Origin of the sequence: Olleya sp. HaHaR_3_96, from assembly GCF_019278545.1 — a bacterium.
GTDB lineage: Bacteria > Bacteroidota > Bacteroidia > Flavobacteriales > Flavobacteriaceae > Olleya.
Genome location: NZ_CP058987.1, coordinates 12,501 through 70,171 on the forward strand (window position 1 = coordinate 12,501; position 57,671 = coordinate 70,171).

Sequence of the window (57,671 nt, forward strand, 5' to 3'; positions counted from 1 at the left end):
TACTATGACCATTGCCTATTTTGGATACTATACTATATAATAGGTATAACATTTGTAAAAAAAAGCGAGTAGTGATAGCTCAACCCTTTGGGTAACGCGCTAATTATATTACAAAAAGAAATTCCACACCAATCCAAAACGTATTGTAAAATCACGGAATGGTTGATTTGGCGCTGAATAATATGTAGGATCTGAAAATAGCGCATTAAAATGCTCTACTTTTAGATATATTCTAGTTTGTCTAATTTTTGCATTAACAAAGAAGTCCAATCTTGGGAATGCCCCTAATTCTTGATCGTTTTGAGTATAGAACTCCGCTATTAACGGGTCATAGCCATCCATGTTATATGCTGAGAAATAATTGAATATTACTCCTGTTTGCAAAAACATTGCTTTTTTAAATATATGGTTTGAGTAGTATAACGTGTTTCGGGTTACTATTTGCGGAACATTTAAGACATTTGAATCGTCTTTTACATTTTGATATAGTATCGTATTATCTAATGCGAAGTTTTTATACCTGATTTCCTTTTGAAGCTTAACTTTTAAATACGTTATAGGACTTGCGTTTTGAAAAGCTTTAACACCATCATCTTCGTTTTTTGCAAAATAAACGTAATCGTTTATTGTATTAAAGTCTAATGTTAGGTTTGCATACTTATCAGATTGCACATTAAACACTAATTTTTGAGTCTTTATGTTATCAAATTGATTCCTCCAATTATAATTTTTGTAACTACTTTGAAATAATAGTGTATTGAAATCTGGTGCGACCGACTTATGCCTAATATTTGCAGACAACTTCACATCTTCGTTTAACTGGTATGACGCTGTCCCTGAAATATAATTCCCATCAAAATCGCCGGACACATTTAAACCTGCTTCTCCTTTTAAGTTAAACCCTTTATATTGTTTATTATATTTTGCACCAACAGATACTATATCGCCTTTTAACCTATTAGGGATTGTAATGTTATTTAAAACTACAACTTTATCGTAACCATAGTTATAATTATTATGTGTGGCATTAAATTGAACGTTACCTATTATTGAATTACTATAGTTTAATTGTAATTGGTTGGTAAATTGCTCTAGCTCTGTTCTATCCTTAATATTACTAGTTTGAAAAGAATCTCCAAAATAATCCGTGTTAGCTGTGGTTTGATCGTAGGTGTAAATTTTATCTTCCAGCGTCATAATATGTGCTAGTTGAATTTTATTCGAACTTACAGAATCTTTTGGTTGCAAAATATCGTAGCTATGGTTTAAATAAAACCGCTTACCTAATAATAGACTTTCGGCATCCTCAAAATTAACCTCTAATACTCCTCTATCTTTAAAATCATCATCTCCAGATTCAAAAAACGCAATATTATCTTCTTTTAAACCACCATTTTCTTCATTTAAAATGTCTTGAGAAGTAAAATGTGTATTTAAAACGTAACGTTTATTTTTGGTCTTATAACTAGACGTAATCCGCAAATTTCCTGTACTACTCAAAGTGTTTTGATAAAACCCTAATGATCGCAACCCTTTATAACCTATTGATAAATTAAATTGCCTTGATGTATTTGTTGTAAAAAAAGCATCTAATTGTTGCCCTTGTGTAAATGCTGTTTTAAAAAACAGTTCTGTTAGTGGTGTTGGTGCATGATAATAATTAACATCATCCGCATTTAAATAATTAAAATGTTTAGCCTTTGACCCAAATCCAGGAAGCTGGTTTGTGTTTTCAAAACTATAGGTTAGACTATTATACGTTTGTCCAACATTAGCAAATGGCATAAGTCCAAAATTATCTCGTCTTAAGTAATTGTATTTATATTCCTTATTAATTGTCAGTGTGGTGTCTACATAAGTTGTGTCTCTAGTAGATGAAATTATCAAATACTCTGAGATTAATGTTTTTTGTTTTTCGTTTTTATTTGCTTTTGACCGTTTAGACTTGGTACTATCTTGTGATGAAGACAAATTGCTTTCTACCTCTGAATCTGTATTAAAAGATTTTTTAAGTGAAGGCTTTTGAGCATACGTTATACCTACAAAAGCGAATAAAAGGAAAGTGAAAATTATTTTTTTCATTAAATGGTGACTATTTTATACCTTTAATTTAAAGCTGAATCATTTATGTTTGCCAAAAATAGCAAATATCTTTATGGTTTTATGCTTTCTGTTAAGAAAGGCACAAAATTGAATTATAGTATAACGTTAAACCTTCATTTTTATTTAATGCTTAAATTAAAATATACCAAACACAAATTAGAATGTGGAACAGATGAAGCAGGTCGCGGTTGCCTTGCTGGTCCTGTTACTGCTGCTGCAGTGATTTTGAAACCCAACTTTAAAAATGCCATATTAAATGACTCGAAACAAATAAGCGAGAAAAAACGTGATTTATTACGTCCTATTATAGAAACACAAGCACTTTGCTTTGGTTTTAGTCATATTTATGAAGACACTATTGACGAGATTAATATATTAAATGCTTCAATATTGGCCATGCACAAAGCAATTGATGCTATGCCTAAAACACCTGAATTTATCATTGTTGATGGTAACAAGTTTAAACCATACAAAGACATTCCGTCTGAAACTATTATTAAAGGAGATGCTAAATATATGAGCATTGCCGCAGCATCTGTTTTAGCAAAAACATATCGAGACGAATACATGAATATCATCCATGAAGAATTCCCGATGTACAACTGGAAACAAAACAAAGGATACCCGACGAAACAACACAGAGAGGCTATTAGAAAATATGGTGTCACAAAATATCACAGAAAATCCTTTAGACTATTACCAGAACAATTGAAAATTGAATTGTAACTTATTATCTTTGCTTAAATATTCTACTTTTTATGAAACATGCTTGGTATAGTCTTCTTTTAATAACACTCCTTTTTTCTTGTGAATCTTCGACAAAAAAAAACACGATTGAAGACTTTATCTATAGTGACTCGGATTTTATATTAACTATAAATAACCTAGAAAACTTTAAAAGCAATACGAGCAACAATCACTTTATTGAAGCACTATCAAACACAACAGGTTATAATAATATTACTAAGAAGCTTGATTTTTTAAATCAAATTAATAGTCAGCAACGTATATACATTAATCTATTTAAAGATAAAAAAGACAGTTTGCAGTACAGCTTTGCAACCCAATTAAATGATTCTATTTTTACTCTAGACAGTCTTAAAACGAAAAGAGAAATTGTACAATTAAAAGGACTTTCGGCAGAAAAATTAACTATAGATAATCAAACTATATATGTTTCTACACAAGCCAATATTCTAGTCGGCGCTAATAACACTTCTCATCTAGAAGACTTGTTTAGCAGTAGCACTGAAAATGTTTCAATAAAAAAAATTATAGCAACACAGGATGAAACGGCTTCGTTTTCGTTATTTACGAACAATAATAACTTAAAATCTATTTTTAAAAACGAAGCTCTTACTTTTAAAAATTTTACTGAATATCTAACCTTTGACACTGAGGTTAGTCAAAACAATTTGATATTAAGCGGAATTACTAAAGCAAAAGATAGCACTAGCTTAATTAACGTATTTAAAAATACCCTCCCTCAAGACAATCAGTTAGCACAAATCGCACCTTCTAATAGTGATGGTTTTTTAAGTATTACTTTTAATGATTATAACGTTTTTAAAAAGAATCTAAACACCTTTAACAAAGTCGATAGTACAGCAGTAAACAATACTTTATTTGAAAATATTATTGAATTTGGTGAAATTTATAGTGACACCACAAGTGCTGTTGTATTAAACTCGATTGACCTAATTGGTACTCAGGAAGCACTACTAAGCGAACAGGAGAGAATAGAAAATTTTAGAGGCGTAAGCATTTACAATTTCTCTAAACCGACCTTGTTTTTAGATGAATTAAAACCCTTTGTTACACTAAAAAGCGCCACTAACTATTGTATTATCAATCAATTTTTAATTTTTGCTTCTAATACTGAAACCTTAGAAAACATTATTGTTAATTTTCAAAATCAAACGACTTTAAGTGACCGCTCATACTATAAAGAGGTCAAAAAAGGATTAAGCAGTCAATCTTCTATATTACAAGTCCTAAATCCAACAAGTTTGAGACAATTGGTTAATACCAATTTAAATACTACTTCCGATTTAAATTTTGATAATTACAAATCATCTGCGTTACAATTTATTTACGATACCAACTTTGCTCATTTTAATGCTATAATTAAACAAAGCAAGACTAAGGTTTATGACAATTCCATTACTGAATTGTTTAATATCAAACTAGACAACGATGTACTTAACAATCCGCAATTTGTAAAAAGTCATCTTGTTAAACAACAAAATATCATTGTACAAGATATTACCAACAAGTTATATTTAATTACTAATGACGGTAAAATACTTTGGAAAAAACAATTAAACGGTCCAGTACTAGGTGAAATTAAGCAAATTGACATGTATAAAAATGGTCGTTTACAATTGGCTTTTGTAACGCCTACACGCCTTTATGTTTTAGACAGAAATGGGAATGAGGTCAAACCTTTTCCTATGTCGTTTTCTGATAAAATTACACAACCGCTATCCGTTTTTGATTATGATAAAAGAAAAAATTACCGTCTGTTTGTCACTCAAGGTAAAAATGTATTATTATATGATGGTAGAGGAAAAAAAGTAAAAGGTTTTAATTTCAAAGCAGCAAAAGAAGCACTAAACACCCAACCACAACACCTTAGAATTAAAAACAAAGATTACCTTATTTTTAAAACCGACACACAATTATACATTTTAGACCGACGTGGAAAAACAAGAGTGAGTCCTAAAACAGATTTAACTTTCTCAGATCAACCCGTTTCAAATTATAATTTAGATTTTATAACAACAACAGCCGATGGTAAAATAGCGACAATTACTCAAAAAGGGATCGTTTCTACTACTGCTTCTAATCTATCTGAGAATAACACCATCACATCTACGACTAAAACGTTGCTTTCTCAAAGTAATAACCTTTTAAATATTAAAGACAATACTCTAGAACTAGATTTTGGAAGTTATACTCCTGCAAAATTGTTTTTGATAAATGACAAAATATACATTTCTACCACAGATAGACAAACACAAAAGGTTTTACTATATGATAGCAATGCCAAATTGCAAGACAACTTTCCTGTTTATGGCACCTCTGCCATTGATCTAGATAATATTGACAACGACTCTAAACTAGAATTTGTGACCAAAGGAGAACGTAATTCCATTCTTGTTTACAAAATAAACTAAATATTTAAAAACTATAATTATTAAAAACCGAAGCAAAGTCTTCGGTTTTTTTGTGTTTTATTTCTGCTTTATTTAGTAACATTGTAACTCAAAATAAACTCCAATTTTCAAGATGATTACACGTAAACTCGCTACCATTTCAAAATTTATAATTCACAAGGTTGGTAACAAACATAACGACACCAAAAATGCTTTTTCTGAGAAAGAAGTCCATTTTGACGAAGAGAGTTATGAGCTTATGTTACCTTTTTTACTAAGGCCATTTGGAAGCGTTGTACAGAGTTACCGATTTAATCACCACGCCAATGTGGAGCTTAACGAGATTAACTCTTACAGTAAACAGATTTTTAATGACGATGATGCTTTTGTCGAGATGTCTAAAAACATAGTTAAGCATTTATTTGAACAAAGTAATTCTGCCCAAATAAAAACTGGAGATGTTTTGGTTGCCGTTTTTGAAGGTATTGAATACAAAGAAATGGTTACCAATGCTATTGGAATATTTAAAATTGAAAACAAAACAAACTTCTTTCAAACCTTTTTAGAAGATAGTAGTTATGACGTTTTAGTTCAAAAAGGAATCTCGTCCAAAAAAGTTGATAAAGGGTGTTTGATTTTAAATCAAACGGACATGGAAGGTAATATTATTTTGACTGTGGATAATAACAGTTATGATGCACAATATTGGTTAGATAGATTTCTAAACATTAAATATGCTGATGACATGAATAATCACACACATAACTACTTAGATATGTGCAGTGAGTTTTCTTCAGAGATTTTAAAAACAAGTTTTGGAGAACAAGAACGTAATATCTTTTTAGCAAAAACAATCGATTACTTTAAGGAGAATGAGATTATAAACGTTGAACGTTTTAAAGAAGAAGTCTTTACTGAAGAGAATCACATACAGTTATTTGAAGATTTTAAAAAAGAATACGAAGGCGAACAAAATATATTATTAAGAAATCAATTTGATCTTGCTGAAGCTGTAGTTAAGAAGGATAAGAAGAAAATTAAAACTGACATTAAATTGGATACTAACATCCAAATTAAATTAGATATAGATTCTCCAGATGCTGCGCAAGAATATTTAGAACGCGGTTATGACGAAGAGAAAAAAATGCACTATTATAAAGTGTTTTTTAATGCCGAAGCATAACACTTAACAATGATAACTACATACCTTAAGTTTAGTTTTAAGACAAAACCATAATTAGGGTATATAGTAATTGTTATTGCTTAAACTCAGCCTCAAACATTTTACTAAAATGTTTTAATATTTTTGCTTTTACTTCTGCTTCATCGACTTCTTTAACACCCAGTTCTACGTTTAAAGAACTTACTGCTTTACCTCTAATTCCACAAGGAATAATATTATCAAAATACCCTAGGTTAGCATTCACGTTAAGTGCAAATCCGTGCATAGTCACCCATCGACTTGCTCTAACACCCATAGCACAAATTTTACGAGCAAAAGGTGTTCCAACGTCAAGCCAAACACCAGTTTCGCCTTCGCTTCGTGTCGCTTTCAAACCGTATTCATCCAAGGTTAAAATAATAACTTCTTCTAAAAAACGTAAATACTTATGTATATCAGTAAAAAAATTATCCAAATCTAAAATAGGATATCCTACAATTTGACCAGGACCATGATATGTAATATCTCCACCTCTGTTTATTTTATAAAATGTAGCACCTTTAGCTTTTAGCTGGTCTTCATTTAACAACAAGTTAGACACATCACCGCTTTTCCCTAAAGTATATACATGAGGATGCTCCACAAACAGAAAGAAATTCTCTGTTTCTAAACCCGCCGCTTCTCTTCTATTCTTTATTTTAGTGTCTAAAATCCCTTTAAATAGTTGCTCTTGGTAATCCCAAGTTTCTTTAAAGTCTTTTGTCCCTAAATCCTGTAGTTGTATCGTTTTATTCATAACAAAATTAATAGCACAAAGATACAATTTATCTTTCAAGATTATTCACTATTACCCGTCTTGAAATTACAAATAACAGCTAGGTAGTTATTGATTGTGAAATACAATCCTTGATTGGCGCAGTACCCAGACAAACACCGCTTTTATGTCATGAAATACCAAAGCACAAAAATCACCTTATATATCTATTCAAAAATTTAATAGTTTGATGGTGTACTTATTTGATGTTATCACTTATTTTTTGTTACAAACGCTTATCTTTGTGCCTTAATTTTTTTTTACAATAAAACTATGTCACAATTATCTGAGCAAGAGCTCGTACGTAGAGAAAAACTTGCCAAATTACGCGAGTTAGGTATCAACCCTTATCCAGCAGATTTATATCCTGTTTCTGACAATTCTAAACAGATTAAACAGGAGTTCAAAGAAGGCAAACAGGTAGTTGTTGCTGGTAGATTGATGGCAATTAACATTCAAGGAAAAGCGTCTTTTGCACAATTACAAGATTCTGAAGGACGTATACAGTTATATTTTAACAGAGACGAAATTTGCCCTGGAGAAGATAAAGATCAATATAATGTTGTCTTTAAAAAATTATTAGACCTAGGAGATTTTGTTGGTATTGAAGGTGAATTGTTTACAACACAAGTTGGAGAAAAAACAATATTGGTTAAAGGGTTTTCTTTACTAAGTAAATCTTTAAAGCCATTACCAATTCCTAAGCAAAAAGACGGAAAAACATACGATGCGTTTACAGATCCAGAAATGCGTTACAGACAACGTTATGCTGATTTAGCTGTAAACCCACACGTTAAAGATGTTTTTATAAAACGCACTAAGTTATTTAATGCTATGCGTAGCTTTTTTAATGACTCCGGTTATTTTGAAGTAGAAACACCAATATTACAACCAATTCCTGGTGGAGCAGCTGCACGTCCTTTTATTACGCACCATAACAGTTTAGACATACCATTATATATGCGTATTGCTAATGAGTTATATCTAAAACGATTAATTGTTGGTGGTTTTGATGGTGTTTATGAGTTTTCTAAAAACTTCCGTAATGAAGGAATGGACAGAACACACAATCCTGAATTTACAGCAATGGAAATTTATGTAGCCTATAAAGACTACAATTGGATGATGGATTTTTGCGAACAACTTCTAGAACATTGTGCTATAGCCGTAAATGGAACATCTGAAGCTACTTTTGGAGAACACAAAATAGACTTTAAAGCGCCTTATGCAAGAGTTACTATGGCGGACTCTATTAAGCACTTTACTGGATTTGATATCACAGGTAAAACAGAAGACGAGATCAGAACAGCAGCAAAAGACATGGGCATTAGCGTAGACGCAACCATGGGAAAAGGAAAGCTGATTGATGAAATTTTTGGTGAAAAATGTGAAGGTAATTACATCCAACCTACATTTATTACGGACTATCCAAAAGAAATGAGTCCATTATGTAAAGAACACAGAGAAAACCCTGAATTAACAGAACGTTTTGAACTAATGGTTTGTGGTAAAGAAATAGCAAATGCTTATTCTGAACTTAATGATCCAATAGACCAACGTCAACGTTTTGAGCACCAATTAAAATTGGCTGCTAAAGGTGATGATGAAGCGACAGAATTTATAGATGAAGACTTTTTACGTGCTTTAGAGTACGGTATGCCTCCAACATCTGGAATGGGAATTGGAATGGATAGGTTAATTATGTTTTTAACGAACAATCAATCTATACAAGAAGTATTATTTTTCCCTCAAATGCGACCTGAAAAGAAAGCAGCACCAATGAATGAGGAAGAAAAAGCAGTACTTGCTTTATTAAAAACGACTAGCCCAATAGAATTGAACGCACTTAAAGAGCAATCTGGATTAAGTAATAAAAAATGGGATAAAACTATAAAAGGTTTAACCAAAATAGGCGTTGCCAAAGTAAACAAAACTGACGATGGGCTATTTGTAGAAGTTGTTTAACTGATACAGGTAACCAAATTGGTATAATCAAAAAAAGGAACGACATAACTGTAGTTCCTTTTTTTTGTTCTAACGTCTATTTATGAGGGTAAATTCTTTAGAAAATTTTTAGACAAAAATTTATAGTACCAATTTCTATTAGACAGCTTTACGCCCATTTGTCTTGACGCTTTAATTTTAGACAGCACGCCAAGACTTCTTATAATCACTACAATTACTAGTGCTAAAATTAAAAATATCATCAAACTTAAAAATGTCATAGATCTGTGCTCTAAATTATCTTGTAATAAAATTAGTACACTAAGAACTATTTACCAATTGAAAACTCTTAATGTTATTTGAAATTCGATTACAAGCTACTTTTAAAGGATAAAAACCTTAAAAATTGAGTAAAACACTATTTAATCAGCTGCTTTTTGCATCTCCACATAAGTTCCTATTGGCACATCGTTAATAAAAACATCCTCTAATACGGACTGTCCATTTTTAACATAAACCAAACCATACGTATTATTTACCAAACCCTGTCTACTCGCTTTTCTATAAGCCATTTCAGCTGGATAAGCTTTACTTTCCTCCATATAAAACCTATCAAAAGGTAGCCTAAACTGAATAATCTTACTCTTTTGGTAATACCCATAAGTTTTAGCTATCACAAAATCGTCATCAGTATTTGTTCTAAACGGGCTTACCGATTTTATTGCAGCATAACCTAAGTTATCCGTTTTTAGATAGACATAAATAGCACTGTTATTTTCCCATAATGTATCTGCAGTTACAGCTTTATTCATATCAAAAGACAAAGTAATGTATTTCCCTCTAAAAGGATCTGTTGGATCAATGGGACGCGTTTTAAATTTATAAGCTGTTCCCGAATTTAAAACAGATTGGTTTTTAAAAACCATGGCAGTTGGCACACTTAATTGAATTAAAGCCAAAACCACGAAAAGTATAAATATATATATTGTTTTCATCTTAATTGTTTAAAGATTTATTTTGATTTGATTTCTGCTTTTTAAGCATGACGTAGTTTGTACTAAAGAAACCGACTCCTATAGTTATGAATAATAAGCCACGAATAACAAAGCTCATATTTGTATCAAAAAACCTAAAACTTATTAAACCTGTAATAATTAACAATCCATAGTTTAAGATTCCGAAGTGACATTTATCCACTCCCGTTTTTACTGTCGCAATACCTAAAGCAAGTATTAGGAAGTTAATTAACACTAGTCCTGCAATTGCATAATAACTACTAATTATAAAAACAATTAAGTATAACACAAATACATATCTAAACAAGTTAAATGGTTTTAAGCTATCTTTTATATGACTATAGACTAGGGTTGCTATTGTAAGCGTGATCAAAAGTATTGGAACGTAAAAACTTGATACACTGTAATACTCATAATTAAAGTCTCCCGACCAATATCTATGAAAAGACGCTAAAAGAAGTGTAACAACTACACCAAGAGATCCAATTGCTAAGTAACCGTTTTTTCTTAGTTTTAGAAATTTTAAATAAGGTAATTGCCCAATATTGTAAAGCAACCCAAAAAACAATATAAAAACCAGATACAAAATACTGCTTGAAACCTCTAAAAAAGCCGCAAATGTAATGGTCAAACTTAATGGAAATAACCAATTAAGGAAAGAAAACCCGTTAGAAGCTGACTCGTTTTTTATGACATTATAATAAAAAGGAAGTACACCAACTAGCATAACCAAATACAACCAAGGTATCTGCCCGTTATCAAAATACCCGACTAAACAAGCATAATAAGTTGCAAAAACCAGGTGCAGTATTGCCAACACTTTTGATTTCAGCAAATAAACTAATGGTAAGCAAAGTAAAATCCAAGTTAATAAATAGTCTTCTAAATTGCCCGGTACATTATAAATTTGGCCAACTAAAGCAATTGCAGCTCCTACCCCAAAAAACAGAAAGACACCTGATGCTTCTTTCCACGTTTGACTCTTCTTTTTAAATATCGAAAAACCAACTAGCAATTGTCCAATTACCAAAGGGATAAAAGCCAATACTGTTATGACCATCTTAGGCAAATATTCCCAATTATGGGCAAATAGTAATATTATTCCGGACCCTATTAATAGAGATCCCAAAACAGCAAACAGTAGAAATAACCTATTAGGTGCTTTGGCTTCTTTAGATTCAAAGTAGCGCTCTATCCGTAATGCAGTGTCTTCAGATATTATCTGATTTTTTAGTAATTCTGGTAATGTCTTTACAAATTTTGTGCTCATTTTTAATGGTTTTAATTAGTTTTAGTTAAAAACCTCGTAACACAGGTCACGAGGCTTTAGGTTAATCATCACATTAACCAATCATCAAAACAAAACATTAAACATTGTCTGCTTTCTCATTTGCTAAAAAGGCAATATCACGCGTGTTTTTTTGCACCGCAATAGCAGCAAAAAGACTTAAGGTAAATGACATTCCATAAAACCCTTTTTCGCTAAGTACTAAATCTGCGTTCCACAATCCAATAACTAATAACGCGATTGCTGCAACAGAAGTAAACCAACTTATGCCGTAATAAATTTCAGTTACTGGTATATTTTCAAGCTTATCTCTCACGGATTTCTGTACAGATATTACAGAGAATAATCCAAACAGTAAGATTGTAAAATAATACCCTTTTTCATTTAGAACCATATTTGCATTCCATAATCCAATGCAATAAGAAACCATACCAAGACATAAAGCTGCCCAAGATGCTCCTACAAATGCCGGCGTGGGTTTTGTATTATATGTTGCTACCTTTTTTTTAAACTTTTTAGACTTTTGGTCTTCATTAATTGAAACTGTTGTTTGATAATCCATACTATTTTTGTTTTTGATAATTATTATATAAAATAAAGTGTAAGACATAATGTCTATAAACTGATAAGACGGATAAAGCTAATTTGTTTTAGACACCTAAATAACTCACCTTACTTCCTGTATGATTACTTAAATCTGCTACATAAGATTGATAGCTGTCTATTAAATAATCTTGAATCTCCATTCTGTTAGCTAGTAATACGCTAAAAAATAAAACGATAAGTGTTGCTTTAAAAAATGTTTTCATGATATTTTGATTTGTTGATTATAGGACAAAGATGCAACAGGCAGAGAGTTCTATAAAAACAGATTTAAAATAAAACTGACGATATATTTTAGAATAAAAATAGAATTAACCCAATATAAAAGGTTATTTTTAACTAAATAATGACGATTAAATGACTGATTTAAATAGCTTAATTTCAACATTTTCTAATGAAGAACAACAACAGTTTATAACATTTCTAGAAAAAAAGAACAAAAGAAGCGATACCAAAAACGTACAACTCTACAAGTTACTTCAAGATAAAGACATGGACACATATACCATTTGTAATATGCTTTATGGTAGTCAGAAAAAAGGAGCGTATCATGCCTTAAGAAAACGTTTATATCAATCTGTTATAGATTTTATAGCCAACAAACATCTGGCAGACGAGAGTACTGTAGAAATGCAATTAATAAAACTACTAATCACTGCTAGAGCCTGCCTTACTAAAAAACAATACAAAACAGCCTATAAATTATTATCGAAAGCTGAAGCAATAGCAATAGAACATGCTTTATTTTCTATTTTGAATGAAATTTATCACACCAAAATTCAATATTCCTACTCACAACCACAAGATAAACTAGAATATTACATTACTGCTTTTAAAAGTAATCAACATAATGCTTATATAGAAGATCAGCTAAACATTGTCTATGCTAAAATCAGACAAACATTAAACAACATAAACTATAAAGGTGCTGTCTTAGATCTAGAAACATTATTAAACAATACTCTGGAAGAGCATAATATAAATCTAGAAAATGCCATTACATTTAAAGCAATATATCAAATTATAAGTATTGTTAGCTTATCCGCTTTTGTAACCAATGACTATTATAAAATAGAATCCTTTTTACTAAAACATTATACCACTCTAAAATCATACAAAAACCGAGAGAAACAAACTTATTATCACATTCAGATACTATATATGATTGCCAATACTTTATTTAGGAACAAAAAATTTGACGAAGCTTCGTTGTACTTGAATGCAATGGAAACACAATTAAAGAGTAATCAAAAAAAGCACTACAATACCTTTATATTAAAACACAACCTATTAAAAGGTTTGACATTTAATTACACGAACCAACAAACAGAAGCTATTGCCTTACTAGAAAAAAGCACTAAACTAAAACATCAAGATATAGAAAACCAGTTAGACATCCACTTATGCTTAATCATGACCCATGTACAACATGACGCCTACAAAAAAGCAAATCAAGTTATGGCTACTTTTTATCATACCGATGCTTATTACGAAACTAAAGCAGGAAAAGAATGGGTTATTAAAAAAAACTTAATAGACATTATAATACAAATAGAATTAGAGAACATCGATTTAGTAGACTCTAGACTACGTAGTTTTAAACGACAATACTACTCCTATTTAAAACAAATTAATCAAAATCGAGTTATCACGTATTTAAGCTTTGTCGAGTTATACTTTAAAGACCCAAATATTGTAACGACTACAACATTTAAGGCTAGAATAGAAAGTGCTTTTATTTGGGTTGACGCCCAACAAGAAGACATTTTTGTTATGAGTTTCTACGCTTGGTTAAAAAGCAAAATGGAAAACAAACCGCTATACACCACCACTTTAGAACTTGTAGAAATGGCGAAAACCAATGTTAATTAAAAGCTAAAAAACAAGCACTTATTAAACCTTTTAGAAAATAGCTGGTCTTAGAAGTATAACAATTTAAAATAAGATACAAATGAAAAAATTAGCAATACTAGCATTAGCTTTAATTACATTTCAAGCAAATGCACAAGATAACAGTAGCGAAAAACGTCAAGAAAACAAAAAAGAACGTATGGAAAAACGCATGAAACTTGAACCAAAAGAAATGGCAGAGTTAAAAACTAAAAAAATGACTTTGCATTTAGATTTAACAGAAGCACAACAAACAAAAGTTATGGCTTTAAATTTAGAAAATGCAAAGCAAAGAAAGGAGCACTTTAAAAAGCATGCCGACAAAAAAGACGACTCTGAAAAAGCAAAACCAAGTAAAGAAGAAAAACTTAAAAGAATGAATGCTAAATTAGATGCACAAATAGCAACTAAAAAGCAAATGAAGGATATCTTAAATGCTGACCAATATGAAAAGTGGGAAAAATCAGAAATGAAAAGAAACCATGGACGTAAGCATAATAAAAAAGGCGAAAGAAAACACGGAAAAGGTGAGAAAAATAGTACTGAAACTGATGAATAATTAAGAAATATTTACATTTTAAGGAAAAAAGACGCTGATTATCTATTCAGCGTCTTTTTTATTTGCGATTATTAAACTAAAAGTGTTACTTTGAAAGTATAATTAATTAACTCTTACACAATGAAAAAAATAATTACGCTTTGTCTTTTTGTATTTGGTTTATTTTTAGCAACTAACACTGCTAGCGCACAACAAAAATTTAGTGCAGAAGTCACTACTGCAGCACTAACAAAAACGGTTGAGCTTGGTAAAGCTTTAAAAGCGAACAAACCTACTCAAGAATTAATGTATCCTGCATTTCAAGAATTTTATGCAAAATCAGAAACACTAAACAATTCATTAGAGTCAGGTACAAGTGAATATAGCGCATTAGAAAAGAAAATCAACGATCGTTTATCTTCACAAATGAATGAAGTACTTAATGACGAACAATACACTAAGTATTTAGAATTATCAGGTAATTCTCAAACAGAATAATTTAGTCTTAGTACATATAAAAAAAAGCCGATTATAAATTTATAATCGGCTTTTTTAATGTCTAATATTTTCTATTAACTAAAGACAGCTTCACAAGCTGCAATCGTTTTATCTAAATCGTCATATGATAGCGCATCATTTAAAAACCAACTTTCAAAAGCACTTGGCGCCAAATAAACACCTTGATTAAGCATCCCATGGAAAAAAGTTTTAAATGTTTCGTTATTTCCTTTAGCAGACGTTTCAAAATCCACAACCTGACCTTCACTAAAGTGGACAGACATCATAGATCCTAATCTGTTTATAGTATGCGTTACGTTTAATCGTTCTAAAACCTCAGCAATACCTTTATGTAGGTATTCTGTTTTCTTAGCTAAACTTGAAAACACATCACCTGTATTTAACGCTTCTAACATTGCCAATCCTGCAGCCATAGCTAATGGATTACCACTTAATGTTCCTGCTTGATATACTGGTCCTAAGGGTGCTAAATGATTCATGATTTCAGCCTTAGCTGCAAAAGCACCTACAGGCAAACCACCTCCTATTACTTTACCAAAACACACAATATCTGCTTTAATACCTAATAATTCTTGCGCTCCACCTTTAGCTAATCTAAATCCGGTCATAACCTCATCAAATACCAATAAAATATTATTAGCATCACACAATTGTCTTAACCCTTCTAAAAAACCTGCTTTTGGAGGAATACACCCCATATTACCAGCCACTGGCTCAATTATAATACAAGCTATTTCGTTTTTATTCGCTTCAATTAAAGCTTCAACATTTGCTAAATCATTATACTTAGCCAATAATGTATCCTTAGCGGTACCTTGAGTTACTCCTGGACTATTTGGTGATCCAAAAGTTACTGCACCACTACCCGCTTGTATTAAAAACGAATCTGAATGCCCATGATAACAACCAGCAAATTTTATAATCTTATCCTTATTAGTAAAGCCTCGTGCTAATCTGACAGCACTCATACAAGCTTCTGTACCTGAATTAACAAAACGAATCTTATCAATATTAGGCACCATAGATACCGCTAACTCCGCAATTTTGGTTTCAATTTCAGTTGGCATACCAAAAGAGGTCCCTTTTTTAGCTTTATCAATAACTGCATCAACCACTGGTTTATGCGCATGACCTAAAATCATTGGCCCCCAAGAAGCGATATAATCTATTAATTGGTTACCATCTTCGTCATACAAATAAGCCCCTTTAGCTTCTTTTACAAAAATAGGCGTTCCACCTACTGCTTTAAATGCACGGACTGGAGAGTTTACACCTCCAGGAATTACTTTCTCTGCTTCTGCAAACAAAGCACTACTTCGTTTATAAATCATAAACCTTAATAATCTTTTGGAATTGGTTTTACAAATAAAATCTGTCCTATGAACAAATTATTGTCTTCTAAACTATTTAATTCTTTTAATTCGGTAACAGAAATATTATATCTTTTAGAGATTGAATACAACGTGTCCCCTTTTATAACTGAATGCTTATCGTTAGTCGCTATTTCTTTACCTAAAACATCTGCATCAAAACGATACAACTGGTAACGTTCTATTAAGCTAATTAATTTATTCGGGTATTTTCTATCGGTTGCATAACCAGCAGCTCTTAATCCTTTTGCCCAACCCTGATAATCGTCCTTTTCTAAGTCAAATAATTTTGAATACCGTTTACGTTCTGCTAAAAATAAAGAATGGTCTCTAAACGAGTATTTTGCATTTTTATATTTACGGAAACATTCTTGTGATGCATCATCATCATGATAAATTTTAGCACCTTCCCAATTATGGCACTTAATACCAAAGTGATTATTTGCTTCTACAGATAAACGTCCTTGTCCAGAGCCAGATTCCAAAATACCTTGCGCTAAAGTAATACTTGCGGGTACTCTATATTTAATCATTTCATCTTTAGCAATATCACTAAATACCGCTATATACTCTTCAGTCTTGTTAGCATAGACTTCAGGTGTTTCTTTTCTAACGTCATCTTCTACAATAGCAACTGGCTTTTCCTTCTCTGTTACTTTTTTCTTTCGATCTACCTTAACGGTTCTTTGCTTTCCTTTTTTTGTTGTTACCTTTTTTGAAGATCCACAACTAACAATTAACAATGTTAAACAAAGAATGGTAATTATTTTTTTCATTTACTATAAAATTAATTGTTGCTGTTTTTGTTTTAGCCTTTTATTCATACCAACTATACCTTGTAAACCACCAGTATGAATCATTAAAATTTTTGAATCTGGTTTAAAAAAACCTGATTGTATTAGCTCAAAAATTCCAAACATCATTTTCCCGGTATACACTGGGTCTAAAGCGATGTTGTGTTGTTTTTTAAATGTATTAATAAACGACACCAAGTCTGTATTTATTTTAGCGTATCCACCAAAATGATAATCGGTTATTAATTGCCAGTTTTTCTGTTTTGCAAATTTACTAATATCTTCTTTTAAAAAGTCGCCTTTTAAAGCCGAAAAACCTAAAACTTGCTGATTAATTCCGGAACTATTGATTAATCCCGCTAAGGTACCACCCGTCCCCACAGAAGAACAGATATAATCAAAATGATCGTCTGCTTTAGTTAAAATCTCTTCGCATCCTTTTATAGCCAAATCATTAGTCCCACCTTCCGGTATTTGATAAAAATCACCAAATTCCCTTTTCAATTTATCTAGAATGGATTGTGTTCCTTTTAATCTAAACAGTTCTCTACTAATAAACTTAAAAGTCATTCCGCAAGATTGCGCAAACTTTAGCGTAGGGTTGTCCGAAATCTTATCTCTTAATTCCTCTCCTCTTATAATCCCTATTGTTTTAAATCCAAAAACACGGCCAGCCTCTGCTGTGGCCGCAATATGATTAGAAAATGCACCACCAAATGTCAATAAAGTATCATGATTATGTTGTTCCGCGAAAGCGATATTATACTTTAACTTTCTATACTTATTTCCAGAAATAATGGGATGGATTAAATCTTCTCGTTTTAGGTGTAATGAAACCGAACTCTTAAAAGGGAGTTCTATGTTTTGGTTTACACTAAGTTCAGGCTTAAATTTCATGCTTGCTAAGATACTTTAAAAATCGCATAAATGGTCTTGATTTTAGATAGTCTAAATTAGCATCGTTACAATATGCTTCTCGTTCGAAACTAATATTCTTATAGGCCAAGAACCCGTTTTTATATTTCACAAGATTAATTAAGAACGCTATTCCATACCAAATATAAAATGGAAGTATTAGCATTTCCAGTTGCTGTCTAAGATGAATTCTTTCATGATTAATAAGTGTTTCACTCTGTTTTAGAGCTTTATTTTTTAAAAAGATAAACGGAAACACGGTCATACCAGTATAACCTTTGGGCACTAAATACTTGGACACTATTATCATAATTGATACCTCTCAAAATATATTCCAATTTACGCTATCTTTGTGATATGAAGAAGATAATTCCTATAGAAGACGGCGATTACTACTTAACACCTGAAGGTTATCGCTGTTTTACAGAGCAATACCATTTAAAAAGAGGCTATTGTTGCGAAAGTGGTTGCAGACATTGTCCTTATGGATTTAATGCCAAAACAAACTCAATTAAAAAAAATTAAAGTCAATAGACGTTATGACATTTAAAGATCAAATACTAGAAGGTATCCCAAACCAATTACCAGAACCAAAACCTTTTGACGCTTCCATTAACCATGCTCCAAAACGGAAAGCCATTTTAAGTGACGCGGAAACAAAATTAGCTCTAAAAAATGCGCTGCGTTATTTTGACAAAAAACATCATGGTATATTATTACCTGAATTTAAAACAGAACTAGAAACTTACGGACGTATTTACATGTACCGTTTTAGACCTGACTACAAGATTTATGCTAGACCAATTTCTGAATATCCTGCTCAATCAAAACAAGCTGCTGCTATCATGTTAATGATACAAAACAACTTAGATTATGCTGTTGCACAACACCCACACGAGTTGATTACCTATGGTGGAAATGGTGGTGTGTTTTCTAATTGGGCACAATACTTATTAACTATGAAGTATTTGGCAGAGATGAATGACGAGCAAACATTAACCATGTATTCTGGACATCCAATGGGTGTATTCCCTTCCCATAAAGACGCACCAAGAGTTGTGGTTACAAACGGAATGATGATACCTAACTATTCCAAACCTGATGATTGGGAAAAATTTAATGCATTAGGAGTAACACAATATGGTCAAATGACAGCTGGTAGTTATATGTATATCGGCCCGCAAGGAATTGTGCATGGTACTACAATTACCGTTTTAAACGCTTTTAGAAAAATAAAAAAAGACCCTAAAGGACACCTTTTTGTGACCTCTGGTTTAGGAGGTATGTCTGGCGCACAACCTAAAGCTGGAAATATTGCTGGTTGTATTACAGTTTGCGCAGAAGTCAACCCTAAAATCACACAAGTCCGACTAGATCAAGGTTGGATTGATGAGAAGATTACAGACCTAGAACAATTAGCCCTGCGTGTTACTAAGGCTAAAGCCGAAAAAGAAACTGTTTCTATTGCTTACTTAGGAAACATAGTTGATGTATGGGAAGCATTTGATCAAGCTAATATACATATAGACATAGGTAGTGATCAAACATCATTACATAATCCTTGGGCTGGAGGATATTATCCAGTCGGTATAACTTTTGATGAAGCCAATCTAATGATGGCTAATTCCCCTGAGTTATTTAAAGAAAAAGTTCAACTCACCTTACGCAGACATGCTACTGCAATAAATAAACATACGGCAAAAGGAACTTACTTCTTTGATTATGGTAATGCCTTTTTATTAGAAGCCTCTCGAGCTGGTGCCGATATAATGGCTGAAAATGGTATTGACTTTAGATATCCTAGCTATGTGCAAGATATTATGGGACCTATGTGTTTTGATTATGGTTTTGGGCCTTTTAGATGGGTTTGCGCCTCAGGAAAACCAGAGGATTTAGCAAAAACAGACCAAATCGCTTGTAATGTTTTAGAAGAAATAAAGAAACATTCGCCAGAAGAAATCCAACAGCAGATGGCTGATAATATCCAATGGATTAAAGGTGCACAAGATAACAAATTAGTTGTAGGCTCTCAGGCTAGAATATTATATGCAGATGCTGAAGGGCGCATGAAAATAGCAGAAGCATTTAACCAAGCTATTAAGAATGGTGAGATTGATACTATAATACTGGGGCGTGATCATCATGATGTATCTGGAACGGATAGCCCCTATCGTGAGACCTCTAATATTTATGATGGCTCAAGATTTACAGCAGATATGGCAATACAAAACGTTATTGGTGATAGTTTTAGAGGGGCGACTTGGGTAAGTATCCATAATGGTGGTGGCGTTGGTTGGGGAGAAGTTATTAATGGCGGATTTGGTATGGTTCTTGATGGTAGTATAGAAGCATCAAAACGATTAAAACAAATGCTATTTTGGGATGTTAATAATGGTATTTCTAGACGAAGCTGGGCTAGAAATGACGAGGCTATTTTTGCTATAAAACGCGCAATGGATGCCGAGCCTAATTTAAAAGTAACATTACCTAATCTAGTCGATGATGATTTATTGAACTCACTTTAAAACAATAACGCTATGAAAAAAATTATTAAATTTTTACCGATTGTGTTAGTGGTACTTGCACTAACATCATGCAGCTCTGTTAAAGTAGCTGCAGATTATGACAAAGCTGTAAACTTTGACAATTACAAAACTTTTGCTTTTTTTAAATCAGGAATTGACAAAGCTGAGATTAGTGATTTGGATAAACGCAGAATCTTACGCGCTATCGAATCGGAACTATTAGCTAAAGGCTTTACTAAATCTGAAAATCCCGATGTACTGGTTAGTATTTTTACAAAATCTAATCAACGTGTAGATGTGTACAACAACTCTTGGGGCGCTGGAGCTTGGGGTTGGGGCGGACCACGCTGGGGATGGGGTTGGAATTCGCAACCAAATATATCAACATCGACTCAAGGTGTCTTATTTGTTGATTTAATTGATGCCAATAAAAAAGAATTAGTTTGGCAAGGCCAAGGTACTGGCTACCTCTCTAAAAACGTCGAGAAAAAAGAAGAGCGCATTGTAGAATTCGTATCTAAGATTATGGAGAAATATCCTCCAGGAATAACCAAATAAAAAACAAAATTAGACGACGTCAAAGACATAATAGGTTTATCAATAAGCCTTTCAACTGTATTCTACAAAAATCTTATTATAAAAAAGCGGCCACTTGATAAAGTAGTCGCTTTTTTATATTTAAAACAAATAGCACTTATTTATGTCTCCGCACTCTAGCTCCACCCTTTTTTAAATAATTACCTCGCTAGATACCCCCCTTCATCTCCATTGGTATATAACGGAATAGTAATACTGCTATTTAATACTAAATTACTTATTACATTATTACCCTTTGACCTTTCTACTTTGACAACTCAGATCATTTATACTATTTTAACTCCACACCAATGCAACTACACCTCTTAACAATCCTAAAACCTCAAATCCATTGTCTTTATACTTCTCTATAGTAAACTATAAGTTTTACTACTTGTAATACAAAACAACACTATCAAAATAAGCCTAAAACAAAAAGCCCTTAAAACTTACGCTTTAAGGGCTTTTTAATATTTAAAAACGACTACTTAGTTTTTGTTTTTCTCTTTAAAGTTATCAAACTCGCTAGCTTTCATTTCTCTTGGCCATGAGTTGTTAGAAGTATCAACATCTGCAGTTTCTAATTTAGGATCTACAGTAATATTAACAATCTCTTTTTCGGTTGCTAAAGTCTTACTTATTTCTTTATCATTAAGTCTCCAAATTTGTGCTGGATACGTTTCTGTTTTTGATGTTCCATCTGAATACGTATACTCAACAATAATTGGCATCACTAACCCACCTGGCTTTTCGAAAGTCACTTTATAAAAGAATTTAGGTTCTTTTATTTTTGCACGTTCTTCTGCTGTAAAGTTATCCATAACATATTCATTTAATGTTGCAGAGTTCTCTAAAGCTGTTTTCCCTTTTAATTTATCGTCAAAATCTTCACCTCCTTCTTCTACAAAAAAGACTAAAGGCGGCAAATCGCTTAACTTCATTCCTCTTTGTTCTGCAATTTTCTTAATTTCCGCATTAGGCTCATTAGACACATAATACTTTTTTACATCTTTAACTCCGATATCAACATAATCTGTTGTGTAAAACCAACCTCTCCAATACCAATCTAAATCAACTGCTGATGCATCTTCCATTGTTCGGAAGAAATCTTCTGGTGTAGGGTGCTTAAACATCCAACGTTGTGCGTATTCTCTAAAAGCATAGTCAAACAACTCATGCCCCATTACTGTTTCACGTAAAATATTAAGCGCTGTTCCGGGCTTACTATAAGCGTTATTACCAAATTGGTACGTATTTAATCCTTTAGTCATAATAGGAGCAATATAATCTTGATCTCCTCCCATATATCTTACAATATTTGCTGCAGGTCCACGACGTGATGGATAGGCCGTTTGCCCTTCAGATAATGCCGCAGGATACCATTTACCAAAATCTTGTTCTGCTACGTATTGTACAAATGTATTTAATCCTTCATCCATCCAAGTCCATTGACGTTCGTCACTATTTACAATCATAGGAAAAAAGTTATGTCCTACTTCATGAATAATTACAGACATCATTCCAAACTTAGTTCTATCACTATAGTTTCCATCTTTATCTGGACGACCATAATTCCAACAAATCATTGGATATTCCATCCCTTGCTCTTTAGCATGAACTGATATTGCTTTATGATAAGGATAATCAAAAGTCATACGAGAGTAAGACTTTAAAGTACTTGCTACTGCTTTAGTTGACCATTGTTCCCATAATGGATTTCCTTCTTTACCATATAAAGATACAGCCATTACATCTTTACCACCAATCTTAACACTCATCATGTCCCAGATATATCGTCTTGACGTGGCAAAACCAAAGTCACGTACATTTTCTGCATATAACTTCCATGTTTTAGTCTTTGTTGCTTTTGTACTTAACTTAGCAATAGCTTCGTCTTGTGTTACAATAACAACAGGCTCGTCATAAGATGTTTTTGCTTGCTCGTAACGCTTCATCATGTCTTTTGAAAAGACCTCTTTTCTATTCGTCAATTTCCCTGTTCCATCTAAAATATGATCTTCAGGAACGGTAATATTTACTTCAAAATTCCCGAAAGGTAATGCAAACTCATCACGCCCCCAGAACTGAGAATTTTGCCAGCCTTCCACATCATTATACACTGCCATTCTTGGGTAGAATTGTGCAATAACATAAGCTCTATTATCATCTTCAGGAAAATACTCATAACCTGAACGCCCTCTACCATTTACGTGGTCATTAATGTTATACCACCATTTGATTGAAAATGAAAATGAATCTCCCGACTTTAAAGCTGTTGGCATTTCAACACGCATCATCGTACGATTAATCATATGTGGTAATGCACGACCTTTACTGTCTTTTACTTCTTGAATATTAAATCCTCCATCAAAAGCTTCTGTCAAATAACTATTTGTAAAACTACCTGGTGTAGTTGCTGGTTGCGAAGCATCATCACTGATTAATGGTGTCTTAGAATCTTTAGCACGCATGTTTTGATCTAACTGAACCCATAAATAACTTAAATTATCTGGAGAATTGTTAGTATACGTAATGGTTTCGTAACCTGATAATTTTGCATTAACATCATCAAGCTGTAAGTCCATTTTGTAATCCGCTTGCTGCTGGTAATAAGCTGCACCTGGAGCACCTGAAGCTGCTCTATACATATTAGGCGTTGAAAACTCTTCATACAACTGCTTAAACTTGTTGTTATTTGTGTGACCTGGTTGACGTTCTTTCTGGTCTTCCTTTTGGTCTTGCGCAAAGGCACTTACAGACACGAAAAGTGCCGAAAGAAATAGATACTTTAATTTTTTCATTTGTGAGTGGTTGTTACTTTAAGGTCGTCAATTTAACAAAAATTAACGTTGACTACATCGTTTATTAAAAGTTTAACAAACCTTTATCTTTCTCTGGGATTAAAACAAAAGTTTTGTTTTTACCATTTATATTATTTCTCACAATATTTTTTTGATCATCAAAAATATCGAATAAGACTTTATTTTGTATTTCAAAACTTTTGATTGAAGACACATTTTCTATTTCTAGATAACAACGCATAATGTCCTCATCATACTCTTTTCCGATAAAAGATAAAGCTTCTGGCTCTCCATTAATATTGATCATTATTTTTTGTGAAAGATACTTTTTAATATAACTATCAATTACAGCTTCATCTTGACCATCATTTAAAGTTATCTTTTCATCATACCGTTTACGAAGTAATTTCTCAAAATCGTCAACAAATATTCTAGATATAATTTGCACCGATTGCTTATCCTTAGCATATTCGATCTGCGTTATACTTACATAATATTTATGTACCGAATTAAAGGCAAACAACGAAAAAAGACTAAGAAACAACAGATATTTAAATGCTTTCATGATATGATATTATAATTACAAACTTAATAGATTAGTTACAAAAAGTATTCCAAATACTATTTTATTCTTTAGCCTTTAAATTTTGATTGTACTGTTCTAATTTCTTTTTAAAAAAAGTAAAAGCCTCTAAGTTGCTTTTAGAACATGCCTTCCTAAAATCAGGATCTTCTTGAACAAAATAAAAGAACTCTACATGATACTTTTGCTCTAAAGGATTAGCATCAAAAAAATCGATAGATAAATCGTTTTTTAACCTTGCCAACAACGCGTCATCATTTTCTAGCTGAATCATTTCCTTCAACTTTTTAGTCCTTCCAGAAATTGCATTTAGAATTGGATTTAAAGGTATAAATCCACCTCCAGTAGTTGCCTCAAATAAACGTCTCTCAGATTGTGTTTTTTGCTTGCCTATATAACCAGGAATACCGACGTTATAAAAATTGATTACAGGTTTTGCTTCTGAATTAGAAACATCATCTATTAAGTTTCCGGACAAAGGCTGTACTAAAAACACTTCGTCCAACTCGTTAACAAAAGTCTCCAATGTAACTTGTAATGCTTTTGAAGTTATATTTTCTTCACTTACAACCTTAAATAAAGTTTTATATTGAACGGCAGAAAAAATAACAGTATCGTTTAGTTTAGCTGAAATAGAGAATACACCATCACTATTTGATGTTGCACTAGTCAATGAAGTCTTGTTTAACACATGTATCCCTTCAACATCTTCATCTCCTAAGATAGTCCCTGACAACTCAATTTTCTGAGCCTGAGCATAATGAAAAACACATAGAATAATTACGTTTAAAAATAATTTATTCTTTTTCAACAGTTGCTTTTAAAAATTCTTGACTTTGCGCATTAAGATGTTCTATTAACTGCATTTCTTTACCCTTTTTTAGTAGATTAACATCAAAATCGTTAACTTGAACATAAGCTATAAAAGCCTCTACTTGATCCTCGGGCACTTTAAAGTTTATAGTATAATAATCATGATTATAAATATCTCCTAATGTTGTAAATTCCTGTTCTGTAGATACAGTATTATCGCGTTTACTCTTATCTTTTTTCTTAAATAACAACCCAACTAACCCCCCTAAAATAGCCATACCATCTGCCTGGTATCTTATTCTTTCGTTTTGACTCATGGCAGCCAAGTTTTCAACTTTACTATATTCGTCATCTGCAAACTCGTAAAAACTAATATCGTTAACTCCAAAGTAAATAGCATCCATGTCAGGATTATACGTTTCTACGTTTGTAACGTCTTCTTTTAAAAACCCAGTCAAATTGTAAGGCAAAATAACAACCTCATCTAGCTTATTAACTTGTTCTACCAAGTACACATTCATTTGCTTAGAATCAATAACTTCCTTTGCTACAACCACATTAAAATCCTTAAACTGAAGTGCTGACACACTAATTTTATCATTCAACATTGCACTTATAGTAAATTCTCCTTTTTCGTCCGTTACAGTTCCTTTATTGGAAGACGAGTTGTAAATTGTTATCCCTTCAAGATCTGGAGAGTCGATAATAATTTTCCCCTTTACCTCAACTCGAGTAGAGTCTTGAGCAGAAGTAAAACTAAAAGTTAATAATAAAAAGGCAATAAGATATGATTTCATGTTGGTTGATTTTAGGTAAATTAAAAACTTTTAGTCTTAATTTCAATGTAAAGCCTCTATAATCTTTTGTTAAAAGCTTCTAATAACTAAATTTACAAAAACTATACTTATGAAACAATTATTAATCGCAAGTACTTCCACCCTACATTCTGGAGCATACTTGGACTATTTACTAGACGCTTTAAAAATTCATTTTAAAGATATAAAAGACATTATTTTTATTCCGTATGCACGACCTAGCGGCATTTCTCACGACGATTACACACAAAAAGCATCAGAAGCTTTTGCCAAAATCAATATAAACGTAACAGGCTTACACACCTTTAAAAACCCTGCTGAAGCTATAGCAAATGCAAAAGGGATATTTACAGGAGGCGGAAACACCTTTGTTTTAGTCAGCGCATTATACAAACACCAATTATTAGCACCCTTACAAGCAGCCATTAATAACGGAACGCCATACTTAGGAACTAGCGCAGGGAGCAACATCTGTGGATTAAATATCCGCACAACCAACGATATGCCAATTGTATACCCTCCAAGTTTTAAAACATTAGGATTTATCCCTTTTAATATCAACCCTCATTATTTAGATCCAGATAATAATAGCACACACATGGGAGAAACTAGAGAAACTAGAATTAAAGAGTTTCATCAATTTAACACACAACCTGTAGTTGGATTACGCGAAGGGAGCTGGTTAGAAGTTAAAGGACAATCAATACAACTTAAAGGTGCATTGCACGCTCGAGTTTTTGAATACGACACAGAACCTTATGAAATAGAAACTGGCACATTTTTAAATGAGTTGAAATAACAAACTAAAAGTGTAAAAATGACTATAATAAATCTACAATACTGTCATTCCACAACTCCTCACGGGATTAACTACTTGAAAACATACATAAATACTACTTCATATTATTCCACAAAAAAAGCTTCATCGTTATGATGAAGCTTTTAGAGCGAGAGACCAGGTTCGAACTGGCGACATTCAGCTTGGAAGGCTGACGCTCTACCAACTGAGCTACTCTCGCATTTCCGATGGCAAAGATACTACTTATTCTCAAATAACAACTATTTTTTATTAAAAATTTTAATGTTTTTAAACAGCTTTATTTTACCGTTCGTCGATAGATACCTAATAAACAGAACTGATTTGTTAAAAAAACAAGAAATCTTCCTTATTTTAGTATTAAAATCCCAAATAATGAAAAAGTTTTTACTAGTCCTAATTCTTTTACTTTCCTCAAATTTATTTGCCCAAGTAAAAATAGGTAACAACCCTCAAACTATAGATCAAAATTCAATCTTAGAATTAGAAAGCTCGGACAAAGCATTAGTCGTAACAAGACTATCTGATTCCGAAATGAATACTATTACTCCTCTGAACGGAGCAATAGTCTATAACACAGACTTCCATTGTTTATTTCAGTTTAACAACAACTCTTGGACAAGTCTTTGTGTTGATGTTATGGCAAATGAAACGATCACAGCTCTTGTGGATAATAATGATGGCTCTATTAGTTATGTCAGTGAAGATGGTGCTATTACAATTATTAATAAATCTGCCCTGATTGATAATGGTGACGGGACCTATACTTTTGATAACGGCAACGGGACACCAATAACACTGGATGTTTCTGCGTTAGAAACTGTTACTACGCTTTTAAATAACACGGATGGCACATTTACTTATACCTCAGAAGACGGCACTATTACGATCGTTGATACAAACAGTGCCGAAACATTAACAGCCATTGTGCTTAATACCGATAACGCGAGTATCGATTACACGGACGAAGATGGCATCGTAACAAACCTTAATCTTGCAGCAATCGTTGATAATCTAGAAGCAATAACCACCATCGTTGATAATAACAACGGAACATTAACATATACTAATGAAGACGGTGTTGCCACAACTTTAGATGTTGCTGATTTAGAAACGCTAACAACCATAGCGCTTAATACCGATAATACTAGTATTGATTATACGGACGAAGATGGCATCGTAACTAATCTAAATCTTGCAGCAATCATCGCCAACTTAGAAGCAATAACTACTATCGTTGATAATAACGACGGAACATTAACATATACCGATGAAGACGGTGTTGCGACAACTTTAGATATTGCAAACCTAGAAACGCTAACAACGATTGCTCTTAATACCGATAACGCGAGTATCGATTATACAGATGAAGATGGCGTAGTCACCAATCTTAATCTTGCAACAGTCATCGCAAACCTAGAAGCACTAACTACTATCGTTGATAATAATGATGGAACATTAACATATACCGATGAAGATGGTGTTGCGACAACTTTAGATATTGCCAACCTAGAAACATTAACAACGATTGCTCTTAATACCGATAACGCGAGTATCGATTATACAGATGAAGATGGCGTGGTCACCAATCTTAATCTTGCAACAGTCATCGCAAACCTAGAAGCACTAACTACTATCGTTGATAATAACGACGGAACATTAACATATACCGATGAAGATGGTGTTGCGACAACTCTTAATGTTGCAAACTTAGAAACGCTAACAACGATTGCTCTTAATACCGATAACGCGAGTATCGATTACGCAGATGAAGATGGTATCGTAACTAATCTTAATCTTACAGCAATCATCGCCAACCTAGAAGCACTAACAACTATCGTTGATAATAACAACGGAACATTAACATATACCGATGAAGATGGTGTTGCGACAACTCTTGATGTTGCAAACTTAGAAACGCTAACAACGATTGCTCTCAATACCGATAACGCGAGTATCGATTATAAAGACGAAGATGGCATCGTAACAAACCTTAATCTTACAGCAATCATCGCCAACCTAGAAGCACTAACAACTATCGTTGATAATAACGACGGAACATTAACATATACCGATGAAGATGGTGTTGCGACAACTTTAGATATTGCCAACCTAGAAACATTAACAACTATTGCTCTTAATACCGATAACGCGAGTATCGATTACACAGATGAAGATGGCATCGTAACAAACCTTAATCTTACAGCAATCATCGCCAACCTAGAAGCACTAACAACTATCGTTGATAATAACGACGGAACATTAACATATACCGATGAAGATGGTGTTGCGACAACTTTAGATATTGCCAACCTGGAAACATTAACAACTATTGCTCTTAATACCGATAACGCGAGTATTGATTATAAAGATGAAGATGGCTTAGTAACCAATCTTAATCTTACAGCAATCATCGCCAACCTAGAAGCACTAACTACTATCGTTGATAATAACGACGGAACATTAACATATACCGATGAAGACGGCGATGCCACAACTCTTGATGTTGCAAACTTAGAAACATTAACAACGATTGCTCTTAATACCGATAACGCGAGTATCGATTATAAAGACGAAGATGGCTTAGTAACCAATCTTAATCTTGCAGCAGTCATCGCAAATCTAGAAACATTAACCACTATCGTTGATAATAACAACGGAACATTAACATATACCGATGAAGACGGCGATGCCACAACTCTTGATGTTGCAAACTTAGAAACATTAACAACGATTGCTCTTAATACCGATAACGCAAGTATCGATTATAAAGACGAAGATGGTATCGTAACTAATCTTAATCTTACAGCAATCATCGCCAACCTAGAAGCACTAACCACTATCGTTGATAATAACGACGGAACATTAACATATACCGATGAAGACGGTAATCCAACAATAATCGATGCTTCAAATTTAGAAACATTAACAACCATAACAAATAATGGCGATCTAACTTACACTTATTTAAATGAAGATGGAGCACCTGTGGTAATTTCAGTAATTGATAATGATAACGACTCAGCAAATGAACTACAAGATTTGTTTCTAAATGGAACAGAACTTCAATTATCTACTCCAGGAACGACTGGGAATTTAGTCAACTTAACTGACCAAATTACATTACCAATGTTTGCCAATGGAACAAACACAAACGATGAAATATATTGGAACGGCACAGATTGGGTCTATGGTACTCGTGTTGCAACTGTCAATTTAATCAGTCCTGATGCTGATGGAAACATTAATATACCCATTGGAAATGTTTATACCGGACCAACTACATCAACAGGGCAGATTGGACCAAATGAAATAAATGGAACACCTCAAGAAGGAGATATATACGTAGTAAATAGTGATGCTCCTGACCCTGCTCAAGTTGGAAACACCTATATATATGATGCAGACACTATGGACTGGATTGCTATCGATCCTTTTAACGCTGCACTTTACGACCCAAGATATGTTAACGTCACTGGAGATACTATGGTTGGTAATTTAGACATGAGTTCAAATACTATTACAAGTCTAGGCACTCCAACAGGAGCTTCAGATGCAACCCCAAAATCTTATATTGACGCCATTGGTTTAGTCGACAATGGAGATGGTTCTTTTAGTTTACAAAAACCGGACGGCACTATTGATTCAGTATCAAAAGCGACACTTACGGCAAACTTAGATGGAACTTATACTTTTAATAATAACGATGGAAATCCAATAACTATAGATATTTCTCAATTAGAAACTCTAACAACCATTGCACTCGATACCGATAATACCAATATTAATTACACAGATGAGGACGGAGTTACAACTCCATTAGATTTAACAAATATCGTGGAAAACTTAGAAACTGTTACCACCTTAGTTAATAACACAAACGGGACTTTTACCTACACCTCAGAAGATGGCACAATTACTATTTATGACGAAACAACTACAACTATTGCATTAAATACTGATGACACAAACATTGACTATACTGATGAAAATGGTATGCTAACCGCATTAAATCTTACAGACCTTGTGGACAACCTAGAAACCGTAACAACATTAGCATTCAACACGACCTCTAATCAACTAGAATATTTAGATGAAAATGGAACAGCGAATGCTGTTGATCTAAGTTCAATAGTACACACAGGGACACAAGGATCAGTATTTTTTGCTGGAGCAGATGGCAATCCCACAGAAAATAACACACAATTATTTTGGGATAACACAAACAACAGAATGGGTATAGGCACAAATACACCTGACAATAAGCTACAAGTTACTGGAGCTATACGTTCTGCAGGCTTCCTTAACTCGGATGGTAATACAGGAGAACCGGCATATAGATTTACTGACGACACAAACACAGGATTATATAGTCCTGCTGCTGATGAGATAGGTCTTGCTGTAGGAGGTTTAGAAGCTGTCAATATTGATGAGACAAGTGGCGCAACAACAGTAACTATAAATGAAACTTTAGATTTAGATGGCGCTGTTCTTGATAAAAATGACTCCCCTGGAACACCTGGACAAGTACTAACATCAACGAGCACCGGAACAGAATGGGCAAGTGGAAATGATGCGGATTCAGACCCTACAAATGAACACAATACCGCATTTACTTCAGACGGAACAAACCTAACAATTACAGATGGTGGTGGAGCACTTAACGTGCCTCTTACCGATTTAGATTCGGAAGTAACACAAGTTGTTACTAGTGGAAAAACTATTGCTACTCACGAAAATGCTTCTGGCGTGAGTACTAATATTGTAGAAACCATTACAACATTAGTTGATAACACAGATGGGACTGTTACTTACACTAACGAGGACAATGTCACTACTACTGTAGGTATTGTAGGACCTCAAGGCGCAACTGGACCTGTAGGCCCTTCAGGAACATACATCGGTCACTTTGTAATCTCCACAACTGGAAGCCAAATAATTACAGGACTTCCTTTTCAACCTTCGCAAGTATCGTTTCAAGCCTATCCAAATATTGAAAGTGAAAATATAGACGAAGACAATGGTCTTGGCAATAACAATAATGGCTTTAATAATTCTTTTGGAGGAATGACTGGTTACGCAAGAGGCACGACGCAACAAGTCATTTATGTTGGAGGTAGCGGTTCGTCTATTAATGATATTTCTCGATACGCTTCAAGCTCTCACTGTATAGGTGTTAGATACTCAAATAATAACGGAGACAATTTAGGCTTAACCTCTGCGAGTTTTACTTCATTTGATGCCACCGGGTTTACGATAAACGTAGATAACAAAACAGAAAACATATTAGTAATTTACACAGCTTATGAATAAGACAATCGCCATTATAATAATATTTACTGTTCTGTTTTCACAAAGTGGAAAATCACAAACAGCTTTTCATAATTTTGGTAATGTTCAAATACATAACCAGGGAGCCATGGGGTTTCATACCGACCTACAAAACGATGGAAATTTCAATCAGAACTTAGGCTTAGCAGGGTTTTATAGTATCGCTGACCCACTAACAATATCTGGAACTAAAATACCTCGTTTTTTTGATATTGAAGTTACAGTTGATGATCATTTATTTTTAGAAATCAATACAGAAGTAACAAACGGGGTTGATTATTTAATAGGAGATGTTATTACTCCTAGATTAAACCCAAACATCTCTCTAGACTATTTAAACAATGCAGTATACGCACTAGAAGATGATTTAAGAAATGTAGATGGATACACCTCCGTTAATAGTGATCAATCTTTTGTGTTTCCTATTGGTCAAGACGATAAATTTAGACCTTTAATTACACCTGCTCAACCTAGTGTGGTGAAGTTTAGTGCGGCCTACTTTAATGAAGACCCAAACTTCCCTTCTACTTTTACAAATGCTTTTGACACTACCCTTTTTGAAGGTATTATTAACCAAGTTAGTACAGAAGAATTTTGGGATTTTGATGGTAAAAACCCAACCTATGTCACATTAACCTGGAATCAAGAAAGTCAAATAGATAATTTAGTTTCTGACGTAATGAACTTAAGAGTTGTAGGTTGGAGTAAAACCATGAACAAATGGTTAGACTTAGGTAACTCTTCAATTACTGGCGATATAAACAATGGTACTATTAGCTCTGTCGAGTTTACCCCAGAAGATTACGAAATTATCACCTTTGGAGCCTTAATAGGTAGTGATGGTTTAAACGTGTACAACGCAATTACTCCTAATGGTGATCAATTAAACGACGTCTTTGTTATTGAAGGTGTAGAACTGTTTAAAAACAACTTACAGATTTTTAACCGATGGGGAAGAATTGTTTATGATGCAGAAAATTATGACAATTCTTTTAATGGCGTAGCTAATAAAGAAATCGTTGGTACACAAGGTGAAAAACTACCAGTTGGTACTTATTTTTATGTATTGCAACTAACAGAAGAAAACAAAAGTTATTCAGGTTGGATTTATCTTACGTACTAAACTTTACAAAGTTTTATAAAAGTGATACCCAAAAATTTCATACCCTTCGTTATAATAAAACTTATGTGAAGGGTAATTTTGAACATAAGTATTTAATTCAGAACTATTACACCCTTTACTAGCAGCGTAACTATAAAGCCACTTAAAAAATTGCTTACCTAAACCTTTACCTTGATAGGAATCCTCAATATAAACATGGTCTACTTCCATACTTTTCCCTGCATAATGTCTCGTTTGGAACCACATACCAGAAATCCCAATTAATGCGTCGCCGTCATAAACCCCTGCACATTCATAATTTTGTTCCACCATTTCAGCAAAACGTTCTTTTAAAATCGTATCCGAATTTTTATTATTCGTTAATTTTTGCACCAAAGGAATAATGCTATTAATATTTTCTTTTTCGATTATTTTAAAGCTGAAAGACATTGGTATTATTTTCAACAAAATTAGTTAATTTTGAAACATAACATTATTACAAATTATAGATTTAACACGATGATGTCCGACAATTTATATTCAAAAGAGTCTCTACCCTTTTCTATCAAACCCATTACAGGATTAGAAACGATACCTGTACGACAAGAAGTCTTGCGTAAAGGCAAACCTGTTGAAGCCTGTATATTCCCACAAGACAACTTAGATAACACTTATCATTTTGGGTTATTTACAAATACTAAACTAGTAGGTGTCTGCTCTTTTGTTGCAGAGCAATCCCCTTTATTTAAAGACCCAATACAATATAGATTAAGAGCAATGGGGGTTTTAGAAAACTATCAAGGTTTACATTTTGGGAAACACTTATTAACCCATGGTATAGACTATTTAAAAACTAAAAATATTGATCGCTTATGGTTTAATGCTCGTATTATTGCATTAAATTTTTATAAAAATAACGGTTTTACAACTATTGGAGAAGTCTTTGATATCCCAGAAGTAGGACCACATTATCTAATGCACAAATCACTAAAATGAAAAAACAACACTTCTACAAATATCTGATAATAGCGTGTATCACATTTGCTACACTACCACAATTCGCGTTTTATCAATCGTCTATTTCTAATGACGAATTAATAGGAAAAGGAACACCAAAACTATTTGGTAATGGATACAATCTTAGAGCGGAAGCAAATACCGCATTCAAAAAAATGCAAGCTGCAGCCTTAAAAGATGGTATTAGCATTGGCGCAGTATCAAGTTACAGAGGTTTTGCTCACCAAAAACGCATTTGGGAACGCAAGTTTAAAAGCAATAAAGCCAAAGGCTTATCTGACATGGCAAACATCAAAAAAATTATAGAATACTCTACAATCCCAGGAACCTCTAGACACCATTGGGGAACGGACATTGATATTTACCAAACTAATGTCAAGCAACCAAAAAATGTTTTGTTACCTAAAAACTTTCACGCTAATGGACCTTACTGCAAACTTAAAGAATGGACGGACGCTAACGCTGCCAAATATGGTTTCTATTTAGTGTATACAGATAATGCAAACCGTAAAGGGTTTAAATACGAACCTTGGCATTTTAGTTACAAAGCATTATCCTCTGAATATTTAAAAGCCTACAAAACATTAAACATCTCTGAAATATTAAAAAAAGAAGCTTTATCTGGAAGCGATTCTTTTTCAGAACCATTTATAAATCAATACATCAACCAAAATATTTTAGATATTAACCCAGAACTTTTGTAAATTGTAAGAGTACACAATTTTAACTATAATGAGAGGAAATTTAAAAGGACGACTACTAATCGGTTTATGTATAGCTGCTTTTTTTGGCTTTAAATACTGCAGTCAACAAGAAGTAAACCCCTATACAGGTAAAAGACAAGCGATATCCATGACTACGGATCAAGAAATCCAAATGGGTCTACAAAGTCGTGATCAAATGGCTGCCCAACATGGCGGTTTGTATCCAAACGAAAAACACCAAGCATTAGTCGATAATGTAGGTAACAAACTAGTTAATAGCAGTATTGCTAAAGAAACACCATATAAATATGAATTCCACTTACTAGCAGATCCTAATACCATTAATGCTTTTGCCTTACCCGGAGGTCAAATATTTATTACTTACGCGTTATATTCTCAGTTAGAAAACGAAGATCAATTAGCAGGTGTTTTAGGACACGAAATTGGTCACGTTTTAGGAAAACATAGTGCAGAACGTATTGCTAATTCAGAGCTTTGGCAAGGCTTATCTACAGCCGGATCTGTAGGTGCCGATGCTGGAGGTTTTATACAACAATACGGAATGACAAAACTATTGACTAATGGTCGTGATGACGAGTTAGAAAGCGATGATTTAGGCGTTAGATTTATGCTTCGCGCAGGTTATAACCCAGAGGAAATGATTAAAGTCATGGAGATTTTAAAACGCGCAGCAGGACCAAACAGACAACCAGAATTTCAAAGTACACATCCGGACCCAGACAACCGTATCGAAGAAATCAGAAAGTCGATTAAAAAATACTCGGCAAACTAAAACGTTATCGTAAACAAACCTTAAAGTCCTGCAATTGCAGGACTTTAGTTTTTATATTTGTATATACAAAATCTAATAAAATGAACAAAAAAGTAATCTTAATGATTTTAGATGGCTGGGGAAAATCTCCTGATCCAAAGGTCTCTGCAATAGATAATGCTAACACACCTTTTATAGATAGTTTATACCACAATTATCCAAATGCACAGCTTCGTACAGATGGGTTACACGTTGGCTTACCAGAAGGTCAAATGGGTAATAGTGAAGTTGGACACATGAACTTAGGTGCAGGACGCATTGTCTATCAAGATTTAGCTAAAATCAACCTAGCTATTGATAACAATACACTTGCAAAAGAACACGTATTACAAGACGCTTTTAAATATGCTAAAGCGAATAATAAAAATATTCATTTTTTAGGATTATTAAGTGATGGCGGTGTCCATTCTCACATTAATCACTTGAAAGGATTAATTGATGCTACTGAAGCTTCTGGTGTAGAAAATGCTTATATCCATGCTTTTACAGATGGTCGTGATGTCGATCCAAAATCTGGAAAAGGATTTGTTCAAGATTTAGAAACATTTACTAAAAATAAAAACACAAAACTAGCTAGTTTAACCGGTCGTTACTATGCAATGGATCGTGATAACCGTTGGGAACGTATTAAATTAGCATACGACGCCTTAGTTAATGGTACAGGCGAATTATCTAATGATTTACCACAAAGTGTGCAAAACCATTATGATGCTGATATTACAGACGAATTTATAAAGCCAATCATAAAATCAAATGCTGAAGGGCTTCCCTTAACAACCATTAAAGAAGACGACGTTGTTATCTTTTTTAACTTCAGAACAGACCGTGGACGTGAGTTAACCGATGCCCTATATCAAAATGATCATCACGAACAAAACATGCATAAATTAAACTTGTACTATGTGACCATGACCAATTATGGTGATGCCTTTACAGGAATTCATGTCGTGTTTGATAAAGATAATATTACAGAAACCTTAGGTGAGGTTCTAGAAAAAAACAATAAAACACAAATACGAATTGCCGAAACTGAAAAATATCCTCACGTAACCTTTTTCTTTTCTGGTGGACAAGAAACTCCTTTTAAAGGAGAAAGTCGCATCTTAAAAAATTCGCCTAAAGTCGCTACTTACGATTTAAAGCCTGAAATGTCTGCGTTTGAATTAACAGATGCTTTAGTCCCTGAATTAGAAAAAGAAACAACGGATTTTGTCTGTTTAAATTTTGCAAATGGTGATATGGTCGGTCATACAGGATCAATGTCTGCAGCAATACAAGCTTGCGAAGTGGTTGATAAATGTGTAAAACAAGTCGTGACTACTGCTTTAGCACATGGATATACGACACTATTAATCGCTGACCATGGTAATTGCGAAACCATGATTAATCCTGATGGATCTCCGAATACAGCACATACTACTAATCCAGTCCCACTTATTTTAATTGACAAGGAGTTAAAAGAGATAAAGGATGGTGTTTTAGGTGATATGGCACCAACTATTTTAAAACTAATGGGCATTGAACAACCAAAAGCAATGACTTGTCATAGCTTAGCCTAACTAAAATTAAACATCAAAAAACGTCCTATTCTTAATCAATAGGACGTTTTTTTTGTTTCAGAAATAAGATACTCAAACAAACAATTATAAATCTTTCAATTCACTTAACCCCTCTTTCTTTTTATTTCTTTTAAGGTGAAATAAAAATTCATTCTCCTCTTAAAATAAGAGGAAAGCTAATAGCATTCGTATCTTAATACAATCTCACTTTACTCGTACATCAGTTCAACTGAATTTTGATGTACAAAAAAAGTGTATCTAGAACTCCTCTTTAATTCTTCTAGACTTTTATAATAACGGCATCGACTCTTATCATTCTAAAATCAAAAATCACCAACACACCCAATCGCTTTTTCTTTTCGCTTCTATTAAAGTGAAATAAAAACTCATCCTCGTCTTAAAATAAGAGGAGAGCTAATAGCATTCATATCTTAATACAATCTCATTTTAGTCATACGTCAGTTCGAGTGCTTTTTGAGGAACGAAAAAAATGTATCGAGAACCCCTCTTTAATTCTTCTAGACTTTTACAATAACGGCATCGACTCTTATCATTCTAAATCAAAAATCACCAACAAACACAATCTCTTTTTCTTTTCAGTGCTATTAAAGTGAAATAAAAATTCATCCTCCTCTTAAAATAAGAGGAGAGCTAATGCATTAATATCTTAATACAACCTCACTTTATTCGTACGTCAGTTCGAGTACTTTTTAAGGAACGAAAAAAATGTATCGAGAACTTCTCTTTAATTCTTCTAGACTTTTACAATAACAGCATCGACTCTTTTCATTCTAAAATCAAAAATCACCAACAAACCCAGCCCCTCTTTCTTTTCAGTTCTATTAAAGTGAAATAAAAATTCATCCTCCTCTTAAAATAAGAGGAGAGCTAATAGCATTCATATCTTAATACAATCTCATTTTAGTCATACGTCAGTTCGAGTGCTTTTTGAGGAACGAAAAAAGTGTATCGAGAACTCCTCTTTAATTCTTCTAGACTTTTACAATAACGGCATCGGCTCTTTTCATTCTAAAATCAAAAATCACCAACAAACCCAGCCCCTCTTTCTTTTCAGTTCTATTAAAGTGAAATAAAAATTCATCCTCCTCTTAAAATAAGAGGAAAGCTAAAATACCCCTATTTATAATATAACCTCATTTTAGTCATACGTCAGTTCGAGTGCTTTTTCAGGTACGAGAAAAGTGTATCGAGAACCCCTCTCTAAATAGTTTTAAGATTTATTCTAGTTAAAGTACAACTACAAAGGCTACCCTGTCTTTTATTAATAATTATTGTATTTTTGAATTCAATTTTTATATAAAATGAAGCTTTCTAAAGGACTTATAATTGCAGTAGATTTTGATGGAACCATCGTAGAAGATGGATATCCAGGCATTGGACAAGAACGTCTATTTGCTTTCGAAACCTTAAAGCGCTTGCAAGCTGATGGGCATCGCTTAATTTTATGGACCTACAGACACGGAAAAAAACTAGACGAGGCTGTTGCTTATTGTCAAGACAATGGGATTACCTTCTATGCGGTAAACCAAAGTTTCCCTGAAGAGGTCTTTAAAAATGAAGTTAGCAGAAAAATCCATGCCGATCTTTTTATTGATGACCGCAATATTGGTGGCATTTTAGGTTGGGGAGAAATCTATCAGATGCTAACTAATGACACTCCCCAACTACCAAAACCAAAGAAAAAAAGTTGGTTTAAGTTTTAATTACTAGTATTTTATCAAATCAAAGTACTGCCTATCCACTAGTTCTCTATGATCTGGATGCGCAATATTAACTAATGCTTTTACACGCTCTTTAATTGTTTTCCCAAATAAATTAGCCACACCATATTCTGTTACTACATAATGTACGTGTGATCGTGTTGTAACCACGCCAGCACCAGGTTTTAATGTTGGCACAATTCTACTAATTCCTTTTCTAGTCACTGATGGTAGTGCTATAATTGCTTTACCACCTTCGCTTAAAGAAGCCCCTCTAATAAAATCCATTTGTCCCCCAACTCCAGAATACATGTGTGCACCAATACTATCAGCACAAACTTGCCCAGTAACATCCACTTCTATCGCGCTATTAATGGCTACCATTTTAGGATTCTGTTTAATAATGGACACGTCGTTTGTATAATTTGATGCTCTCATTTCAACAAAAGGGTTATCATCTACATAATCATACAAACGTTGCGACCCCACTAAAAAAGTAGATAACGCACGCCCTCTATTAATAGCTTTGTAGTTTCCGTTTATTACATTTTTCAAAATTAAATCAATAACACCATCAGAAAACATTTCAGTATGTAGCCCTAAATCTTTATGATTTACCAATCTAGTTAGCACAGCATTAGGTATAGAACCAATACCCATTTGCAACGTACTTCGGTCTTCTATTAAATTAGCAACATAATCACCAATAGTATTTTCAATAGCTGTCGGCTCTACCATATCATGACCTGGTAATGGTTGATGACTTTCTACAAACGTATCAATCTCTGACACATGGATAATACCCGCACCATGTGTTCTTGGCATAAATTTATTAACCTGAGCAATTACAGTTGTTGCATTATCTATTGCTGCTAAAGTCGCTTCAACAGAAACACCCAAAGAGCAATACCCGTGTTTATCTGGTACAGACACATGTATAAAAGCAACATCTATATCAATAATATTACGTTTAAACAACACTGGCAACTCACTCAAAAAAACAGGTGTGTATGAGCCATTACCCGCTCTTAACGTATGTCTCACATTTTTCCCAATAAAAAAAGAATTAACATGAAAACTATCTTTCAACTCTGGATTAGCATAAGGCGCTTCTCCTTCTGTATGTAAATGACATACTTCCACATGACGCAATTCTTCGTGTCTTTTGGTCATGGCCTGAATCAACGATTGAGGTGCTGCAGCAGCAGCCTGAATATATACGCGATTATTAGATTTTATAACTTTTACAGCTTCTTCTGCAGTGACTGATGCAAACATAATTTTAATTTTAGATGACAAAAATACTATTTAAGACGACATTAAAACCTGTTAAATGTCATGTCTTCAAAATCAAAAAAACGGTTTATTTTAAGTATATTTGCACATATTTTTTTAAGCATGATTATAGTAAAAACAAAAGAAGAAATAGAATTAATGCGTGCAGCTGCATTAGTTGTTTCTAAAACATTAGGAGAAGTTGCTAAAGCAATAAAACCAGGTGTTACAACCCTACAATTAGATAAAATTGCAGAAGAACATATTAGAGATTTAGGTGCCGTTCCTGGGTTTTTAGGATTATATGATTTTCCTAACACCCTATGTATGAGTCCAAACTCTCAGGTTGTTCACGGTATACCCAACAACACACCATTAGTAGAAGGTGATATTATATCTGTTGACTGTGGTTCTATTTTAAACGGGTATTACGGAGATCATGCCTATACTTTTGCTATCGGTGACATTGCTCCTGAAACAGAAAAATTACTTCAAGTCACTAAGGAATCTTTATACGTTGGTATTAAAGAATTGAAAGTCGGTAATCGCGTTGGAGATGTGGGGTATGCTATTCAAAAATATTGTGAAGACCATGGTTATGGTGTTGTACGTGAATTAGTAGGTCATGGTTTAGGAACCAAAATGCATGAAGATCCAGAAATGCCTAATTACGGTAAACGTGGACGCGGTAAAAAGTTTATTGAAGGTATGGTTGTGGCTATTGAGCCTATGATAAACCTTGGTACGCAACGTATCAAACAACACAGAGATGGTTGGACAATTACCACTTTAGACGATAAGCCAAGTGCACATTTTGAACATGATATTGCTATTGTAGATGGTAAACCAGAATTACTATCAACCTTTGCTTACATCTATGATGCTTTAGGAATTGTTAGTAATGAAGAAGATGAGTTTAGACAAAATCCTTTAGTTTTATAATTGATAATGACCATTACGACTTTAGAAGACAAACTGAAACCTCTAAGACACCAATTGAATACACATAAATTGTATTCTGTTTTAAATAACTTAAAGGATGTTAGCGTATTTATGGAACAGCATGTCTATGCCGTTTGGGATTTTATGTCTTTACTAAAAGCACTACAAAATCAATTGACCACCACGACGTTACCTTGGGTTCCAGTTACCAATCCCGCTACTGCTAGATTTATAAATGAAATAGTTTTAGGTGAAGAAAGTGACATTAACGAATTAGGTGTTGCACAAAGTCATTTTGAAATGTACTTGGAAGCGATGGATCAAATTGATGCCGATACAAGCCAAATTCAGCTTTTAGTTTCTAATTTACAAAACGGACTATCCGTTACAGAAGCATTAACTAAAGTTAAACTAAATACAGAAACTTTAAAGTTTGTTGAATTTACGTTTGAAGTTATTGATACCAACAAAGTACATAAAATAGCAGCCGCATTTACCTTTGGTCGTGAAGATGTGATTCCTGATATGTTTTTCCAAATTATCAACCAATCCAAAACGAATAGCAACTCCTATAGTAAATTAACGTATTATCTTAAACGTCATATCGAATTAGATGGTGACGAGCATGGACCTCTATCTTTAAAAATGATTGAAGAACTATGTGGTCAGGATACTACTAAATGGAATGACGTTTTAGAAGTTTCAAAATTAGCTCTACAACATCGCATTACCTTATGGGATGGTATTTATAATTTAATTACATCACCTACATTAGAAGAAGCCTAAGTCCTTGAAAAAACTATTCAAATTAGTATTAAATACGATTCCTAGACCTTTATTAATAAGACTAAGCTATTTGGCACGTCCCGTTTTAGCCTTCTTTTTAAGAGGAAACACCTTTACGGACCCTATTGATGGTAAAAGTTTTAAAAGCTTTTTATCTTACGGTTATGGTACACAACGCGACAATGTCTTATCTCCATCAACTTTAAGTTTAGAGCGCCACCGGTTATTATGGTTGTATTTACAAAATGAAACTAGTTTTTTTACGCCAACTGAAGACAAAAAGAAAGTGCTTCATTTTGCCCCAGAGCAATGTTTTTTGAAGCGTTTTAGAGCCTTAGAAAACATCGACTATACAACGACTGATTTATTATCTCCAATTGCAGACGTAAAAGCCGACATATGTAACCTTCCTTTTGAAGATAACACCTATGACGTCATCTTATGTAATCATGTCTTAGAGCATATCCCGGATGACACTAAAGCAATGCAAGAATTGTTTCGTGTTATGAAACCTGGCGGTTATGGCGTATTTCAGATTCCGCAAGACTTAAGTAGACAGACCACATTTGAAGATAATACAATTACAGATAAAAAGGAACGCGCTAAAATATTTGGACAGTATGACCATGTGCGCGTGTATGGCTACGACTATTTTAACAAACTTAGAGACATTGGTTTTATGGTTAATGAAGTTGATTATACGGCCAAGCTTTCCGCGAAAGCGATAGAAAAATACTGCTTAGCTCCAGGAGAAATTATTCCTGTAGTCTATAAATAAACAAAAACGGCCTTTATAATGACACAATATATAATACTTTCAACTGGTGCTTTTTTCGGGATGTTATCGGTTATTTTTGGAGCGTTTGGAGCACATGCTTTAAAAAAGATTTTATCTACTGATCAATTACACAGCTTTGAGGTTGGGGTTAAATACCAAATGTATCATGCTATTGTACTATTGGCTCTAGGTTTAAACAACACCCCTATTTCTGCCGCAATATACTGGTGTTTTACAATTGGGATTATACTCTTTTCTTTTAGTATTTACGGATTAATTTTATCTGATGCAAAAGGGAAAAAATTACGATTTTTGGGACCAATTACACCACTTGGAGGATTACTTTTAGTAGCAGGTTGGTTATTACTACTAGTATCTGCCTTTTAAAACCTAATTAGTCTTAAATCCATTAAATGCTTTGGTTTCTAATGTGTTTTTATCGTTTTCGAAAATCAAATACGCTTGTAACTCTGGATGTTTAGACATAAAGTAATCTACTTTTTTAACTCCCATAGCCTGAAAAGCTGTAGCATAGCCATCTGCCATCATACAATTATCAGCAATTACCGAAACGCTTAAAATATTAGTTTTTGTGGGATACCCCGTTTTTGTATTGATAATATGTGCATATTTATTACCGTTTTCATCAATTTTAAATTTACGGTAAGTCCCTGAAGTCGCCATAGCCTTATCTTTTAAAACTAACGTTTTATTATAACTTTGAGACTCGTCAAAATTTGGATTTTCAATTCCCACAGTCCACCCTTTCTGTTTATTAAGATGTATGCCTTTTGCTCTTAACTCGCCTCCTATATCCACAAGATAATTTTTGACGTTTTTAGTTTCTAAAAAATCAGCAATAACATCAACACCATAGCCTTTAGCTATTGCATTAAAATCAATAAATGATGCTGTAGGCTTTTTAATTGTATGACCTACAAGTCCTACTCTATTTAAACCAACAAAACGCATTAAACTATCCACTTTTATGCTATCTAAAGCCGTTTTGTTTTTTTCAGAACCAAAGTTCCAACCATTTACTAAACGTCCTATTGTTGGATCAAAAACACCTTCTGTTTCTCTATAAATTTGTTTGGCTGCTTTTAAAACGGTTATAAAGTGATTATCTACAGTTACCACTTCATTTCTATTTAATTTAGAAATGTCAGAATCTGATTGATAGTTTGATAACGACTTATTAATAACTACAAATAAACTATCAAAAGACTTAGTATAACTTGTACCCTCAGTATCATAATACTGGACACTATAACTAGTCCCAAACATTGGTCCAGATACTTTTAATAATTGTGGTTCTTTTTTACATGACAGAACAGTGATGGCACACAGCATTATAATCAGATTTTTCATGGTAATAAACATTTGTGATGGCAGTATGAACACACAACGTTAATCATAAACGCCGAAAAGATTAATTTAAGTTTGTTTCGATAAGTTGAATTCCGTTGTACTCTATTAAATACTCTTCATTTAAATAAATAGGCAAGTCTTCTCCTTTAGGGTTCCCAAGGCCGACACCGGCATATAAGACTTTAGAATTATGTTCTATTGCATGTTGTTTAAAAGATTCCATCCATACAATATCATAATTATTAGCATTATCAGGAAGCATAACTGCCCGAACAATAACAAAAAAATACTGTTTATTTTTATCCATGCATACAAACTGTGGTTGCTTTTTAAGCTGACTGTTTATAGCAATAAATTCAAAACCACGTTTTTCTAGGTCTTTACCGACGTGATTCATGGCTAGATTATGTAACTCTTGTTTAGAAAGTGCTTTACTCATATTGCAAAAATAAAGCTTATTTCGCTTTCGCGGAATAAAAGCAGAGTAACAAATTACTTAAATCTTACAAATTTAGAATTGTAAAACGTAAAATTAGACACAGGTATAACTGTATCCATTTCTAAATTATACCACGGAGTTATAACTGCATCCTCCAGATTTTTAACTAGATGTACACTCTGTGCTGGTGTATTACCTTGAAATAATAAGAACAACTTTTCACCTTTAGTATTAATAACTTCGTCCGCCAACATCACAATATGTCCTGGACTACCTCCTAAAATAAGCATATCACCAATTTTCAACGCTTCTACATCGGTTATAGACTTTAACTCATTATACAATGATAATGTACCAGAGTACATATAAATTAAATTTAAATATTTATAAAAATTAGCTTTACTAGAATCTGCTCGAGCCGTTTTACTAAAAGACACTTTATTACCATCTACCTTCGGTCTAAAACCAGCAGCGTATTTACTCCAAGAACAATAATGCCCTGAGGTAAATTTAAAGCCTATTTCGTCCTTTCTATTATTATCCCATAGGTATTCACTTCTTATTCTAATTAAAGCATCTGCACATTGCTGTAAACCATTTTTAGGCACAGGGATTTCTAAAATACCAATATGTCCCTTCTGCCAGTAATATTCAGAATCATCATAATTAATAATCTTACTTCCAAAAGGTTTTAGTTTATAGTTTCTGATATAGTCTTCAAAACTACCCGTAGGATAATTAGCTCTTTTATAACCTACAGGAGTATTCACTCGTGAAGCAATAGTCAAACCGTCCTTATCAATGTTATTAAAGGTAGTAGATACCGCATTAACCAACTGTTTTATTGGTGCTGGGCTTAGTTTATATACCAATAATACAAGCGTGACAATAATTAAAATAATAAGTGAAACTTTTCTCATACTACAATAAAACGAAAAAACCCAATACTTTCGTATTGGGTTTAGAATCTATTAAGATATATTTATAATAACTTTAAGAAATCAATTTTTATCCTCCAAAGTCATCAAATCTGATGTTTTCATCATCAAGACCAAAATCTTCTCCCATTTTCTGAACTGCTTGGTTCATTAATGGTGGTCCACAAAAATATAATTCTATATCTTCTGGTGCTTCGTGCTTAGATAAATATTGATCGATTACTACTTGGTGAATAAACCCTGTGAATCCATCTCCATTAGGATCTTCGACATCCTTTTTAATTTGCCAATTATCTGCTTCCGTAGGATCTGATAATGCAATAAAGAACTTGAAATTCGGGAAATCTTTTTCTAAAGCTCTAAAGTAATGGATGTAAAATAATTCTGCTTTAGAACGTCCACCATACCAATACGTTACTTTTCTTCCTGTTTTTAATGTTCTAAATAACTCATATAAGTGAGAACGCATTGGTGCCATACCAGCTCCACCACCTACATAAAGCATTTCTGCTTCAGAGTCATTTATAAAGAATTCACCGTAAGGTCCAGAAATTGTTACTTTATCTCCAACCTTTTGGTTAAAGATATAAGACGATGCTACTCCTGGATTAACATCCATCCAGCCACCTTTAGCACGATCAAAAGGCGGTGTTGCAACACGTACATTAAGCATAATTTTTCTTCCTTCCGCTGGGTAAGATGCCATAGAGTAAGCTCTTTCCACTAACTCAGCATTTTTCATTACTAACGGTCTTAATCCAAACTTATCCCAATCTGCTTCAAATTTATTAGGCTCTCCTGGATGATCTTCAGGGTGTGCCGTAACATCCATCTCTGAATATTTAATTTCGCAGTTAGGAATTTCAATTTGAATATACCCACCAGCTTTATAGTTCATATCCTCAGGGATCTCCACTACAAACTCTTTAATAAAGGTTGCTACGTTGTAGTTAGACACTACTGTTGCTTCCCATTTTTTAATTCCGAAAACTTCTTCTGGAATTGTAATCTCCATATCTTGTTTCACCTTTACTTGACAAGATAAACGTGCACCATGTGCTAATTCTTTTCTTGAAAAGTGAGGTGTTTCAGTTGGTAATGCTTCTCCTCCACCAGATAGTACGTGACACTCGCATTGAATACAAGTTCCACCTCCACCACAAGCAGATGGTAAAAATATTTTATTACTACCTAAAGTAGATAATAATGAACCTCCTGAAGATACTTCTATTTCTCTCTCACCATTAATCAAGATTTTTACTGGTCCTGATGGTGATAATTTTTGTTTTACAAAAAGTAGTAAACTTACTAATACTAGCGTAATAAGTAAAAACGCTACTACAGTTACTATTACTGTTCCTCCTGTTCCTGCTGCTAAAATCATATTACTCTACTATTTTAGTATTGTTAGCTAATTCTTTTTTATCCACAGACAACGTTTTTACTTCAGTTGTCGTTTCTTCTTTAGGTGCTTCTTCGTCTCCTCCGGTTAACATCCCTCCAAAACTTAAAAACCCAATTCCCATTAACCCTGTAATGATAAATGTGATTCCTAACCCTCTTAAAGGTGCAGGTACATTACTGTATCTAATCTTTTCTCTAATTGCTGCAATAGCAAGAATTGCTAAAAACCAACCAATACCTGAAGAGATACCATAATTAAATGCTAAACCTAAAGTTTCAATTTCTCTAGATTGCATAAATAATGACCCTCCTAAAATGGCACAGTTTACTGCAATAAGTGGTAAGAAAATACCTAATGAGTTATATAATGATGGTGAAAACTTCTCTACCACTATCTCTACTAATTGTACCATTGTTGCAATGGTAGCAATAAACATGATAAATGATAAGAAACTTAAATCATAATCTACATATTCTGCTCCTAACCAAGATAATGCTCCTGGTTGTAAAATGTATTGATCCAATAACCAGTTTAATGGCACTGTAATCGCTAATACAAATATTACTGCTGCTCCTAAACCAACAGCTGTTGCTACTTTTTTAGATACTGCAAGGTAAGAGCACATTCCTAAGAATACTGCAAATACCATGTTGTCTATAAAAATTGACTTGAAAAATAATTCTATATGTTCCATCATTGTTGTTAGTCTTCGATTAATGCTTTATTTCTACTACGTTGTACCCAGATAATTAAACCAACAATTATTAATGCCATTGGAGGCATTAACATAAATCCGTTGTTCTCATATCCAATAGAGTAAACTCCTGTTTTCTCGATTGGATCTCCTAATACTGGAATTCCGAAAAGTGTACCAGAACCTAAAAGTTCTCTAAAAAATCCAACGATTAAAAGAATAATTGCATACCCTAACGCATTACCAATTCCATCAAGAAATGATCTCCATGGTTTGTTTGCTAAAGCAAAGGCTTCAAAACGTCCCATAATAATACAGTTAGTAATAATTAGTCCAACAAATACCGATAATGTTTTACTTAACTCATAAGCAAAAGCTTTTAATACTTGATCCACTATAATTACTAAAGCAGCAACTACAATAAGTTGAACAATAATTCTAATTTTAGAAGGTATAATGTTTCTCATTAAAGAGATTACCACGTTACCAATTCCTAATACAAACATTACAGCAATACCCATTACCAACGACGCTTTTAACTCTGCGGTAATAGCTAAAGCAGAACAAATACCTAATACTTGAATAGTAATTGGGTTATTATCTGCTAAAGGATCTGTTATTAACTTTGCGTCTTTTTTTGAAAGTAGTCCCATAATTAATTGCTAGATAGTTTTTTTAAATTCTCGAAATACGGTTGGTATAACTTTAAATCTTTTTTAATCATTGCAGAGACACCATCACCTGTGATAGTTGCTCCTGCTAATGCATCAACTTCGTAATCATCTTTAATTAAATTTTTAGGGTCATTATTACCTTTAGCGACAGTAATACCTTTAAAAGCACCTGCATCTGTTAGTAATTTTTCACCATAAAAATCATCCATAAAGTAACGTTGCTTAATGTTAGCCCCTAAACCTGGTGTTTCACCTGCGTGATCAAAGAAAGTTCCTTGAACAACCATGTTTTCATCTAAAGCGACATAACCCCAAATAGCATCCCAAAGTCCTTTACCTCTTATTGGCGCGATATAAAATGTTTTACCATCTTTTTCTCCAATAAATAACGGCAAACGTCTTGTTCCTCCATTTTTAGCTTTTGCTTGTTCTTTTTTAACATCAATTAAGTATGCTTCATTATCTTCTTTAGTTACACCATTTTCAATAACTAATTGTTTAGTGATGTATGTTGAGAAATCTCCAGCAACTTTATCCGTAGATACAAAAGTGATATCTCCATCACCTTCGTTACCATTAACTCCCATTGCATACAGAATATTCTGCTGCATTTCCATTCTTCTGTTTTCAGCAATATTTGGTTTTAATGTTGCTGCCGTAAATGCCAATAAAGACCCTACAACTAGCACCATTACAATTGCAAATATTACGGTATATGAATTTTTATCTGTGTCCATTGCCATGATTATGCTGTTTTAACTTTTAAACGTTTCATTCTGCGTTTTACGTTTCCTTGTATTACGTAATGGTCAATTGTTGGTGCAAAGACATTCATTAATAGAATCGCTAAGAATACACCTTCTGGATACGCTGGATTAAATACACGAATCATTATTGAAATGAAACCAATTAAAAACCCATAAATCCATTTACCTTTATTTGTTTGAGATGCAGTTACTGGATCTGTTGCCATATATACAGCGCCAAATAAGATACTACCAATTATTAAATGTTGCCAGAAAGGGACATTCATTAATCCATAAAACTTACTTGATTCTCCTATCCATTCTGCAGAAACAACACCATTAAATATTAATCCCATTGTTAAAGCTCCAATTAAAGTAGACACTATAATTCTCCAGCTTCCTACTTTTGTAAAAATCAAGAATAATGCACCAAGGATGATTAATAATTTAGAGGTTTCTCCTACTGAACCAGGAATAAACCCAAAAAACATATCCATATAATCAATACCCGCTAAACTACTGTTTTGAGCATAAGCACCAAGTAACGTTTCTCCAGAAATAGCATCTGCTGTTCCTGCACGCTCTACTGCTTCGTGTACCCACACTTTATCTCCTGACATCCAAGTTGGATAAGCAAAGAATAAAAAAGCACGTATCGTTAATGCTGGGTTTAGAATATTCATTCCTGTACCACCAAAAACTTCTTTACCGATAACCACACCAAACACAACTGCTACAGATAACATCCATAATGGAATATCAACTGGTACAATTAATGGCACTAACATACCTGTAACCAAGTAACCTTCTTCCACTTCGTGACCTTTAATTACTGCAAAAATAAATTCTACAAGAAGACCAACGCCATAGGATACAATTACTAATGGTAATACTGTCCAAGCTCCAACTACAAAGTTATCCCAAGTCAAAAAGTTTGCGAATAAAGACGCTTCTCTTGTTAAACCTGCAGCAGCATCAATAGCTGCATAATGTTGGTAACCTGCATTAAAAATACCAAAAATCAAACATGGCACTAAAGCCATAATTACAATATTCATGGTACGTTTTAAATCATCTGCTGCCTTAATATGCGTTCCACCATGAGTGGTTTCATTTGGCAAATATAAAAAAGTATGTATTGCGTTAAACGCTGGAGCCATCTTGGTTCCTTTATACTTTTCTTTTAATTTATGTAAATTACTTTTTAAGCCCATTATCCTATTTCTTTAAGCATTAAGTCCAATCCTTCTCTAATTATCTTTTGATGCGGTTGTTTAGATACACAAACAAATTCTGTCAAAGCAAAATCTTCTGGTGCAACTTCGTACATACCTAAAGCTTCCATTTCATCTAAATCCTTATACATACAAGATTTTAAAATTTGCATAGGAAAGATGTCTAATGGAAATACCTCTTCGTAATTACCAGTAATAACAAAAGCGCGGTGCTCTCCGTTAGTATTAGTATTTAAATCGAACTTTTTGTTAGGTGTTAACCATGAAAAAGTTAAGGCTCTTGAAGTCGACACTTTGTTAAATACTGGCTTATTCCATCCAAAAAACTCATAATCATCTCCTTCAGGAATTACAGTAATGGTATTACTATAATAATCTAGATAGCCATCTGGTTTAATTTGCTTTCCTGATAATACATTACCAGAAATGATACGATCATTACCATCCTTATCTACACCGTTATCATAAATCATAGTTGCGATTTCGCTTCCTAATTTAGTTTTAAAATAACGTGGCTTTTTAACAGAAGATCCAACCAAAGCAACAGTGCGCTCTGCATTAAATTTTCCCGTTAATAATAGCTCACCAATAATAACAAGATCTTGAGCGTTTATAGTCCAAACAACCTCGCCTTTATTTACTGGATCTATTTTATTAATCTGTGTTCCGACATTTCCTGATGGATGCGGACCAGAGACTTTATGTAACGTGATGTCTGATAATCCTGCTAAAGGAGAATTTCCTTTTTTAGCAACACTAACATGCACTTTACCATCTGTTAATTTACTTAAAGCAGTAACTGCAGCTTGCAACTGTGCTTCTTTACCTTGTAGCACATAATCCAAATCTGCGACTAAAGGTGCACTAGCATAAGCAGATATAAATATCGCTTTAGGCTTGTTGCTCGGGTTTGCAATAACATCGTACGGACGTTGCTTCACAAATGCCCAACATCCAGATTCTAGTAATCGCGCTTTAATGTCTTCCGCTTTCGCTGAATTTACATCTAGCGTACCAAAATCATGAAATGATTGTTCCTTGTCTGCTTGAATTTTTACTGAAAGAATTTTTCTTTTTTCACCTCGAGCTATCTCGATAATCTCTCCAGAAACTGGGGATACAAACTTTACCGCTTCATTAGACTTGTCATAAAAGACAGGCTCACCCGCTTTTACTCTTGCGCCTTCTTTTGCAGCTAATTTTGGTGTAACTTGGTGAAAATCCTCAGGTTTTATTGAATAAAAATTGCTAATAATAGCACTTTCGGTTGCCTTTTCGGCTTCCCCGACTAATTTAATATCCAGACCTTTTTTAATCTTAATGTCGTTTGACATATTATAAATCTATTTGTTAATAGTTATACTGATTGTGATTTTTATAGGCTTAAAAATCGGTGCAAAAATACAAATTAATAACAAAACCTCTTTCAGTAGCACACTGTAGTTGTTCTATTTATAATTATTCTAAATAACAAAAAGAACTTAGGCATAGATTTTGTTTATATTTGTTATTAAAAATCGTCTACAAATGCCTGTAAATATTAAATACTTTGTAATTAGCTTTCTAATTTTTTCAACTGGATTTTCTCAGGTCGAAGAGATTATACCTCCCGATTATATTAAAACCATTTATTTTAATGGTGGCACATCAGAAAGTCAATTACCAATCATCCCTTTAGGAGAGTCTTTAGTATTAGAATTTGATGCCTTAAATGGAGATGAAGAAGATTACTATTACGAAATAAAACATTATAATTTTGATTGGACGCCTTCCATTTTAGTCGAATCAGAATACCTTGATGGCTTTGACGAACAGCGCATTAGAACTTATGAAAACTCTTTTAACACGCTACAAACTTTTTCACACTACAAACTATCTATCCCAAATCAATTTACAAAAAGCATCAAATTAACTGGTAATTACATGATTACCATTTACGATGATTATGACGACATCATTTTTACTAGAAAATTTATGGTTTATCAGCAACAAGCCAATGTTGCTTTACAAATTAAACGTTCTAGAGATGTCTCTACTATTGCCGAAAAACAATCTGTAGATATTTCAATAACCTCTAGCCAAATCCAATTTGTTAATCCTAAACAAACAATCAAAACGGTCGTTATACAAAACAACAATTTAAACACAGCGATAACGGATTTAGAACCACAATATATTTTAGGAAACGAATTAACATATCGCTACAATGATGCCTCAAGTTTTCTTGGTGGTAACGAGTTTTTTAATTTTGAAAACAAAGAAATACGTGCTGCCAATAATGGTGTTCAATACATACGTTTAGATGATTTATACCAAACCTACTTATACACGAACATTTCTAGAGCGGACTTAAAATACACCTACAACCCAGATATTAACGGAAACTTTTTTATTACCGCTTTAAATGCTGAAAAACCAGAAACTGAAGCGGATTATGCTTGGGTTCATTTTGCGCTGCAATATCCTAAATTAAACCCTGGACAAACACTACATGTCTATGGAAACTTTAATAATTACGCTATTGAACCGCAAACAGAGTTACATCGCGAAACAGACGACACTATTTATAGCGTCGCGATCCGTTTAAAACAAGGGTTTTACAATTACAAATATGTCATTGTTGATCAAGAGGGCCATATAGACGAAAACACTATTGGTGGCAGCTTTTGGCAAACAGAAAATGACTATAAAGTATTAGTCTACTACAGAGAATTAGGCGCTAGATATGATAAAATCATTGGTTTAGGTGAAACAAACTCTGTTGGAATCACTAATTAACTGTTAAAAAACAAGTTACATTTACAAATAGCGTCATAATAAAGGATATTTTGTTATTTTTACATTAAGCAAACTGCTTTAAACTATGGTTCAACAAGTTACAAGAGGTATAAAAATTTCGGTGGAAACCAATTTTGAAGGTACATTTTATAAAAACTATAAGATTAACTTTGCCTTTGGTTATCAAGTAACTATCGAAAATCAAAGCAAGGATTCGGTGCAACTTAATGCCAGGCATTGGACCATCTACGACGCTTTAAATGATGAAGAAATCGTTGCTGGCGAAGGCGTTATTGGCCTAAAACCAGTATTACAACCTGGCGAATCTCACACCTATTCTTCAGGCTGCCTACTCACCTCTCCCTTTGGCGCAATGAAAGGATATTACAGCATGGTCAACTTTACTACTACTAAAAAGTTTAATGTTGCTATTCCTAGTTTTAAATTAAGTGCTCCTTTTGCTCTTAATTAACAGGACAGCTTCCCTCCTTTATTAATCCTCCTTGTTTTAACAAAAAGTAAATATTAAATTCTAATATTTTACAATTTTGCTAACACCTATAACCCAACAAAAAATCGTAACTTTGTGCTTTAAATTTTCAAACTAAAAACACAACACTTATCATGGGAAAAGGATTTTTCAATGTACCAATTGCTGTTAACGAACCAGTAAGAGAATATGCTCCAGGCTGTCAATATCGTGAAGCAATAGCTAAGACATACAAAACAATGTACAACAGTAACTTAGATGTGCCAATGTATATTAACGGAAAAGATGTAACAACTGGAAACACAAGAACAATGTCTCCTCCACATGATCACAAACATGTTGTTGGTCAATATCATTTAGCGGAGAAGTCTCACGTTGATGAGGCTATTTCTACTGCTCTAGAAGCAAGAAAAAGCTGGTCTCAAGTGCCTTGGCAAGATCGTGCTGCTATCTTTTTAAAAGCTGCCGAATTAATTGCAGGTCCTTACAGAGCTAAGATTAATGCTGCAACTATGATTGCACAATCTAAAACAATTCACCAAGCAGAAATTGATGCCTCTTGTGAGTTAATAGACTTTTTACGTTTTAACGTACAGTTTATGACAGAAATGTATCATGAGCAACCTGAAAGCACAAGTGGTGCATGGAATAAAATAGAATACAGACCATTAGAAGGTTTTGTATACGCAGTATCTCCATTTAACTTTACCGCTATTGCTGGTAATTTACCTGCTTGTATGGCAATGATGGGTAACGTTGTTGTATGGAAACCTAGTGATTCTCAAATATACTCTGCAAAAGTAATTATGGATGTATTTGAAGAAGCTGGTGTACCTGCAGGTGTTATCAATGTTGTATTTGGTGATCCAGTAATGATTACAGATACGGTATTAGCTAGTCCAGATTTTTCTGGTTTACACTTTACAGGTTCTACTTATGTATTTAAAGAATTATGGAAACAAATTGGAAACAATATCCATAACTATAAAACTTATCCAAAAATTGTTGGAGAAACAGGTGGTAAGGATTTTATCGTTGCACACAAAACTGCTAACCCAAAACAAGTAGCAACCGCTATTACAAGAGGTGCTTTTGAATTTCAAGGTCAAAAATGTAGTGCTGCTTCTCGTGCTTATGTTTCAAAAAGTATTTGGAATGAAGTAAAAGAGCAAGTAATTGCAGATGTTAAGTCATTTAAAATGGGATCTCCGGAAGATATGGGTAACTTCATAACTGCTGTAATCCATGAAGGATCATTTGACAAATTAGCTAAATACATCGATCAAGCAAAAGCAGATAAAGGTGCTGAGATTATTGTTGGTGGTGGACACGACAAAAGTAAAGGTTACTTTATAGAGCCTACAGTTATTGTTGCTGAAGACCCTAAATACACAACGATGTGTGATGAGTTATTTGGCCCTGTTATTACTATTTATGTTTTTGATGATGACCACTATTCTGAAACATTAAAATTAGTAGACGAGACTAGTGATTATGCATTGACTGGTGCTATTTTAGCAAAAGACAGATATGCTGTTATCGAAGCAACTAAAGCTTTAGAAAACTGTGCTGGAAACTTCTACATTAACGATAAGCCAACAGGTGCTGTTGTAGGACAACAACCATTTGGAGGCGCAAGAGGTTCTGGAACAAATGACAAAGCAGGAAGCATCTTAAACTTACAACGTTGGGTATCTCCAAGAATGATTAAAGAAACATTTGTAACTCCAGTAGATTACAGATATCCTTTTTTAGGAGAGTAGTAAAACAACTATTTATATATTAAAAAACGCGTACCAATGGTTCGCGTTTTTTTTGTTTTATTATGATTCTAAAAAAGTGTTATTTTACTTTTTAAGTTCCAGTTTTTCAGCAAAATAGTCACAAAAATCTTTCATTGTTGCCGTCATTTTTTCGTCTTGAGTTGCTCTATTAAACGTATCACTCATAGCAACTAAGGTTTGATGAAAAAATATTTTCATCTCATCCACAGGCATATCCTTAGTCCATAAATCTATACGTAAAGACTCTTGCGCTACATTATCCCAAACGGACAACATCATTGCTTTAGCTTCAGCGTTTTTGATCCCACCATCTTGAGCGGTCCAATTTATTTTTTCTGGGACTCTGTTTTCGTCCAATTCAACTTTAAGTGTTATTTCTGAGGTCATATTAGCCATTATTGTCTTGGTTTATATTTTGCTTTATTAAATATAGTTTGTGCTGGGGTATTAATTAAGTCTACTAAAGTAGCCTCATTATTGTCCATAAAAGCTCTTACAATTTGCCAGCCTACAAACTGTCCTACTTTACCTGGAGATTCGTTATCAATTTCCGCTAAATAAAACTTAGAGAAAGGCGCATCGTTTATAAAACGACTTGGTAATTTAGAATCCGTACTATACAACACTTCTTTATCTATAAAATACTGCCACATTTGTTCTTGATTAGCTACAACCCAATCTAACTGTTCTGGCGTGTATCCAATTTTTTCAGCATCCGTTTTAAAAGGAATAATCTTATCTTTTACGTATAATAGCTTTCCAAAATAAATCATTTCTTCTAGTAAATTCTTACGCTTTGTATTTAACACATATTTTTGCGCATAAGCATTTGCTAAATCCACAACAATCTGTTCCGGTCTCATGTTAGCAACAATATATGACTGAAGTCCTTCATAAAAAAAATGGTCTTTTCCCAAATAAGTATCTAACTCTACAATAGCTATGGTATCCGTTACTATAACCTTATTTCTATAATCAACATCTGAGGTTGTTGTAATTACACGAGGGATTCTAAACGTTGGAAAATTATATTTTAAAGCTTGAAACAACTGCTTTATTTCTTTAGTTTCCGTTTCAAGTACTGGGAATTTCTTTAAAGTTTCCTCATTTAATTGAAGCTGTAACGTGTCTTTCATTTTAGTAACCCAAAACGCATCATCATATTGCCTTGGAAACATAAACGGAAAAGTGTTCTGTAACTGTGGTAAATCGTCAGGCGCAGCTTCCGCGAAAGCGATATCAAAACGTTCAATATTAACGTTTATATCAATTTTTGAAATCTCGTCCATCATCTTGTTGTCATCTTTGCAAGAAAACAATAAGAAAAATACTGATATAATTAAAATGGATACTCTCATAAAACTTAAGCGCTCTTAATTTTTATTACTAAAGGGTTTACTTTATTTTTGTTAGGCAAAGGTACTATACTTTGCACTAAATTCTTTGATTATGCAAACAGAAAAAGTTGTTAAACATATTGTAAATTGGTTAAAAGACTATGCTACTAACGCAAAAGTAAATGGTTTTGTTGTTGGAATTTCTGGCGGAATTGACAGTGCTGTAACCTCAACACTCTGTGCTGAAACTGGTTTAAAGGTGTTATGTGTCGAAATGCCAATACACCAACCTGCTAGCCATGTCTCTAGAGGCCAAGAACATATTGAACAACTTAAAAAACGATACCCTAACGTTGATGGTATCATATCTGACCTAACGCCTGTTTTTGAAGAATTTAAAACTGAAGTCTCTTTAGATGGTAAACAAGCCATTGTAGATATGGCTTTAGCTAATACTCGTGCACGTTTACGCATGACTACTTTGTACTATCATGCTGGGTTACTAGGTTTATTAGTCGCTGGAACAGGAAACAAAGTAGAAGATTTTGGTGTCGGTTTTTATACTAAATATGGAGATGGCGGCGTGGATTTAAGTCCAATTGCTGATTTACTTAAAAGTGAAGTTTACACCATTGCAGACTATTTAAAAGTTCCCGAATCTATAATTAAGGCCACACCAAGTGATGGTT

The 57,671-nt window shown here is 33.5% G+C and carries 52 protein-coding genes and 1 tRNA gene (1 of these 53 only partly in view); 26 read left to right on the forward strand and 27 right to left on the reverse strand.

Translation table 11 applies throughout. The annotated features are described in order from the left end of the window. Positions 1 to 108: 108 nt before the first annotated feature. On the reverse strand, positions 109 to 2,082 hold the full coding sequence (locus tag H0I26_RS00055; RefSeq protein ID WP_218700488.1) for a putative porin: 1,974 nt from the start codon (positions 2,080 to 2,082) through the stop codon (positions 109 to 111). Between the two features lie 147 nt (positions 2,083 to 2,229). On the opposite strand from H0I26_RS00055, the gene H0I26_RS00060 reads away from it, so the two are divergent. The 3 genes from H0I26_RS00060 to H0I26_RS00070 all read left to right on the forward strand — a co-directional run bounded on the left by H0I26_RS00060 (position 2,230) and on the right by H0I26_RS00070 (position 6,444). Then, positions 2,230 to 2,829: a ribonuclease HII gene (locus H0I26_RS00060; protein ID WP_218700489.1), complete on the forward strand. Its 600-nt coding sequence runs from the start codon at positions 2,230 to 2,232 to the stop codon at positions 2,827 to 2,829. A gap of 32 nt (positions 2,830 to 2,861) precedes the next feature. After that, positions 2,862 to 5,282 carry a ribonuclease HII gene (locus tag H0I26_RS00065; protein ID WP_218700490.1) on the forward strand — a complete coding sequence of 807 codons (2,421 nt, stop codon included), beginning with the start codon at positions 2,862 to 2,864 and terminating at the stop codon, positions 5,280 to 5,282. A gap of 112 nt (positions 5,283 to 5,394) precedes the next feature. Further along, positions 5,395 to 6,444, forward strand: a complete 1,050-nt coding sequence (locus H0I26_RS00070) for a nucleoid-associated protein (protein ID WP_101015228.1) — start codon at positions 5,395 to 5,397, stop codon at positions 6,442 to 6,444. A 73-nt stretch (positions 6,445 to 6,517) separates the two neighbouring features. On the opposite strand, the gene lipB is transcribed toward H0I26_RS00070, so the two are convergent. Further along, positions 6,518 to 7,219 carry a lipoyl(octanoyl) transferase LipB gene (lipB, locus tag H0I26_RS00075; protein WP_218700491.1) on the reverse strand — a complete coding sequence of 234 codons (702 nt, stop codon included), beginning with the start codon at positions 7,217 to 7,219 and terminating at the stop codon, positions 6,518 to 6,520. Between the two features lie 291 nt (positions 7,220 to 7,510). Here lipB and lysS point away from each other — a divergent pair, with 291 nt between their 5' ends. After that, complete coding sequence (gene lysS, locus H0I26_RS00080) at positions 7,511 to 9,202, forward strand: lysine--tRNA ligase (protein ID WP_101015230.1); 1,692 nt, start codon at positions 7,511 to 7,513, stop codon at positions 9,200 to 9,202. 401 nt (positions 9,203 to 9,603) lie between these two features. Here the strand turns inward: lysS and H0I26_RS00085 are convergent, their stop codons facing one another. The 4 genes from H0I26_RS00085 to H0I26_RS00100 form a co-directional block, all read right to left on the reverse strand. Next, a complete protein-coding gene (locus tag H0I26_RS00085) occupies positions 9,604 to 10,176 on the reverse strand; it encodes a GDYXXLXY domain-containing protein (RefSeq protein WP_218700492.1) in 573 nt (190 codons plus the stop codon). A 1-nt stretch (position 10,177) separates the two neighbouring features. Next, positions 10,178 to 11,467 (reverse strand): DUF2157 domain-containing protein, encoded by a 1,290-nt coding sequence (locus tag H0I26_RS00090; protein WP_218700493.1) that lies wholly within the window; start codon positions 11,465 to 11,467, stop codon positions 10,178 to 10,180. A 97-nt stretch (positions 11,468 to 11,564) separates the two neighbouring features. After that, positions 11,565 to 12,047, reverse strand: a complete 483-nt coding sequence (gene yiaA, locus H0I26_RS00095; RefSeq protein ID WP_218700494.1) for an inner membrane protein YiaA — start codon at positions 12,045 to 12,047, stop codon at positions 11,565 to 11,567. Positions 12,048 to 12,135: 88 nt separating this feature from the next. Beyond that, positions 12,136 to 12,294, reverse strand: a complete 159-nt coding sequence (locus H0I26_RS00100) for a hypothetical protein (RefSeq protein WP_157814051.1) — start codon at positions 12,292 to 12,294, stop codon at positions 12,136 to 12,138. 151 nt (positions 12,295 to 12,445) lie between these two features. On the opposite strand from H0I26_RS00100, the gene H0I26_RS00105 reads away from it, so the two are divergent. The 3 genes from H0I26_RS00105 (at position 12,446) to H0I26_RS00115 (ending at position 15,014) form a co-directional block, all read left to right on the forward strand. Next, positions 12,446 to 13,960: a tetratricopeptide repeat protein gene (locus H0I26_RS00105; protein WP_218700495.1), complete on the forward strand. Its 1,515-nt coding sequence runs from the start codon at positions 12,446 to 12,448 to the stop codon at positions 13,958 to 13,960. Between the two features lie 79 nt (positions 13,961 to 14,039). After that, positions 14,040 to 14,537, forward strand: a complete 498-nt coding sequence (locus tag H0I26_RS00110) for a DUF4890 domain-containing protein (protein ID WP_218700496.1) — start codon at positions 14,040 to 14,042, stop codon at positions 14,535 to 14,537. A 120-nt stretch (positions 14,538 to 14,657) separates the two neighbouring features. Beyond that, positions 14,658 to 15,014, forward strand: coding sequence for a hypothetical protein (locus H0I26_RS00115; protein WP_218700497.1), 357 nt, complete (start codon positions 14,658 to 14,660; stop codon positions 15,012 to 15,014). 74 nt (positions 15,015 to 15,088) lie between these two features. On the opposite strand, the gene hemL is transcribed toward H0I26_RS00115, so the two are convergent. The 3 genes from hemL to H0I26_RS00130 are packed head-to-tail and all read right to left on the reverse strand — an operon-like array spanning position 15,089 to position 18,096. After that, on the reverse strand, positions 15,089 to 16,366 hold the full coding sequence (hemL, locus tag H0I26_RS00120; RefSeq protein ID WP_218700498.1) for a glutamate-1-semialdehyde 2,1-aminomutase: 1,278 nt from the start codon (positions 16,364 to 16,366) through the stop codon (positions 15,089 to 15,091). A gap of 5 nt (positions 16,367 to 16,371) precedes the next feature. Beyond that, complete coding sequence (locus tag H0I26_RS00125) at positions 16,372 to 17,181, reverse strand: glucosaminidase domain-containing protein (protein WP_218700499.1); 810 nt, start codon at positions 17,179 to 17,181, stop codon at positions 16,372 to 16,374. A gap of 3 nt (positions 17,182 to 17,184) precedes the next feature. Then, positions 17,185 to 18,096, reverse strand: a complete 912-nt coding sequence (locus H0I26_RS00130; protein ID WP_218700500.1) for a 1-aminocyclopropane-1-carboxylate deaminase/D-cysteine desulfhydrase — start codon at positions 18,094 to 18,096, stop codon at positions 17,185 to 17,187. A 375-nt stretch (positions 18,097 to 18,471) separates the two neighbouring features. Here H0I26_RS00130 and H0I26_RS00135 point away from each other — a divergent pair, with 375 nt between their 5' ends. From H0I26_RS00135 to H0I26_RS00145, 3 genes are read left to right on the forward strand one after another with little or no spacing between them, the layout of a single operon-like run. Continuing rightward, a complete protein-coding gene (locus H0I26_RS00135) occupies positions 18,472 to 18,639 on the forward strand; it encodes a DUF5522 domain-containing protein (RefSeq protein ID WP_198519990.1) in 168 nt (55 codons plus the stop codon). A gap of 14 nt (positions 18,640 to 18,653) precedes the next feature. Beyond that, positions 18,654 to 20,639: a urocanate hydratase gene (locus H0I26_RS00140; protein ID WP_218700501.1), complete on the forward strand. Its 1,986-nt coding sequence runs from the start codon at positions 18,654 to 18,656 to the stop codon at positions 20,637 to 20,639. A 12-nt stretch (positions 20,640 to 20,651) separates the two neighbouring features. Then, a complete protein-coding gene (locus H0I26_RS00145; RefSeq protein WP_218700502.1) occupies positions 20,652 to 21,197 on the forward strand; it encodes a DUF4136 domain-containing protein in 546 nt (181 codons plus the stop codon). 506 nt (positions 21,198 to 21,703) lie between these two features. Here the strand turns inward: H0I26_RS00145 and H0I26_RS00150 are convergent. From H0I26_RS00150 to H0I26_RS00165, 4 genes are all read right to left on the reverse strand, one after another. Further along, a complete protein-coding gene (locus tag H0I26_RS00150) occupies positions 21,704 to 24,016 on the reverse strand; it encodes a M1 family metallopeptidase (RefSeq protein WP_218700503.1) in 2,313 nt (770 codons plus the stop codon). Positions 24,017 to 24,080: 64 nt separating this feature from the next. Next, positions 24,081 to 24,581 (reverse strand): DUF6702 family protein, encoded by a 501-nt coding sequence (locus tag H0I26_RS00155; RefSeq protein WP_218700504.1) that lies wholly within the window; start codon positions 24,579 to 24,581, stop codon positions 24,081 to 24,083. 61 nt (positions 24,582 to 24,642) lie between these two features. After that, positions 24,643 to 25,410 carry a carboxypeptidase-like regulatory domain-containing protein gene (locus H0I26_RS00160; RefSeq protein WP_218700505.1) on the reverse strand — a complete coding sequence of 256 codons (768 nt, stop codon included), beginning with the start codon at positions 25,408 to 25,410 and terminating at the stop codon, positions 24,643 to 24,645. Then, a complete protein-coding gene (locus tag H0I26_RS00165) occupies positions 25,397 to 26,209 on the reverse strand; it encodes a carboxypeptidase-like regulatory domain-containing protein (RefSeq protein ID WP_218700506.1) in 813 nt (270 codons plus the stop codon). The genes H0I26_RS00160 and H0I26_RS00165 overlap by 14 nt, the downstream gene beginning before the upstream one ends. Before the next feature lie 109 nt (positions 26,210 to 26,318). Between H0I26_RS00165 and pepE the strand changes: the two genes are divergently transcribed. Beyond that, entirely contained in the window at positions 26,319 to 27,026 is a 708-nt protein-coding gene (gene pepE, locus H0I26_RS00170; RefSeq protein ID WP_218700507.1) for a dipeptidase PepE, read from the forward strand. A gap of 147 nt (positions 27,027 to 27,173) precedes the next feature. Here the strand turns inward: pepE and H0I26_RS00175 are convergent. Beyond that, positions 27,174 to 27,246: transfer RNA gene (locus H0I26_RS00175), tRNA-Gly, on the reverse strand. A gap of 173 nt (positions 27,247 to 27,419) precedes the next feature. Between H0I26_RS00175 and H0I26_RS00180 the strand changes: the two genes are divergently transcribed. Continuing rightward, positions 27,420 to 32,357, forward strand: a complete 4,938-nt coding sequence (locus H0I26_RS00180; RefSeq protein WP_218700508.1) for a beta strand repeat-containing protein — start codon at positions 27,420 to 27,422, stop codon at positions 32,355 to 32,357. After that, complete coding sequence (locus H0I26_RS00185; protein ID WP_218700509.1) at positions 32,350 to 33,498, forward strand: gliding motility-associated C-terminal domain-containing protein; 1,149 nt, start codon at positions 32,350 to 32,352, stop codon at positions 33,496 to 33,498. The genes H0I26_RS00180 and H0I26_RS00185 overlap by 8 nt, the downstream gene beginning before the upstream one ends. Before the next feature lie 3 nt (positions 33,499 to 33,501). On the opposite strand, the gene H0I26_RS00190 is transcribed toward H0I26_RS00185, so the two are convergent. Beyond that, the gene (locus H0I26_RS00190; protein ID WP_218700510.1) at positions 33,502 to 33,927 is read right to left on the reverse strand and encodes a GNAT family N-acetyltransferase; all 426 of its coding nucleotides are present in this window, start codon (positions 33,925 to 33,927) and stop codon (positions 33,502 to 33,504) included. 30 nt (positions 33,928 to 33,957) lie between these two features. Here H0I26_RS00190 and H0I26_RS00195 point away from each other — a divergent pair, with 30 nt between their 5' ends. From H0I26_RS00195 to H0I26_RS00215, 5 genes are all read left to right on the forward strand, one after another. Then, positions 33,958 to 34,473 carry a GNAT family N-acetyltransferase gene (locus H0I26_RS00195; protein ID WP_256935218.1) on the forward strand — a complete coding sequence of 172 codons (516 nt, stop codon included), beginning with the start codon at positions 33,958 to 33,960 and terminating at the stop codon, positions 34,471 to 34,473. Next, positions 34,470 to 35,198, forward strand: coding sequence for a M15 family metallopeptidase (locus H0I26_RS00200; protein WP_218700511.1), 729 nt, complete (start codon positions 34,470 to 34,472; stop codon positions 35,196 to 35,198). Before H0I26_RS00195 ends, H0I26_RS00200 begins: the two co-directional genes overlap by 4 nt. 25 nt (positions 35,199 to 35,223) lie before the next feature. Beyond that, complete coding sequence (locus H0I26_RS00205; RefSeq protein WP_218701999.1) at positions 35,224 to 35,991, forward strand: M48 family metalloprotease; 768 nt, start codon at positions 35,224 to 35,226, stop codon at positions 35,989 to 35,991. A gap of 80 nt (positions 35,992 to 36,071) precedes the next feature. Continuing rightward, positions 36,072 to 37,589 carry a 2,3-bisphosphoglycerate-independent phosphoglycerate mutase gene (gpmI, locus tag H0I26_RS00210; protein WP_218700512.1) on the forward strand — a complete coding sequence of 506 codons (1,518 nt, stop codon included), beginning with the start codon at positions 36,072 to 36,074 and terminating at the stop codon, positions 37,587 to 37,589. A gap of 1,322 nt (positions 37,590 to 38,911) precedes the next feature. Beyond that, positions 38,912 to 39,313: a BT0820 family HAD-type phosphatase gene (locus H0I26_RS00215; protein WP_218700513.1), complete on the forward strand. Its 402-nt coding sequence runs from the start codon at positions 38,912 to 38,914 to the stop codon at positions 39,311 to 39,313. 3 nt (positions 39,314 to 39,316) lie between these two features. On the opposite strand, the gene H0I26_RS00220 is transcribed toward H0I26_RS00215, so the two are convergent. Then, the gene (locus H0I26_RS00220) at positions 39,317 to 40,588 is read right to left on the reverse strand and encodes an acetyl-CoA hydrolase/transferase family protein (RefSeq protein ID WP_218700514.1); all 1,272 of its coding nucleotides are present in this window, start codon (positions 40,586 to 40,588) and stop codon (positions 39,317 to 39,319) included. 120 nt (positions 40,589 to 40,708) lie between these two features. Here H0I26_RS00220 and map point away from each other — a divergent pair, with 120 nt between their 5' ends. From map to H0I26_RS00240, 4 genes are read left to right on the forward strand one after another with little or no spacing between them, the layout of a single operon-like run. Next, positions 40,709 to 41,527: a type I methionyl aminopeptidase gene (map, locus tag H0I26_RS00225; protein ID WP_218700515.1), complete on the forward strand. Its 819-nt coding sequence runs from the start codon at positions 40,709 to 40,711 to the stop codon at positions 41,525 to 41,527. A gap of 6 nt (positions 41,528 to 41,533) precedes the next feature. Continuing rightward, complete coding sequence (locus H0I26_RS00230) at positions 41,534 to 42,313, forward strand: DUF3050 domain-containing protein (RefSeq protein WP_218700516.1); 780 nt, start codon at positions 41,534 to 41,536, stop codon at positions 42,311 to 42,313. Positions 42,314 to 42,317: 4 nt separating this feature from the next. Then, positions 42,318 to 43,091 (forward strand): class I SAM-dependent methyltransferase, encoded by a 774-nt coding sequence (locus H0I26_RS00235; RefSeq protein ID WP_218700517.1) that lies wholly within the window; start codon positions 42,318 to 42,320, stop codon positions 43,089 to 43,091. Positions 43,092 to 43,109: 18 nt separating this feature from the next. Further along, on the forward strand, positions 43,110 to 43,478 hold the full coding sequence (locus H0I26_RS00240) for a DUF423 domain-containing protein (RefSeq protein ID WP_218700518.1): 369 nt from the start codon (positions 43,110 to 43,112) through the stop codon (positions 43,476 to 43,478). Positions 43,479 to 43,481: 3 nt separating this feature from the next. On the opposite strand, the gene H0I26_RS00245 is transcribed toward H0I26_RS00240, so the two are convergent. The 9 genes from H0I26_RS00245 to H0I26_RS00285 all read right to left on the reverse strand — a co-directional run bounded on the left by H0I26_RS00245 (position 43,482) and on the right by H0I26_RS00285 (position 51,927). Then, positions 43,482 to 44,462 carry an FAD:protein FMN transferase gene (locus H0I26_RS00245; protein WP_218700519.1) on the reverse strand — a complete coding sequence of 327 codons (981 nt, stop codon included), beginning with the start codon at positions 44,460 to 44,462 and terminating at the stop codon, positions 43,482 to 43,484. Positions 44,463 to 44,523: 61 nt separating this feature from the next. Beyond that, the gene (locus H0I26_RS00250) at positions 44,524 to 44,901 is read right to left on the reverse strand and encodes a Na(+)-translocating NADH-quinone reductase subunit F (RefSeq protein ID WP_218700520.1); all 378 of its coding nucleotides are present in this window, start codon (positions 44,899 to 44,901) and stop codon (positions 44,524 to 44,526) included. 53 nt (positions 44,902 to 44,954) lie between these two features. Continuing rightward, positions 44,955 to 45,821, reverse strand: a complete 867-nt coding sequence (locus H0I26_RS00255; RefSeq protein ID WP_218700521.1) for a DUF4846 domain-containing protein — start codon at positions 45,819 to 45,821, stop codon at positions 44,955 to 44,957. 88 nt (positions 45,822 to 45,909) lie between these two features. After that, complete coding sequence (gene nqrF / locus H0I26_RS00260; RefSeq protein ID WP_218700522.1) at positions 45,910 to 47,223, reverse strand: NADH:ubiquinone reductase (Na(+)-transporting) subunit F; 1,314 nt, start codon at positions 47,221 to 47,223, stop codon at positions 45,910 to 45,912. A 1-nt stretch (position 47,224) separates the two neighbouring features. After that, complete coding sequence (gene nqrE, locus H0I26_RS00265) at positions 47,225 to 47,941, reverse strand: NADH:ubiquinone reductase (Na(+)-transporting) subunit E (RefSeq protein WP_218700523.1); 717 nt, start codon at positions 47,939 to 47,941, stop codon at positions 47,225 to 47,227. A gap of 5 nt (positions 47,942 to 47,946) precedes the next feature. Next, positions 47,947 to 48,591, reverse strand: coding sequence for an NADH:ubiquinone reductase (Na(+)-transporting) subunit D (locus tag H0I26_RS00270; RefSeq protein WP_218700524.1), 645 nt, complete (start codon positions 48,589 to 48,591; stop codon positions 47,947 to 47,949). A 2-nt stretch (positions 48,592 to 48,593) separates the two neighbouring features. Then, positions 48,594 to 49,355, reverse strand: a complete 762-nt coding sequence (locus H0I26_RS00275) for a Na(+)-translocating NADH-quinone reductase subunit C (RefSeq protein ID WP_218700525.1) — start codon at positions 49,353 to 49,355, stop codon at positions 48,594 to 48,596. A 2-nt stretch (positions 49,356 to 49,357) separates the two neighbouring features. Further along, on the reverse strand, positions 49,358 to 50,572 hold the full coding sequence (locus tag H0I26_RS00280; RefSeq protein ID WP_218700526.1) for an NADH:ubiquinone reductase (Na(+)-transporting) subunit B: 1,215 nt from the start codon (positions 50,570 to 50,572) through the stop codon (positions 49,358 to 49,360). Further along, positions 50,572 to 51,927 (reverse strand): Na(+)-translocating NADH-quinone reductase subunit A, encoded by a 1,356-nt coding sequence (locus H0I26_RS00285; RefSeq protein WP_101015266.1) that lies wholly within the window; start codon positions 51,925 to 51,927, stop codon positions 50,572 to 50,574. Before H0I26_RS00285 ends, H0I26_RS00280 begins: the two co-directional genes overlap by 1 nt. Positions 51,928 to 52,120: 193 nt before the next feature. Between H0I26_RS00285 and H0I26_RS00290 the strand changes: the two genes are divergently transcribed. From H0I26_RS00290 to pruA, 3 genes are all read left to right on the forward strand, one after another. Then, the gene (locus H0I26_RS00290; RefSeq protein WP_218700527.1) at positions 52,121 to 53,371 is read left to right on the forward strand and encodes a type IX secretion system plug protein domain-containing protein; all 1,251 of its coding nucleotides are present in this window, start codon (positions 52,121 to 52,123) and stop codon (positions 53,369 to 53,371) included. Positions 53,372 to 53,456: 85 nt separating this feature from the next. Then, the gene (gene apaG / locus H0I26_RS00295; protein WP_101015268.1) at positions 53,457 to 53,843 is read left to right on the forward strand and encodes a Co2+/Mg2+ efflux protein ApaG; all 387 of its coding nucleotides are present in this window, start codon (positions 53,457 to 53,459) and stop codon (positions 53,841 to 53,843) included. A gap of 152 nt (positions 53,844 to 53,995) precedes the next feature. Further along, positions 53,996 to 55,624: an L-glutamate gamma-semialdehyde dehydrogenase gene (gene pruA / locus H0I26_RS00300; RefSeq protein WP_218700528.1), complete on the forward strand. Its 1,629-nt coding sequence runs from the start codon at positions 53,996 to 53,998 to the stop codon at positions 55,622 to 55,624. A gap of 84 nt (positions 55,625 to 55,708) precedes the next feature. On the opposite strand, the gene gldC is transcribed toward pruA, so the two are convergent. Together gldC and gldB are read right to left on the reverse strand one after the other, a co-directional pair. After that, a complete protein-coding gene (gene gldC, locus H0I26_RS00305) occupies positions 55,709 to 56,041 on the reverse strand; it encodes a gliding motility protein GldC (protein WP_198519991.1) in 333 nt (110 codons plus the stop codon). Further along, the gene (gldB, locus tag H0I26_RS00310) at positions 56,041 to 57,003 is read right to left on the reverse strand and encodes a gliding motility lipoprotein GldB (RefSeq protein ID WP_218700529.1); all 963 of its coding nucleotides are present in this window, start codon (positions 57,001 to 57,003) and stop codon (positions 56,041 to 56,043) included. The genes gldC and gldB overlap by 1 nt, the downstream gene beginning before the upstream one ends. A 91-nt stretch (positions 57,004 to 57,094) precedes the next feature. On the opposite strand from gldB, the gene nadE reads away from it, so the two are divergent. Next, on the forward strand, positions 57,095 to 57,671 hold the 5' portion of the coding sequence (nadE, locus tag H0I26_RS00315) for an NAD(+) synthase (RefSeq protein ID WP_218700530.1). The gene runs 212 nt beyond the window's last position; the window shows 577 of its 789 coding nt (coding positions 1-577); the start codon lies at positions 57,095 to 57,097; its stop codon lies beyond the right edge, outside the window.

Coding starts and splice junctions, on each gene's coding strand:
- H0I26_RS00100 (WP_157814051.1), bottom strand. CDS start 12,294: ATGAAAACATTTTTTAAAGCAACACTTATCGTTTTATTTTTTAGCGTA.
- H0I26_RS00275 (WP_218700525.1), bottom strand. CDS start 49,355: ATGGCAATGGACACAGATAAAAATTCATATACCGTAATATTTGCAATT.
- H0I26_RS00085 (WP_218700492.1), bottom strand. CDS start 10,176: ATGAAAACAATATATATATTTATACTTTTCGTGGTTTTGGCTTTAATT.
- gldB (WP_218700529.1), bottom strand. CDS start 57,003: ATGAGAGTATCCATTTTAATTATATCAGTATTTTTCTTATTGTTTTCT.
- apaG (WP_101015268.1), top strand. CDS start 53,457: ATGGTTCAACAAGTTACAAGAGGTATAAAAATTTCGGTGGAAACCAAT.
- H0I26_RS00255 (WP_218700521.1), bottom strand. CDS start 45,821: ATGAGAAAAGTTTCACTTATTATTTTAATTATTGTCACGCTTGTATTA.
- H0I26_RS00190 (WP_218700510.1), bottom strand. CDS start 33,927: ATGTCTTTCAGCTTTAAAATAATCGAAAAAGAAAATATTAATAGCATT.
- H0I26_RS00240 (WP_218700518.1), top strand. CDS start 43,110: ATGACACAATATATAATACTTTCAACTGGTGCTTTTTTCGGGATGTTA.
- H0I26_RS00270 (WP_218700524.1), bottom strand. CDS start 48,591: ATGGGACTACTTTCAAAAAAAGACGCAAAGTTAATAACAGATCCTTTA.
- H0I26_RS00070 (WP_101015228.1), top strand. CDS start 5,395: ATGATTACACGTAAACTCGCTACCATTTCAAAATTTATAATTCACAAG.
- nqrF (WP_218700522.1), bottom strand. CDS start 47,223: ATGATTTTAGCAGCAGGAACAGGAGGAACAGTAATAGTAACTGTAGTA.
- H0I26_RS00185 (WP_218700509.1), top strand. CDS start 32,350: ATGAATAAGACAATCGCCATTATAATAATATTTACTGTTCTGTTTTCA.
- H0I26_RS00115 (WP_218700497.1), top strand. CDS start 14,658: ATGAAAAAAATAATTACGCTTTGTCTTTTTGTATTTGGTTTATTTTTA.
- map (WP_218700515.1), top strand. CDS start 40,709: ATGATTATAGTAAAAACAAAAGAAGAAATAGAATTAATGCGTGCAGCT.
- H0I26_RS00065 (WP_218700490.1), top strand. CDS start 2,862: ATGAAACATGCTTGGTATAGTCTTCTTTTAATAACACTCCTTTTTTCT.
- gldC (WP_198519991.1), bottom strand. CDS start 56,041: ATGGCTAATATGACCTCAGAAATAACACTTAAAGTTGAATTGGACGAA.
- H0I26_RS00105 (WP_218700495.1), top strand. CDS start 12,446: ATGACTGATTTAAATAGCTTAATTTCAACATTTTCTAATGAAGAACAA.
- H0I26_RS00280 (WP_218700526.1), bottom strand. CDS start 50,572: ATGGGCTTAAAAAGTAATTTACATAAATTAAAAGAAAAGTATAAAGGA.
- H0I26_RS00285 (WP_101015266.1), bottom strand. CDS start 51,927: ATGTCAAACGACATTAAGATTAAAAAAGGTCTGGATATTAAATTAGTC.
- H0I26_RS00215 (WP_218700513.1), top strand. CDS start 38,912: ATGAAGCTTTCTAAAGGACTTATAATTGCAGTAGATTTTGATGGAACC.
- gpmI (WP_218700512.1), top strand. CDS start 36,072: ATGAACAAAAAAGTAATCTTAATGATTTTAGATGGCTGGGGAAAATCT.
- H0I26_RS00165 (WP_218700506.1), bottom strand. CDS start 26,209: ATGAAATCATATCTTATTGCCTTTTTATTATTAACTTTTAGTTTTACT.
- H0I26_RS00090 (WP_218700493.1), bottom strand. CDS start 11,467: ATGAGCACAAAATTTGTAAAGACATTACCAGAATTACTAAAAAATCAG.
- H0I26_RS00180 (WP_218700508.1), top strand. CDS start 27,420: ATGAAAAAGTTTTTACTAGTCCTAATTCTTTTACTTTCCTCAAATTTA.
- lipB (WP_218700491.1), bottom strand. CDS start 7,219: ATGAATAAAACGATACAACTACAGGATTTAGGGACAAAAGACTTTAAA.
- H0I26_RS00130 (WP_218700500.1), bottom strand. CDS start 18,096: ATGAAATTTAAGCCTGAACTTAGTGTAAACCAAAACATAGAACTCCCT.
- yiaA (WP_218700494.1), bottom strand. CDS start 12,047: ATGGATTATCAAACAACAGTTTCAATTAATGAAGACCAAAAGTCTAAA.
- nqrE (WP_218700523.1), bottom strand. CDS start 47,941: ATGATGGAACATATAGAATTATTTTTCAAGTCAATTTTTATAGACAAC.
- H0I26_RS00135 (WP_198519990.1), top strand. CDS start 18,472: ATGAAGAAGATAATTCCTATAGAAGACGGCGATTACTACTTAACACCT.
- H0I26_RS00155 (WP_218700504.1), bottom strand. CDS start 24,581: ATGAAAGCATTTAAATATCTGTTGTTTCTTAGTCTTTTTTCGTTGTTT.
- pepE (WP_218700507.1), top strand. CDS start 26,319: ATGAAACAATTATTAATCGCAAGTACTTCCACCCTACATTCTGGAGCA.
- H0I26_RS00200 (WP_218700511.1), top strand. CDS start 34,470: ATGAAAAAACAACACTTCTACAAATATCTGATAATAGCGTGTATCACA.
- H0I26_RS00150 (WP_218700503.1), bottom strand. CDS start 24,016: ATGAAAAAATTAAAGTATCTATTTCTTTCGGCACTTTTCGTGTCTGTA.
- hemL (WP_218700498.1), bottom strand. CDS start 16,366: ATGATTTATAAACGAAGTAGTGCTTTGTTTGCAGAAGCAGAGAAAGTA.
- H0I26_RS00125 (WP_218700499.1), bottom strand. CDS start 17,181: ATGAAAAAAATAATTACCATTCTTTGTTTAACATTGTTAATTGTTAGT.
- H0I26_RS00055 (WP_218700488.1), bottom strand. CDS start 2,082: ATGAAAAAAATAATTTTCACTTTCCTTTTATTCGCTTTTGTAGGTATA.
- H0I26_RS00110 (WP_218700496.1), top strand. CDS start 14,040: ATGAAAAAATTAGCAATACTAGCATTAGCTTTAATTACATTTCAAGCA.
- H0I26_RS00245 (WP_218700519.1), bottom strand. CDS start 44,462: ATGAAAAATCTGATTATAATGCTGTGTGCCATCACTGTTCTGTCATGT.
- lysS (WP_101015230.1), top strand. CDS start 7,511: ATGTCACAATTATCTGAGCAAGAGCTCGTACGTAGAGAAAAACTTGCC.
- H0I26_RS00250 (WP_218700520.1), bottom strand. CDS start 44,901: ATGAGTAAAGCACTTTCTAAACAAGAGTTACATAATCTAGCCATGAAT.
- pruA (WP_218700528.1), top strand. CDS start 53,996: ATGGGAAAAGGATTTTTCAATGTACCAATTGCTGTTAACGAACCAGTA.
- H0I26_RS00060 (WP_218700489.1), top strand. CDS start 2,230: ATGCTTAAATTAAAATATACCAAACACAAATTAGAATGTGGAACAGAT.
- H0I26_RS00145 (WP_218700502.1), top strand. CDS start 20,652: ATGAAAAAAATTATTAAATTTTTACCGATTGTGTTAGTGGTACTTGCA.
- H0I26_RS00290 (WP_218700527.1), top strand. CDS start 52,121: ATGCCTGTAAATATTAAATACTTTGTAATTAGCTTTCTAATTTTTTCA.
- H0I26_RS00230 (WP_218700516.1), top strand. CDS start 41,534: ATGACCATTACGACTTTAGAAGACAAACTGAAACCTCTAAGACACCAA.
- H0I26_RS00140 (WP_218700501.1), top strand. CDS start 18,654: ATGACATTTAAAGATCAAATACTAGAAGGTATCCCAAACCAATTACCA.
- H0I26_RS00220 (WP_218700514.1), bottom strand. CDS start 40,588: ATGTTTGCATCAGTCACTGCAGAAGAAGCTGTAAAAGTTATAAAATCT.